The organism is Bradyrhizobium sp. MI1.4, from assembly GCF_055811315.1.
This window is the reverse complement of the sequence record NZ_JBVVPP010000057.1, coordinates 1-49,448: the sequence shown is the minus strand read 5'-3', so window position 1 is coordinate 49,448 and position 49,448 is coordinate 1. Positions and strand designations below refer to the sequence as shown.

Sequence of the window (49,448 nt, the reverse complement as noted above, 5' to 3'; positions counted from 1 at the left end):
TAAGCTCGATCTCCTTCAGGCTAGGCTGATTGGCGCGCCATAAAAACAAACACGATCATCGAATATGCGTCAGAGCCCCAGTCGAACGCCGATTGACAAGCAAACCGCATTCTGATCGCCAACGTCACAGAAGGAAGAAAGCCCGACAATCTAGGTACGACGTGCTGTGATGATTTCGGCCTCGTAAGGCATCTCGACAAATGCGTTGCTGTCGCGGTGCTGTTCAAAGACGACGCGGAGCGCCGAAAGAAGCGCCTCTTCTCCCCGGTTATTGATCGCCTTCTGCACGATTGTGAACGATCGCGCGCGATGCTCGAACCGCTCCCGATCGATCAGCTCGGTAAAAACGAACGCGTCTCGCCTGATGTCTTTCAGGCCGGATTCGGCTCTTAACTCGGCCGAAATATCAATCTCAGAGTAGCCGCCCTCAGGTCTGGAGTGCCGACGCCGGTGGTAATTGGGGAGTGCTGCCTCGATGACTGACAGAAAACCATCCGCGAAGGCACTATCCCTGTCGTAAGGCTCATATTGAACGATCGCGAGGAGACCACCAGGCGCAAGGACACGCTGGGCCTCTCGATAGAAGGCAGGGCGATTGAAGCGATGCACTGCACTAGCAGCCGTCACCAATTGAGCAGAGCCGTCCACCGCTTGCAGATTTTCGGCGACCCCATCCGCATAGTCCACGAGCATGCCGGTTGGCGTCTGAGATTCAGCATGCCGCCGCATATGTTCATTCGGTTCAAGTGCGAAGATCTGGAAGCTCGAGCCAAAAACCGTGGCAAGGCTTCGCGTGAATAGCCCTGTCCCCGCGCCGACCTCGATGATGCGGCCGCCCGTGGTACCATGGAGCACGGACCTCAATTGTTCTGCGATGCGCGGTGGGTACTCCGGGCGAAACTGGTAAAAGTGCCCGAGGCCATCAAAATCGTCCCAGGGCCTATGAATCCGGCCCGATGCAGCTTGACTGGTTGTCGTGCTTTCTGTGGACATGTTAATTTCACCCAAGATCTTAGATCACGCTGCGCCTAGGCCGATCGGTGCCTGTCGTACTCCGCCGCGATAGTCGTGAGTGCCCTTTCGAGGGTTGAATCGTCTGATGGGTTGCCGAGGCCGAACCGGATCGCTCGCGGCGGCTCCGCTTCACCGATCACGAAGCCATCGCTCGTCGAAACAAGCACGCCGGCTTGCTCAAGTCTCGCGGTTAGATCGGCACTTGTGACGCTAGGCGGCGTTGGCATCCAGACATGGAGACCGCCATCCCCAAGTCGGTGATCGATGTTCGTGAGATACTGACGGACCAAAATATGCCGCGCGGCGGTTGCGCGACGAACAGCGTCGAGCATCTTTCCCATCGATGCAGTCTCAATCAATTCTGTGGCGAGCGCGGCGCTAAGAGGTGCCGTCATCCAGAACGTAGCCCGGACTCCCGGCCAGAACAGGTTCGCCGCAGCCTCCTTGGACGGCGCAACGACATAAGCTACTTTCATTCCCGGCGCCACACTCTTGGCCAACCCGAGCAGATACCAGGAAATTTCTGGGGCAAGGGCAGATAGCGGTGTTGGCGCATTTCGGGGAATAAGGCTATAGATGTCATCCTCGATGATGGAGACGCCAAACTCTCTGGCAATCTCTGCGATTGTCTTGCGTCTTTCCAAGGACATGGTGACTGTGGTCGGGTTTTGAAGCGTCGAGAGCGGATATAGCGCTTTTGGACGATGCGTCCGGCACACCTGCCGAAACGCGTCCGGGATCATGCCATCGTCATCCATCCGGACTGGCGCGAGCTTTGCGCCGTAACGCGCTGCAAACGCCTTGATTGGCGGATAGGTTAGCTCATCGACAGCCAATATCCCGCCTGCGCCGACAAGGCCGGGAATGAGCATATTCAGAGTACTTTGTGTGCTGCTTGTCAGGACAATACGCGCTTCATCAGCTCGATAACCCAGGCGCGAGGCGCAGAGATCAGCACCCGCTCGTCGGTCGGCTTCGGTCCCGCACCAACGATGATGCCCAATGATTTCGCTGAGAGCTTCCCTTGCCAAAATACCAGTGATTGCAGTGCTCATGACCGAATCAAAAACATGTGATACTGGCGGTGGCGGATTCAGCCTAAGTGCGATCGGGCTTTTGAGGCGTTCGTCAAATTGACTTTGAAGCGGGATTTTCACGGCAGGTGTTGCTGCAAACGGACTCTTCATTTTGAACCTCCTAGGCGGTCCTGGATCACACTGATGGCCATGAGGGCAAACGACACCGCAATTGCTCCGGCCGTGGCGATCGGGATACCTAGGCCTCGGATTGCCGGGACCTTCACGAAGGCGCATACGTGGAGGACTGCAAGCACTGAAAAAAGTAGGGGCAGTGTCGTCTCGAATGTCTCCACGGACATTAACGGTCGAAGCAACAACATCACAGCGAGTAGGGGAGTATCATACGAAACCGGAATCCCGATGAACCGAGCTTCGGCCGTTAGTCCGACGTTCTCGAAATAGCTGAGCCTAATCGCGCCCGCTAAAACGAGAAGCACACTCGCTACGAGCGACAGGGCAGTTCCTTGACTGATAAGGATGATCACTGCAGCCGGGAACACGACTCCATGAAAGAAGTCGGCAAATCCATCAAAGCTCTTTCCGAACTCCGGTACACCTCGACGGCGAAGATGGCTCGTCTTGCGGGCAACATGCCCATCCCAATGATCCAGAAACCAGGTCCAGAGCATTGCCGCAACGCCGAGCTCGATCTTGCCGTTGAGGGCCAGGAACAGCCCGATGACGGCAAACAGATAGGCGAGGGCGGTGATGGCATTTGCGTAGTCACGGAGATACCCGATCATCGCCTTGCTCCCGTCGACGGCGCGAAAATCTTCTCCGCTAGGCGCAGATCATCTTCGCAATCGATTTCGAACCAGCGGGTATCGCTGCAATCCGCCGCTGAAAGCTGCAGCTCTCGCTGCTCGACAAGCCGTGCGAGGACCTGCTCAACATAGGCCGTACGATGCCCGCTTTCCACAGCCTGGTGCAATGCTGGCACCAGCTGTTCGCGCGAGGCGTCTGCGGAAAAGCGCGTCAAGTTGATGGTCTTGAAGAGACCCCTGGCCTGGGCCTCGACGGGCGTCTGGTTCATGACGAACGCGACGATAGAACCATCGTCAACCAGCTTGACGGCGGAACCACTCATTGCTGCGTTGAACGCCGCAACAGCCGCTACGCTCTGCTGGGTAGATGAGACCGTTCGAAGTGTTCTTTCGAGGACTTCGCGCTCAAAGAACACATCGCCTTCGAGAAAGACGGTGTCGCCGGCAAGCATTGTATTTCGCGCTAGCCATAAGGAATAGGCGCTGCCGGTCCGATCGAAGATGGGATTGTGGACATACTCGATGTCGACCTCCTCGAACCGATGGCCGCAGGACTGTTCGATGGCTTCTTCGCGATAACCCACGACGATGGTTGCTTCGCGAGCCCCGAGCTCAGACAACTGATGCAGCGCGTTGTGCAGCATCGGGGTTCCGTTCACCTCCACCAAAGGTTTCGGAACGAATTCCGTGTAGGGGCGCAGCCTGGAGCCCATTCCTGCGGCAAGGATCACCGCCCGTGTACCATTGAGCATTTTTGAAACGTCCTTCTGGCAAGCTTCAGGCCGTTGCTTGCCTGGTCTTCAGGCTGTTCAGGGTCTCGACGACGCGTTTTAGTCCCGACTCCAGCAGGTCTGGTGGAGCACCGAAGCAGAGACGCAGGCCATTCACGTCGCCAAAGGTACCGCCGGCAACGGATCCCACATCGGCTTCCTCCAGGAGCAATCGTGCAATGTCGTCGGTCGATCGAACGGGACCTCCTGCCGGCAGAGCTGAGACAAGCCTACTCAGATCGAGATAGAAGAAGAACGAGCCATCGGCACTCGGCGGGGGCACGTCCTGCAGACCAGAGAGGATGCGAAGACCATTGTTGCGAGCGTCGGACAGACGCTCATGCATCTTCCGTTCAAAACTGCCGTCGCCGACTTGAAGGTGATGCAGGATCGCGTGCTGTGCGATTACATTGGCATTCGAGGTCGTATGGCTCTGCAGTTTCTTGGCCGCGGAAACGATCTCCGGAGGAGCTGCGAAGTAACCCAGACGCCAACCGGTGATCGCCAGCTCTTTTGAGAAGGCGTTGACCAGGATCGTCCTTGAACGGACGCGGGGATGCGCCATGACGATCGACTCATGGCGCGAACCGGTGAAGACCAAGCTGGAGTAGCATTCGTCGGAAACGATCCAGAGCTGATAGTTGATCGCGAGATCGCCGATAGCTTGTAGAGTCGTTCGATCATACACTGCGCCAGTCGGATTGTTCGGCGAGTTTATGATAATGGCTTTCGTGCGCGGTGTGACAGCGGCGCGAATTGCGACGATATCAGGAGTATATGTCGGGGGGCGAACATCAACGAACACGGGCTTTGCGCCAGCGAGAAGAACCTGGGACGGGAATGTCGGCCAGCAGGGGCGAATGATGATGACCTCATCTCCGGGATTGAACAGGGCCAAGGCAACGTCGAGCAGGCCCTGCTTTGCGCCCGCAGTGATAGCGATGTCATCCGTATTCCAGCCGATGCCTGTTTCCGCAGACAGCTTTGCGGCGACAGCGCCGCGAAGCGGCGTCAGGCCGATGGAATCGGTATACCGGTTCGCCCCGGCATTGATGGCGGCAATCGCTCCTTCGCGAACGGATGATGGTGGCTCGATGATGACTTCGCCGGCGGCCAGATCGATGATCTGACGGCCGGTCGCGGCAGCTATCTCAGCCGCCTCACGGGCGACGGCAGTGCCCGAACCTGACAGCAAAGACATCCGTTGCGCCAACATGCGCGCTCCTCCTGCATCGATTGTCGAGTTTGTTAAGTGATCGCAACCGCTTCGCCGCCGGTACGCGATCTGCCTCGGCGGATATCACTCTTCCGTTCGACAACCGCGTCGTAGCCAAATGGGGCTTAAGAGTTCATTGAGGCCGGCGACCTCTTCATCGCGCCAAGGTGCCCTTCATGCACTTACACGAGGAAGGAGGGGCGCGGTTGGAGCAGACCTGAGCACACAGTATTTTGCAACCGAGGAGCCAACGCGTCGATCGCGGCCGTCGGCCAGAACAGATTGTGAGTGTGTTTGCATACTGAACTCCTTGCAGCTGATGTTTGCGTAGCCCGATGCTCATCCGCCAAATAGTTTGCTCCCATCACTAGATCAAATACTAGCGTTGGTAGTTGACCCGAGCGCAAACGTAAGTCGTTAGAATTGAGACGAGAGTTGCGGCTCTATGATGCTCGGAGTCGAGCACGTCTCAAGTTGCCATTGGCGATGGCTTCTATCATTTGCAAGCATGTCGATGCACGAGGCGGTTGAAACATGCCGCAGTCCGATGCTGAGAGTGCCGCCCGCGCCACCGACGAGGCCTATTGAGCTCACAGTGGCGCGGATAAGCGATGCATCGATGTGAACGACCTCAGCGGTGGCGATCTTCGCCTTGAGACGGGCCCCGACCGTCCGCTTGAAGATCATGCGGTGGCGCTCTGCACCCCACCGCTGGCGGATGCGTATCAAGCTGGTCGGGAAGAGCGTCATGCGGTCCGTAGCCGACGAACCATCGGATGGCGACATTGACTTGAGCCTCCGACCGTCGTCGATGCCCAGTGACGGCCCAGCGAGCATCGACCGTACAGCGACTTCCGGATAATCGCCCGGCCATCGCCGAGGCAATAACAGTGAGACTTCGTAGTGTAGCCAAGAAGAATCGAGTACGCGATCGACCCGAACCGCCACGTGATCGTCGGGGATTAGCTGGCGAAGCGAGCCGGTGACGAACAGCTCCAGCTGATCCTGTTCCTTCCCAGCATGTGGCGCCCCTCCGATCGCGAATCACAAGGAAAACGGAATCAGTCTGCGCGAACTTTTTCAACGATCTCCCACCCGGCAGCGCTGCGGCGTGGCGTTCAGCACCTTGGCGGCGGCGGCCTTGATGCCCTCGTGGCGTCCGAGATTCACCAGCTTGAGGCCGCGCAGACCCCGGCTGGCGAGCCTGCGCAGGCCGACATCCATGCCGGGAACTTCGCGCCGGCCATCACTGTACGCCGATCGCGACGATCCCCGCGACCGAGCCAATGCGCCCCTGCTGGCGCACCTTCACGTAGGTGGCGTCGATCCACAGAGAGAGCCATCGCCCTCGACCGGACGGGCGAGGAATGCCCCGTCAACTATCAAGCCTGCTAATTGATCTAGATGTCAGAAAGGGGCACTGGTTGCCGAATGAAGGTTGGGCTGCTCAGTCGGGTTGCTCAACCGTCGCTCCTGGGGCGTTCGGCATGAAACATCAACCACAATCTGTACTCGCCAACGGTCCTGATCGATGCACCGCATCCTCGCCCGCAGAAATGCTGCGGGCACAGGTTTGCTCCGATCTTGAACTCTCCGTCCTCATGGAAGCGCATAACGGCCTCTCCGCTGCCATCGCCGAGCGCGCAGGGTTCAAAGGTCTGTGGGCGTCGGGTCTTTCAATTGCCTGCTCTCTCGGCTATCGTGATGTCAACGAAGCGTCATGGAGCCAACTTGTCGATGCAGTCGAGCGGATCGTGGACTCGACCAAACTGCCTGTTCTGGTTGATGGGGATGGCGGCTTCGGGAATTTCAACAATGCACGCCTCCTCGCCCGCAAGCTCCGTCAGCGAGGCGCTGCGGGCGTTGCGCTGGAGGATAGCTGCTTTCCAAAGATGAACTCGCTTATTGGCGATCGTCATCCGCTCGCCGATATCGACGAATTCTCCGGGCGCCTGCGGGCGGTCAAGGATACAGTCGCAGAAGACCTGGTCCTCGTGGCCCGGATCGAGGCGTTGATCGCGGGGCATTGCATGGACGAAGCAATTTTACGCGCTCACGCCTACGCGGACGCGGGTGCGGATGCGATCCTCATTCACTCGCGAAAGAGCACCGCGGACGAGGTTCTTTCCTTCACGCGCACCTGGCAAAACCGATTGCCCGTCGTGATTGTGCCAACGACATACTATCGAACACCGGTCTCTGCGTATCGTAGTGCCCGCATCTCAACAGTGATCTGGGCCAACCACTCAGTGCGAGCTGCAATAGCGGCAATGCGGCAGATCTGCCGTCGCATCATTGCTGAAGAAGGCGTTGCCGGCATTGAGCCTAATATTGCGACGCTCGACGAGGTCTTCGAACTGTTGAGGTATGACGAACTTGCCCGCGCGGAAGCGCGCTATCTGTCGTGAACACAACATTGCGTACGAAAGCGCACCATAACTTGGCGCCGATTGCCTGAATGGCAACTTGCAGAAACGACCTACCGAGCGGCGATTTCGACGCCGGCTCAATTGTCGCCCGGCTCTCGTTACACGTATCAGGACGCGCATCCATCGAAAACTCTGACACAGGTGTTGTGCCGACGGTCTAACTCGGGCGGGCAGTGGACCATTGCCTGTTCGCTGGAGCCAAATCTCTGCGCAGTGGATGCCACGGCATCGCACTCAACTCGGCTAATGCCTCACGTCTCCCTCCGCGCCGTGAGTGGCTTCGTAATATTTCTCATGATCGCAAGGCGGGAGTTGGCGAGCAGCTAGTTGGAGTGCATTCCGCGGAATTAGTGTAGGATGAACGAGAATAACTTAGATTTGTCGGTAACGCGAATTGACTTGTCGAGAATGAGCCGAGTTCGCCAATGCGTTCGCGGATAAGGTTGACAGCGTTCATTGAGTGAACCGCCTCGTCCGCTATCGCCTCGCGCAATCAAGGAACGTGTTGTTCCCAACGGCGTCGTAAAATGCCTTTCTGCAGCATGGGCGCGGCAAGTGCAAACCTCGTCAAATGCGATCATAACCGTCGGGGAGAATTCGTCTTTCAGATGTTCACCCGATGGGACCAAATTATGTGATCGAATGTCCAATCTCTCTCGAAATTCCGTTTCGGATCGTTAGCGACAGCTCAATGGCGTCATCCGTAGCGATTAGTCCTACTGCGTCATAATTGTCACCGACTTCGACGTGACATTGGCCCGATGCAACAAGGTCATTGAAAAAGTGTGGTACGAGAGCTGCGTTCAAACTTCTCCGAACCTTAGCGATCGAATTTGGGACGTGTCGCTCAGTCCGCAATGGCGGATCCCTCGGTCGATAAGCTTCGGGAACTGCAGCTTCCTTGAACAGCTTGGTGGAAGCTGTTTCTGAGAGAGGAATCGTTTCTCGCTCGGACACCAGAAATCCGTACGCGGCAATGCACGGTGTTACCTGACGGTGGGAGCCACGCCAGCTTCGCCACTCTAGGTGGCCAACGCCAACTTCTTGTTTGAGTTCGTGGCAGTCGCGCCCAATGCGCCAGCGCAGCTTAAGATCGACGAACTATCGGAAGCTAATGTTCGCCGGAAGCGCTGACAACCAATATTTGGTGGGCGCCTCCTTTCCTGCCGGCGACTCGATCCGCAGCCATTCCTCCAGCCGGCTTTCGACGCGCGAGTAATCTCGATGTGCTGGACGGACGCCCACACCGGCAAAGCGCGACGACAACCGCTCTGCCGTATCCTCACGACACGTGATCTTGTGCCAAGCATGTGATGGTAGGCCAATCGCACGCTTGTTGGCCGAAATCGGTCGGTGCCTAACCCTTCGGTGAGGCTTTCAATTACCCACTTTTAGTCGAACGGGCTGAGGGAGCGCACAAACCATTGCTCGCAGGAATCGAACGTGATTCTTTGTCTGGCAGCGGTTCGCAGGGGCCGGTGCAAATGGACGAAGAAGCCGACGCATGGTTTGCTCGCGAGCTCTCTGGTTGCAGCCTTGCCGACGAGCGCCTGAACAAGAGGCTCGCAAACTGCTAGCGCAGATCGGCAGCGTCAAGGGCGAAAGTGTTCCGCTGGTGCGCCAGGACTGGGCCAACACCAAGCCTGCGTATCGTTTTTTCTCCAACTCACCGGGTCAGTGAGGCGGACATTCTGGCCACTGCACGATCGACATGTTGCCTCAGGCAGTTTTAAGCGTGTCGCCGCCGATCTCGCGGTTGCAAGGGCAGAGCTCGTCAGTCTGTATCGCATCCAGAACGCGCAACGTGTCAGTCGGGCTGCGGCCTACATTGAGGTTGGTCGCATAGACATGCTGGACCGTGTTCTCAGGATCGATGATGAAGGTATAGCGATGTGCGATGCCATCACGCGAGCGCACTCCAAGGCCATCGACCAGTGCGCCCTTGGTGTCGGCAAACTGCCAGATGGATAGACGGTGCAGGTCCTTGTGGTCACGCCGCCAGGCGAGCTTGCAAAACTCGTTATCGGTCGACCCGCCAAGCACGATTGCGTCGCGATCGGCGAAATCCTTCGACAGGCGGGCAAATTCGGCGATTTCGGTCGGGCAGACGAATGTGAAATCCTTCGGGTAAAAGAAGATGACTTTCCATTTGCCGGGGAAACTTCTCTCAGTCAGCGTCTCGAAAGCGCTTTGCCCGTCCTCCTCCTGCAGGTGAAAGCCGGGCTTCACGCCTATGATGTCGAACGGCGGCAACTTACTTCCAATTCCAAGCATATTGTCCTCACAACATCGGGGGCACACGGAACAGCATTCCGCGACTGAGCAAGCAGTATGCCACCCGATCTGGCGGCAAGTGCCCGCCATGCCCGTCGTGGAACGTTCGCCTTTGATGGTGGCGATGTCCTCGAGCCCGATCTGCAACATGTCGTCTCCTCAATCGTCTCGGGCTTAAGGCGCGGGATTTCCCGTTTGTGCTCCTTGGCCGGCGCTCGTAGTGGAATCCGAGCGCCGAGTCTTTGTCGGGTTTCGGTCAGAGCCCTTGCGGCTGTCCGGTCCGCCACAGCCCGCCGGCGTCCGAGGCCACGCGGTTAGTTGAGCGTGATCAAAGGCTTAACGCAGGCGCGAAGGAAATGGCACGCCAGTTGCTAACTGGATGGAGCAACAACGAGCGAGGGCTGAGGGCACGCCGACGCTGATGGCGAGCGATGGCCTCCTTCCCGAAACTCGTGTGTCCATGGTTTCTACGAGAGAAACAGGCTCGCGCATTCGGCGCGAAAAATTGGCAATCGGTTGATGGAGAGCAACATGTCTTCGCTGAGACAAATCGCGTTTTATGGCAAGGGTGGCATCGGCAAATCGACGACGTCGCAAAATACGCTGGCGGCCCTTGCTGAGCTGGGCCAAAGGATTCTGATCGTCGGCTGCGATCCCAAAGCGGACTCGACTCGCCTCATCCTGCACGCCAAAGCGCAAGACACCATTCTGAGCCTGGCGGCGAATGCCGGCAGCGTCGAGGACCTCGAAATCGAGGACGTCATCAAGCTCGGCTACAGGGACATTCGATGCGTCGAGTCCGGTGGTCCGGAGCCGGGGGTCGGCTGCGCCGGACGGGGCGTGATCACGTCCATCAACTTTCTGGAAGAGAATGGCGCTTATGAGGACATCGACTACGTCTCTTACGACGTGCTCGGCGACGTCGTCTGCGGCGGCTTCGCGATGCCTATCCGTGAGAATAAGGCACAGGAAATCTACATCGTGATGTCCGGCGAGATGATGGCGATGTATGCTGCCAACAACATCTCCAAGGGTATTCTGAAGTATGCGAATTCCGGCGGCGTGCGTCTCGGCGGCCTGATCTGCAACGAGCGGCAGACCGACAAGGAGCTGGAGCTTGCCGATGCTCTTGCCAAGAAGCTCGGCAGCCGGCTGATCTACTTCGTGCCGCGCGACAATGTCGTGCAGCACGCGGAGCTGCGCCGAATGACGGTGCTGGAATACGCGCCGGACTCCAAGCAGGCGGATCACTATCGCAATCTCGCGACCAAGATCCACAATAATGCCGGACAAGGCGCTATCCCGACGCCAATCAGCATGGACGAGCTTGAAGATATGCTCATGGAGCACGGCATCATCAAGCCCGTCGACGAGAGCCAGGTCGGCAAGACCGCTGCCGAGCTTGCCGCTATTTCGGCATAGTTCATGTTGTCGGCCTTCTCGATCCGGGAAGGCCGACCTCGTCCACTCAGAAGCTGTGCGAAAGTTATGATCGGCACACAAGGAAAAACGACCGACACGATCTCATCTCGCGTGTCGGTAGCTCACGTCGCCAAGCAGCGAGACGCGAGTGAGCTCTACAAGCTTCTGACCGGGCGCCATCCCGCAGAAGTCGACATCAGCGACAATGACGACTTCGATCGCCATGTGCTGGCTTGCATTCTGGCCACATCAGCCATGGATGGCGGCCAACTTCCCGAACGGGCTGGCTTGACCAACCAGGAGCTCACTGGGCTCTTGGTGCAACACTTCCCATCCACCCCGGTCAGGAGCTGTACCTGGCGCGAACAGTCCGCCTTACCGGCGCCTGACGAGACAGTTATGGTACGCGACCTCCTGCTTGCGCAACGTTCCACTCATGGCGAGGTTGGCGGCTGGCTGGCGACGATGATCGCGCGGCGCGCCATGGAGCCTAATCACTTGTGGGAAGATCTCGGCCTGCGGAAGCGGGATGAATTGTCCCGTGTCCTCATGCGCCATTTCGGGCCGCTGGCGGCTCGCAACACGAAGAACATGCGCTGGAAGCGCTTCTTCTATCGCATGCTATGCGAAGATGACGGCCTGGTGATGTGTACCACGCCGGTCTGCACGGAATGCAATGATTTTGATCTTTGCTTCGGCGAAGAGAGCGGGGAGAGCCGGATGGCCGGACGTCGGCGGGATCATCTGCGCCGCCTTGATGACACCGTCCAAGCCGTCCCAAGCTTGAAAGGCTGAGTTCATTATTGATACCCCTCTTTGGCGCCATTGCGGGTATATCCTACGAGCTTTCGGCCACCTGTCGCATGGGGGTGAAAACAGACCGGGGCAAACGATTGCGCGTACCCGACCCACGGGCCGAGGCGGCGTCTGATGATCGCGGGTTGATATCTGGCGGAGCCGACAACGCGCCGCTGAAGGAAGTTGCCGTCGCACTCAGACAGCTCTGTTGCGTTGATACCGGCGTGCTGCTATCCGAACTGGAAAAAAGTCGCGGTCGTCGTTGCAGCCGCTGCGTCCCGTACCGTCCCGCTCAACAAGGCGATTGTCGACGAGCATGTCTTTAACAATGAATCCGGCATCCACGTCCACGGGCTGTTAAAGGACCTGGCGCAGCTACGAAGGGCTAGACCCGGGGCTGCTCGAGCGCTCCCCCCGGATTGTGATCGGCAAGCATTCAGGGTTCGCCGCGATTACCTTGCTGCTATCGTGCAACTTTCTTTCGGCGCCGAGCAAAGCGAAACCATCCCCGCGCCCGTCCGCAAGCATGCCATCGAGCACCAAGGTCTGGTTGCGCAGGAAACGGGGGTGGCGATTTGGCGCGACATTCACGAGAGCTCGCTCGTCAACAGCGAATCAGCCACGCGCGTCGCGCGATCGGTTGAAACATTCCAGCCTGGTCGTTTCTGGGCGCGGATCGAGATGGAGGTTGAGAATGACGACGGATGGGATCCTTGCGCGATTGAACAAGGCCTCGGCGGCAGAGGATTTTTTTGCACTGCTCGGCGTCGAGTACGATGCGAAAATCGTCGATGTGGCGCGGCTTCACATCCTGCGTCGCATGGGCCAATATCTCGCAGGCGAGGAGTTGACCGGTGCATCTGATCCTGAGATCACCGCGCGTTGCAAGGCCACGCTTGAGCGCGCCTATGCCGACTTCGTCACGTCCTCCCCGATCGAACAGCGCGTATTCAAGGTGCTGAAGGATGCGACCGCACCACAAGCGAACATGCATCCCGCATTGGTCCAGCTCGATTTGTTGGAGTGAATTGAGCTTATATGTCGTGCTCTGGACCGTGAAGGTCCCGAGAGCCTGACAGCAAGCCATGGCTTCGAATTCAAGCGGAAAGCTGCAGTTGCGGCCTCGCGGATCCGCAGTTCATCACCACGGCTCCTTAGGGGCCAATCACGACTCGCCGCCGATATTTCCATCCTTTCGAGCTGGTACGCAGGTGTACCTATCTCCTGCAATCATGCGCCGGCAGCGGGACCGCACATGTTGCGCGGAAAACTCAGCAAGGTTCAGATGAGTGTCTTCTGTCGCATTCCGGACACGGGTCAGTACGGTCTCGAATGTTTCGACCTCGTGAGAGGCCGCCAATCCGACTTACTTCTTCAGTAAGATTTTGAAATAGCGGCCAATTTTCATCGCCTGCGCAATTGGTACGACAATTGCTGACATATGCTCAGCTAGTTTGGAGCAGCGCATGCACGTCTTGGTTCGCATCGATTTTATTTTTGACGCCGCGCAGGTTCGCGCGCGCTGCCTGCCGGCACCATAATGCGTCGCGGCGCCAAAGCGATGGTCGCATACCTGGCTGAGCTGAAAGGTGCGTTTGATTCGTGCGCCCCCGTTGGCCGATCCCTGCCCGAGGTTTCGCGGGGAGAGCCGTTGCTCAACAGCGCCGGCCGTGCGGCGCTGTTGACCGGGCGCCTTGAGCGCCGCCCCTCCTGTCCTCGCCAGGAGTTGCGGGCCTGTCGCTATGATCGGCAAGAAACAAGCGCACTCGGAGCAATGAGATCGCGCTTCCACCGGCAACGACGCGGCCGACAATCGTACCAGCCGAGCCCCTCGCAGGTCCTTGATCTGTTGCACCTCGGTTGCATCTCTAAGATGAGGAGGACCAATCGATCGGCACGCCTGACCGGCCCGGTCGGTGCCTTAGCAGTGCCGGGAACCAAACCGTCGTCCCAGAATGCCGCATCCGGAACGAACCGGAAGCGCGTGCTTCCGGGCTCGTCGTCAAGGTCCAGCAACGGCTGTATCGGCCCCACGCTGCTGCCAGGCCGTGCTGACGCGATGCGGGCCGGCATCCGGCCCGACGCTTAACTGAAGAAATCTTCAAGCGCAAATTCCAAACCTGGAGGCGGAGCATGCGCCGCTGGCGAGCCGCTACTGAAAGCGAATGGGAGTACAGATGATGAGCACCGCACCGAAAAGTGCAGCTCCGGCCGCGGGTGGTGGTCGCGCGGCGACCAAGAGGGAACTGCCCGAGCGATTTAAGCCGTATAAGCACGTCTGGGTTTTCATCGAGCAGGAACGCGGCGTTGTGCACCCCGTCTCATGGGAGCTGATGGGGGCCGGCCGCCGGCTCGCCGACAAGCTCAATGTTGACCTCGCCGCGGTTGTCATCGGCCCGGTCGGGGAGACAACGCAGCAGGCGGTCGCCGAATCCTTCTGCTACGGCGCCGACCTCGCCTATATCGTCGCGGACAATCTCTTGGCCGATTATCGCAACCAGTCCTATACGAAAGCTCTGTCAGAGCTGGTCAACACTTATAAGCCGGAAATCCTACTCCTAGGGGCAACAACACTCGGCCGCGATCTCGCCGGCTCAGTGGCCACCACATTGCTCACCGGCCTAACTGCGGACTGCACCGAGCTCGATGTCGATGCCGACGGCTCGCTTGCGGCGACCCGGCCGACGTTTGGCGGCTCACTGTTGTGCACGATCTACACACTCAACTATCGTCCACAGATGGCAACCGTCCGTCCGCGCGTGATGCCGATGCCCGAGCGCGTGACAGGCGCCGTCTCGCGCGTCATCTCGCATCCGCTCGGGCTTGTAGAAGAAGATATCGTCACAAAGGTCCTGTCCTTCCTGCCAGACCGCGATTCTGCAAAGTCCAACCTTGCCTATGCCGACGTGGTCGTCGCTGGAGGGCTCGGTCTGGGATCGCCTGAAAATTTCCAACTTGTACACCAGCTCGCGGACGTGCTTGGCGCCGAATATGGCTGCTCGCGGCCGCTGGTCCAGAAGGGCTGGGCCACCTCGGACCGACAAATCGGCCAGACCGGGAAAACCATCCGGCCAAAGCTCTATATCGCGGCCGGCATTTCCGGCGCTATCCAGCATCGCGTCGGCGTGGAGGGCGGCGACCTCATCGTTGCCATCAACACTGACAAGAACGCTCCGATCTTCGACTTTGCCCATATCGGCATCGTCACCGACGCCATTCGACTGTTGCCGGCATTGACCTCTGCATTCCGCGCGCAGCTATCGCCGCACTCGCACGACCGCATCGCTGGCTAGGGGAGCTTGTTATGATTCAGGAAAGATTCGACGCCATCGTCGTCGGTGCTGGCATGGGCGGGAACGCGGCGGCGCTTACAATGGCCGAGCGGGGTCTGAAAGTGCTGCAGCTGGAACGCGGCGAGTATTCCGGGTCGAAGAACGTGCAAGGGGCCATCCTTTATGCCGATATGCTGGAGAAGCTGATCCCGAATTTCCGAGAAGATGCGCCGCTTGAGCGGCATCTGGTCGAGCAACGCTTCTGGATCGTGGACGAGCGTTCGCACACCGGGATTCACTATCGATCCGATGATTTCAACGAGGAGAAGCCGAACCGCTACACCATCATCCGTGCCCAGTTCGATAAATGGTTCTCCCAGAAGGTCCGCGAGGCCGGCGCTACGCTGCTGTGCGAGACCACGGTGACCGAGCTCCTCCGGGATTCCCATGGCAGGGTCGTCGGGGTGCGCACAGACCGCGATGGGGGTGAAATCCATGCAGATGTTGTCGTGTTGGCCGAGGGGGTGAACGGAGTGCTCGGGACGGGTGCGGGCTTAAGAGGGCGGCCGAAACCGGACAAGGTCGCACTCGCGGTTAAGGAGATGCATTTTTTGTCGCGCGAGACAATCGACGCTCGCTTCAATCTCAAAGGCGACGAGGGGCTCGTCATCGAAGCGGCCGGAACCATCTCCCGCGGCATGACCGGCATGGGCTTCATCTATTCCAATAAGGAATGCATCTCGCTCGGTATTGGCTGTCTTGTTGCCGACTTCCAGCGTACCGGCGAGACGCCTTACGGCCTGCTTGAGGGTTTCAAGCGTCACCCGTCCGTCGCGCCGCTCATCGAGGGTTCGGAGGTCAAGGAATATTCCGCGCACTTGATCCCCGAAGGTGGGTACAGGGCAATTCCGCAGCTTTGCGGGGAGGGCTGGGTGGTCGTCGGAGACGCCGCCCAGCTTAACAACGCCATCCATCGCGAGGGGTCCAATTTGGCGATGACGTCGGGCCGTATCGCGGCGGAAGCGATCTGCCTTATCAGATCGCGAAAAGATCCGATGACGGCCAAAAATCTTTCGCTTTACAAGAAAATGCTTACTGATTCTTTCGTGATCAAGGACCTGAAGAAGTACAAGGATATGCCGGCACTCATGCATACCCACTCGCAGAACTTCTTTCTCACATATCCGCAGCTCTTCTCCAAGGCGATGCAGGATTACGTGCGCGTCGACGGCACACCAAAGCTCGAGAAAGAGAAGCTGATGCTGAGCTCGTTCATTAAGGCGCGGTCTTGGAGTGGGCTGTTTAGCGATGCCCTGCGCATTGCCCGGGCCTGGCGGTGATCCAAACCTAAGACAACGACGAACGACGGAGCCAGAAACAATGCCGAGCGAGCCATCCCAACGTGTCGAGGATAAACTATTCTACAACCGTTATCTTGTCGATTCCGGCCGTGCCCATATCAAGGTGCGTCCGCACACCACGCCATCCTCGCGGCTCTTATCGATGTTGAAGGCCTGCCCTGCACGGTGCTACGAGCTCAGCGATAAAGGTCATGTTGAGGTGACAGTCGACGGGTGTATCGAGTGCGGCACCTGCAGGGTGATCTGCGAAGAAAGTGGTGATATCGAGTGGAGTTACCCACGCGGCGGTTACGGTGTCCTATTCAAGTTCGGTTAACACTTCGGGTGAGGGCCCTGCCACGGCGGCTGCGTCGTTCTCGCGATCCAACGAGATCACGCGTGAATCGGGGTTAACCCGGGCACGTTCAACCAGTGTCCCAATCTTTCCATCTACCCGGCGGTTCTGGCCAGTTTCGTCCTCCCTGGAAGGTGGCGGTGATCCGCCCGCCGCCACCACCTCGCTGCCTATCACCTACTGACGGAATGTTGGAAGCAGGCCTTCGCTCGGCCGTAGCCTCCGACCCGACAACATGCCATTCCGCGCCTTGTAGACTAGAAAAGCACGAGGGCATCACGAAAATAGCGCGTTCTGAGTCTTCGCGCGACCGCCGGTTCCGCGTTCGTCAGCCGGACTGGGCGCATGCACCACACAACTTTGCACTTTCATTCCGCTGTATCGACGGCATATATCGTCCGCCGGAGAGCATGACGATGGTTCGGGTACAAAAGAGCAGGGCAGCCGCTAACGCGCGGCGAGCAGATGCAGGGCGTGAGAGTTCGGTTGGCGACATCCAGGCTCGCATAGTCGAACTGAGAAGCTTGCCGCGCGAGAAGCTCGCGGATGCGGCGTTCATGCTCTGGATGAATGCACGAAGCCAGCGCGAGTTGATACGACAGGCAATCGAGAAGCGCGCCGCGGTCGAGTTAGACTTTGATCCGCCGGCGAAAGGGGATTTGGCGACCTATCTCGCCAATGATGTGGTCTCGACCTTACGCGACCACGTTGCTGAACTTCCGACCTTGCTGGACCTCTTGGTTCAGCGAGCGCCTGACGTCGGCTTCACCGTCCATCGGGAGGAGGCCGTTTCGCTGCTCGCCGCAATCGTTCGCGAACAGCGGCTCGAAGGCGTCCTTGAAGGCCTCAGGCTCGCCGGCCTTCTGAACGAGCCAGCTAAGCATCGCCATGGCGGGATCGGTTCAGAAGTGGATTTGAGGGAAGCTGCCGACGGCACGTGAGTGGCGAGGGCGCTTTGAGGACAATGTCCCTGCAGATGGAATGTCTACAGGCAACAGGGACGTCGGAAATCTCGGTGCCTGCTTGCGAGGACAAAATTGCTTGAAATTCGCGGCGCAGTTCCTTGTCGTCCGTTTATCGCTGACGCGGAGCTGCCATGCACGCTCCATTGCAGTCCCGAGCGCGTATAGCTCGGCGACCGTCGCGTTAGTGAACCCGAGGACCGCGGTTCAGCCCGCGCAGTGCGCTGCGCTCGTCGATCCTGGAGCCTTTCGCTAATAGCCAAGCAAGGGAAATCACCGAAGGAGACGTCGACCGAGCCGCGGCGATGTGTCAAAGCGGCGAAAGGCGATCGCTCATAGCGAGGCGCTCTGGTGAAATCGACCGTCCTTGTTCCGGTCATCACTGGCCGCGCGCTGGCGAACGACGGGGGAAGGGCAAGTATTCCGCGAGCTACTCGGCAACAGCGGACAAGCTCAGTGGCGGTCCGCCGCAAACTGACAAAGGGTCTTCTCGGGTCACGCTGGATCGTCGGGGTGAACGCTCTGCCGCGCGTCTGCCATACACGCATGATCGTTGATCGATTTCCGGAGAATTGCGCCGGAAGTCGCCTCGCCTATTTGCTGGGCCGCGAGCCGCACCCGGATTTCGTCGCACCTCGCGTGCACGATCAGGGCGACGGCTTGGCCAAAACACGCCGCTGCGTGCGCCGAACAGCGTGTTCCGCGCAACAACCGGGCCTGATACGTTAGTAAGTCCGCTCAGAGGCCAGGAAAGCGCCTCACGTGCTGTGACCAGCCGCACTTCACTGAGCTGCTGCAATAGTCTGACCGCATCCGATCGCAACTTCCATCGCGATCAGCACGACTATAACCCTCCAAACGCAGCGAGCGCCGTGTCTCGATGATGCCCGTCGGCGCGTTGGCCGTTCCGGAGATGGCCCGCAGTTTGCGCTGGAGCATCTCAAGCCGCTCCTTCAATTCGTCTTCGTCTTTCAGGCGCGAATAGAGCCGCTCCAGCGCCGGCTTGCCCCAGAGTGCGTCGGGCTTCTCCGCAATGGCTGCGCGGCCCGCCACACGCTGCTGGACCAGGAGCGCATCGCCGATCAGCTGGAGAATGCCCTTGGGTCCCCGCGCGGTCGGCCGCGCTCGGCTAGTTCGCGTGCAAAGGGTGTCTTCGCGCCGGCGGCCGGAGGATTTCCGATTCAAGAGGGGAGGTAGAACGATTGTTCGAAACGGCACAGGTTGAGCAAAGGCGGGGCACCCATGTGTGTTCAATTTCATCCAGAGTATGTCAGCTAGCTCACACGGCGAGCCTTGCGGGGGCGGAACGTTTCGACGCGCAATCAGAGGCTTAAGGGCGGTGGCGGGGTGGCATAGCTGTTGCTATCGAAATCTCGCAGACCGAGCGGAGGCTGAGTGCACACCAGGTCCGACATGGCGGAAGCAGGACGTTAGCGGTCGACCCAGGTGCGGAAACTGAAATGCGGTTTCGAGCGGTCTACCACACAAGGCCCGAGTAAAAAGGCAAGAGGGACCTGGACCATGCATATCGAACCGGGAATAGTAACAGGCGCCAAGCTTGTGTTGAGCTACGCCATAGGCCTTGCGACGTGCTGCGTCGCCGCCAAGCTTCTGGTCGAGACTATGCGCGAGCGGGGCGCTCTGTCATTTGCCCTGCAAGCCATCGCCGCGACGCTTGTGTTCATGTTCTTCGAGATCCTGCCGCACGTTGCGGTTGGCGTCTCCGAGGTGCGCTTCGTTCCCGGCTCGATGCTGTTTCTGTTGTTCGGCGCGGCGGCGGCTGCGTTTGGTCTTGCGCTCGGCCAGTTGCTGGAAAATATACTCTTTGTTCCGGCCGACCTGCCGCAATTTGGTATGAACGCCACGACGCTTCTGGTGCCGTTGTTTGCAATGCAGGCGCTCGCCAGTCGGCTCATCCCGTCCAACACCGCGCATCGCGATCTGCAGTACAGCAAGGCGCTTGCCCTCTCGACGGCGTATCAGTCTGGTATCGTTGTCTGCGTCACGTTTTGGGCCCTCTACCGCGCGGGCTTCGGCACCGCCAATCTCTATAACATCGCATGGTTCGGGGTTTCCTACGCACTTGTGGCCCTGGTCCAGCTAGAGGTTGAGATGGCTGTGCTGGCGCTCGCGAAACAAGTTGGGCGGCGTGACTGCGGGCGGAGTTGTCGCCAACCGCCTGTAGAAGGCATGTTTCCGTTGATAACAACGAGGGTCGTCGGAGCGCCCGTTTTGCTCAAGCGATGCATACGCTTTCCCTTACAGTTGCCGTGAGCAGCGACCGCGGACGGCGCGTGCTTGCTGCTATCGGTGCCAGAAAGGCGGCCGAGCTTATGCTCATTTCGGACAAGGTCACCGGGAAATCTTATCACGCCGACTTGCGGCCGGCCGTCTGCGCCTGCTTCGTCGCTAATCAGCGGACGCGCACGACGGAGTTCGTCCTGCCGGTGCGCGATGCAGCCGAGGCGGACTGCCGCAATGACGTGGAGCACGGGCCCGATTCGCTCAGCGCAGCAGCCGGGTCGCACAGCATCGCGGGCGAGGTTGGAGGTGAGGGGAGGGGTGCGCTGCTGATTCAGGAGGAATCATCTGTCGAGCGAGCTTACCTACGGAACATTAGCACTGCTGCGATCGAGCGCCTTTGGCCACTTGGCAGCGCTCTGCTGCGCTCGTCGGGAATGGTCGCGGTCCGACAAAGAAAATCGCCATGCCAGGATTGATCATGGTGTTGACCATGCTCGCACTGTTCAGCATCGTCCTGGCCGGCGGGCTGACGGGGCCGGCAAAGGTCATCAGCACCGACACCCTTGAAATCAACAGAACACGCGTTCGACTCTGGGGCATTGACGCGCCGGATGAGACCCAAATGTGCCGAGATATCAAGGGCAATCTCTATCAATGTGGCCTCAAGGCCGCGCGCGATCTTGAAAGCTTCGTTGAAGATCGCGAAGTCAGTTGCGTTCCAGTCCTGGAGGATGAGTGTGGACGGACGATAGCGACCTGTTCAGCTGGTGGCACCGATATTGGAGAATGGTTGGTGCGCAACGGTCTCGTGCTCGATTGGAAGCAATACTCCAGGGGACGATACTATGCTGCGCAACGCGCGGCCGATCGTGCCGGGCTGGGCTTATGGGCGGGCAGCTTTGCCGTACCTTGGTTATATCGAGCGTGCATTCGGTTGGGTGGTCGACCAGCCAGCTGTTCTGACGACGCGAACGCACATCCTTGATGGCTACCCCTACACCAGAATACGCGGTTGCTCCGCGTGAGGTGACAGTCACGGGCGAGCTGGCTCGATCGGGAGTGAGTCAAGCTCACCACTGCCGCCCAACCATGCTCAACGAGTAGGATGGTCCCGTACTCTTGGGCGGGATGGTCGGAAGCAGTTCGGAGAAAACGAAGACGCTCTGCCGATCATATCGTTCTGTGATGCATCTTCTCCCTGCAGCTCCGTAGGGCAGACATCGCATGACTCGGGCAAGCGACCTTTCTTGGCCGGCGCCCCGGAGCATCAGCGGCATACCTGGGATCCATTACTGTTCTATTCGTATTCGCGAGTTCGGAGGCGAATTGTTCGTGCCGCTCCGGGTGTTACATCGTGCCAGACGCCATGGCCGTGGGCACGCCGATTGTCGACGGGCGTATCGTCCTCACCATGGGCGTTCGCGTTGCGACACTGAGGCTCGCGGTCAACAGGTCTCGGCCCAGAGGGCCTGCATCGGCATCCGGTTCACGGCGACTTTCTTCGGCCATCATCACTGCTCCCTTCTCGGCGCCGCGCCCCTCGGCGGTGCGCTGGAACGCGCCCAGGCCGACAAACACGGCGGCCAGTCTCTGCGATCGTTGCGGCGCTGACCTGCTGTTGGTCAATGCTTCGATGTTTTCGTCAGGACACGAGCTTCAGCCCGACAATGCCGGCCACGATCAGTCCGATGCTGGCAAAGCGAAACGCGGCGGCCGGCTCCCCGAACAGGATGATGCCGAGCGCCGCGGTGCCGACCGCACCGATGCCGGTCCAGACCGCATAGGCAGTTCCAATGGGCAGCGTCTTCAGAGCAAGGCCGAGCAGGATCACGCTGCCGGCCATGGCCGCGAGCGTGAGCACGGACGGAACAAGCTTGGTAAAGCCCTGAGTGTATTTGAGTCCGATTGCCCAGGCGACTTCCAGGAGACCCGCGACCAACAAAATGCTCCAGGCCATGGCAACCCTCCGTTCATGGCGGGGTCGTCCCCGCGGCTGATGTGATGATGAGCGGCAAGGCCGTCCTCGCCTGGGCTCCCGATTCGTTTCGATCAGTCAGGGTCAACTGCTCTCAAGGATGAGCATTCCGACCTCAGTGGCTCGGCGAATTCACACGATCGACAAAGTAGAAAACCGTCCGCGCCGTTCATGCGACTGGTAATCCTGCAAAAAGCCGCCCCTTCGAAGAGATCCTTGTGTCTGTCGCGGAGAAGGTTGCCCAGAACGTGGCGTCGCTCAAAATCCATGCAGCAGAAGGTAACGTCGCCGTTTGGCAGAAGAACATTCCGATATTGCCGTTCGTCTGGACATCTCAACGCTCCAAGGATTGGCTGTCGTGCTTCAACCATCCTAAGCTCGCCGCTCCCAGGCCTGCTGCGCGGGGGACGCGAGCGAACGAGCGCTTCGTCAGGTATTATGTCGAGTAGTTCAGGATGCACCTCGCCCATGACTATGAAGAGCAGTGACGAAATGCCGGCATCAACAAGTTGGCGCATCAAATCGACATAGTTGCGTCTGACGAGACCACTGTCCATATGCGTGCCGTCGTCAAAAACGTGCACCAGGAAACCGCGGAACTGCAACGCACGCAAGCGTCTTAGATCCCGCCCATTCATTCCTACGAGGGTTGTGAAAATCCGGATTCCATGGCCACACGCGTAGGCATGCTCAACCATTTCGGTGCAAGCCGGATTGAGCCAAGGCTCCGAATACCCGGAAAAGCTGATGTCCACAGTTGCTGGTACGCGCGCCAGGCATCGCTTGAAATCCTGCAAAGAAAGATGCTTCACGTCGGATATAGCTCTTTGCCGTTCGGCGAACTTGTCCTGCGGGCAATAAGAACATCCGACGACACAGCCCGTTGTCGTGGTTACCTCCAAGACCCTGCCGCCACTAATTGCAGAGCGCAGCTCCTGTGCAGTCATCGATTGTATATTATCCACGTCCGCGCTCCGCCATTGGGAACAAAGAGATCTTGAGGGGGCACCCTCGCGTTGCATCCCTCATGTCGGTTCGCTCATGCATCATCCTCGGTTCGTCGCCCATCACCGCGACACTTCACGGTCGCAAGCCGCGGCCGCGATAGATGAAGACAGCGCCGATGGCTCACTCACCCTAGCGCCCCCAGTCCAGCAGGATCCGGTGGCTGCCGAGTGCACATGCATCGACGGCGTCGATCTAACCTCTCGCTTGTTCCAACAAGCATCACTCATGCCATTGGCGGTATTGTCCATAAGCCGACACATCCGCGATAACTGTCTTCGCAATGGCACAACGGAGGCGCAACTGCGATCGAAAGCGTACAATATGACGCTATGTACGATTCAAGCTCTCTCGAAATGAGTTGAATGGCAGCCTTCCTATGAAATGTGAGGCCGTTGCCGCCGCCCCGAGGGCCATGTCATCATCATCGACGTGCATCGGGACCGGCCGCGCGAAGTGCCGACTGGGAGTGCACTTTGCCGCAGTCAAGAGTGCGAATTCTTTACACGACTTCATGCAGCAAGTCGTGAATTTCAATAGTTGGAAACGCTATACAAGGGAGCGGCGTCGTCATGCTCTCCCATGCTCGGGAGGCGGCTGGATAAATATCGGGGCGCCAGCGCTACGGCCGGACTTGCGAGGCGTCTTCTCGATGATGGTCCAGAACAGGAGTGGGGCCGCGCTGGCCTTGCGTACGAATGTTCCGCCCTACTGGCTTCCGACTTTTTCTAAACCGCTGGCAAGTCGGCGGCGCTAGTAGGGCACGGGCGACTTCACCTATATCTACGATATCGCGATGGGCAGTTTCACGGTTGGCTCGGGCGCGGTTCGCTCATCGTCTTTCACGGGGGGCAGTTCACCGACAACCCCATTGCGGTGTTCATCGGACAAAGCTCGAGTGGCACGCGCAATTTCGCTTCGACTCCGAGCGTCCTGCCGACCTTGATGCGCTTCTCGCTCGGTGTCGCGTACAACGACGTCCTCAAGCGACTTCGATAGCCGCACTCTTGCCGCTTGGTCATGTCCTCGATGCCCTGGCAGCTTAGTGTTTCGTTTACCAATCTCAGGTAGGAAATTGTGCGTTATGTAGGGTATGGGGGCTATGTGCCCTAATTGTGGAGGTCGCTATGACTGCGGACGAGCCATCTTGGAAGATGTTGATCGCCTTCTTGACGGTAATCACGCTCTCCACGGTTTTGCTTCACGCTGGGCACAAGCCGGAGATCGCGATCATGCCGTGCTTTCTGTTGTCGATGCTGATGCAGGGGCGGCTGACCGAGTGATGGCTTCGACCAAAAAGCCTACCGATCTCGCAGACAAGAGTCCTTCCGGTCCGGCCGATGTGATGCGTGCCCCCCGCATCCTAATCGTCGATGACGATAAGGCTGATGCAGATCGCATTGGAACGGCGTTAAAAAATCCCCTGACGAAAATTGGGCAGCTTGATTGCAAGATAGAGTGGGTCAACGACGTAGCAAGCGCTCGCCAATATCTCGAGAAAGATGATATCGACTTGTATTTCCTTGACCTTGATATCTCGGAATACTGGGGAAAGCCGACCGACAAGGAAACGGGCAAAGCTTTCGTGAAAGCTGTAATCAACAATACGAATGCTGGCATCATCGTATGTTCTAATCTGCCGATTGACGAGGAGGCGCCACCTCTCATCGAGTATGGAGCAGATGATTACGTCGAAAAATCCTACGGCTTCATGGCAATCGCACCCCGGGCAATGTCGGTCTGGCGAAGAACGCATACCGAGAGGCGTTCCAAGCAATCGCATTCCGGCCGGAGGTTTCGGATCGGGAATTGGATGTTCACGATTGGTGATCGTCAGATTACCGATCGTTTGGGGATCTCCAAGCGGCTTTCGATAACCGAACACATTTTCCTGCGCCATCTCTGTGCGGTGCAGGGTCATGCTATCGATAGCGAAGTCTTCAACATCGAGGTGCTGCGTAGAGAGAAAGGTGATAAGCACGTTCGACTGGACGTCTTCGTGCCAAGGCTTCGCGCCAAGTTGAACAACACGATCGACTTGGTTCCCCAAGGGCGAACGGGGATTTACAGGCTCTTGGACGTTGAAGAAGTGTTCTCCTTATAGTTTGCTATGGCGCCTTGAGTGTAGTTTTCAATTTTTGAAGATCCCAATACGGATCGATGAACGGGCACTTGTAGTTGGGTCCGATATATTCCCTCTCGGCGTCATCAAAGAAGATCCGAGCCGCACCATGAGACTCCTCAGGTATGATCAGGAAAGCGGCGTCCTCTTGTATAAAGTCTAGGTCGCCGACGTGCCACCACTCTCGTTGCCATTCGAAGAAGTAGGTGGTTTTGCCTGGTGCCTGGCTGGCAGCCGACCACCTCGAGCCCTCGCTTTCGCGAGCGTCAGCCGATTCTTTCCAAATCGGCCAGACACTTTTCGAGGTTATCCTTGGCTTCGCTTAAAAGCCTCTTCGTCTCGCCCAGTCGCTTGAAGTCAGGTTTCACCGGGCCGGCACCCACCGCGCTTAAGTGATGGCAAACAGTCGTGAGATCGCTAGACATATCCTCGAGAACGAAAGCTATATTTTCGAGCGGCACTAGCCCCGAAAAAAAGGTGTTGGATACAGTGTCGTCCTGGCCGGTCGGCCCCTCGAACTTCACCTCGACGAGCGGGACTAGGACATCGCGATTGTCACGCGCAGCTCTGCCCATACTCATGACCAGCGAGCTGAATGTCGCCGAGATATATGTAAGCCGGTCGACCAGGGCGCTTCCATACAACATGACAGCGTCGGGATCGCTTTGCACCTCATCCGGCTTCGAAGCACTAAGATCTTCATTCGACATGTTCGGTGTCCTCTCCCTGCAGATGCAGGATCCCCACGGGGAATGAGACGGCTTTGGCACTCGTCATGGGTTCTATCGTGTAGGAGCCGTGCGCTTCGGCCTTTTTTGCCTGTACGACAGCGACGGTAAGAGCTTGATAGGAGCTTTTCGTCCTCGCCTTCATATATCCGGGCGCGGCGGGTGCCGGCCCATGGAAATGGAGCAGATAGTCCTCCATCGCTCGCCGGACGCCGACAGCGCTCGCGTTCAGCGTCCCAGCTGTGGCGTGCGATGAGCCCTGCATTGCCAAATCAATAAAGGTGCGAACAACCGTGTCTGCATCTGCTGCTAGGTGGAGCGGGTGGGCGGCTACCGGAAATTTGTCTCGAACGAGATGGGTTGACCCGCCACGCTCCTTCGCTTCGCGCTTTTCTAACGCAAGCAAGCCGTCACGCGTCAGCGCGAAATGAGCGAATTTGCCCTGTGTTGTTCGCTCCACGAAACGCGCATTCGTCATGAGGCGGAGGATACGGCTGAGATTTGCATCTCTCAGAGACAACCTCTTTGCGATCGCTGCCTTTTCCATCTGGCCCGACGGTGTGTCGCGGAGTAACGCAAGTATTGCGACGACGTGCTGACGATGCATGACCTCGTCTGGACGCGCGAGCTTCGAGGTATTGATCGACATCTGCAGAAGGTCGTAGAATGCTCTGAAGCGCTCCGCATAGGCAGCATTCCTTGGTCCGAGTGTTGCGCTCATCCGACGCAAGATATCGAACCATTCCCGCAGCTCAGGGTCACGCCGACGGCTTTCAAGGGCGTTCCAAACCCACGCCCCGAGTGTTGCATAGAGGCGCTCCAAGCTTCTTTCGGAGCCCTCTTTGAGGAGGTCCGAAATGACACGCCGTGCCTCGCTCGCCGTCGCTTCGCCCGTCTCTATCTTTTCCAATGCTACGTCCGACATGGGCTAGCCCTACACCACAACCATTAAGAACGTTTTACAACGATTTACTCTGATTTTAGTCCCCGAATCTAGGTGTCAAGGGCCCCATTTGTAGGCAGCCCAAACGCTTTTTTGACCGAGTTCCTCGAGAGAAACCGCGCTGGGTTCCTTCAGAAGCGGTAGGATGCTACCTATTCTGTGATCTTTGAGCGCTGTTTGGGTCGGATGCTGCACCACGAAGCTACGGGTGCCGAACCGCACCTCAACCTGAGCCGCAGTGATCTGGTGGCCGTGCATCGTGCGGTCGTTTCCCATCGATGGGACAAGCATCACGTCCACATCGAGTTCGCTGAAGGGTGTCTCGCAGACGTCACAGAAATCCAGGCAAATGGCGATCCCAATCAAAGCGCCTTCGGTTGCCAGGACACATACGCGGTCACCCGCAGCGATGTTTTCCGTTCCCCAACCATCGTCCGCGTACGGGGCGATCTTGTCGTAGATCAGGCGCTCCTCTCCATAGCCGTTGTAGATCCGGGCTCGGTTGACGATCCCACGGTCGGTTGTCTCGTGCCAGGTCCCTGGAATCAGAATTTCGGGAGCTTCCAGCTCGTCCGTAATGTCGCGATCTCGAACGAGCTTGAGGATCTTCTCGCGCAATTCCGGCGAGACGGTTAACTCGGGCCACACAATCGCGATGCAGTTCTCCTTCAGAGCCTGACTGATCTGCTGAGAAATCGTGTCCTCAGCTAACGGCACCTCAATGCCCGAGATGATGAAGCGCTTATCGCCCTCTGTTGAACAGAACTCTGGCTCGAGCTCTAGTGGCTTGAACAGGCAAGCGCCCATCTTCCATTCGCTCACATCCGGTGCGGTACTATGCAATGTGCGAGTATCCACGACCTGGACAGGATAGCCCTGTATCACTGAGGGCAAGATCCGATGAAAGAGCAGGCCTCGTTTTGAGTAGGCCTGCAGCCTTCGAGCCGGACGCAATGCGCTCACGCCCTGCCGCGGAATGAACCAACATCTAAGCTGCTCGACGTGCCACTCACTCGGCGCGATCGGCCAATGAGACCGCCGATCAGCAAGCGCACGATCGAGTTCCCGTATCAGGCCGCCCATTCTTACGGCCGCGAGTTCAGGCGTCTCATCGGACAGCGACCAAGAGAGATGGCCATCTCCTATTGCGCCGGTGAAGCTCTCTCGTGCGTCCTCGATTCGCTTTTCTGTAAGATTTCGGTAGGCCTTGTGCACGCTTCCCGGAGCATTCCGAAACAGCGTATCGAGCTCGATCAGAGCTTTCCTGAGATCATCCCGACTGGCCTTCGTGACTAGCTCCTGCCGCGCGGCAAGCTCCCGCGCCTCCTTCTTCCAGGCATCAAAAACTGACGTTTCGGCTCGGCTGTCCACGCGCCCAGGCAAAATTTTCGTCCCAATCACCACCACCAATATATTCCATCGATAGGCGTGCGCCGACGATTTTGCAATCGGCCCGACCAGTTGCTCACACTTGTCGGCCGGTGCCGAGCCGCCACAAGTGACTCGCTTTCGCAGAAGTGTACGACCGCAGTGAAAATCTGCGCAAAACCGAGTGGGGACAACGAAAAGCTGCATTGTTGTCACGATGCTATTGACGAACCCATGCGGACTGTTTTTCAATGTGCACGGGAGATCCGCGGGTGCTCAGGCACGCGGACGGGGGCGTTCATATGGGGATATTCAGCCGAGCCGCGGCTGGCATTGGCATCTGCCTTGCCGTGGGCGGGTGCACCAGCCTGTATCATATTCATGACCCGCAGACAGGTGTGATCACGGTGGGTGAGCTGCCGTACTTTCTCAAGTCGATCAGGTGTGAGGTCGTGACTTTCTACCAGCTCGAACGCGAGAGGCGAAAGGAATACCTGAAGATCTACAAGAGGCGGCCTGAAGAGGCGTTCGATAGGTACGCTCATTTCGACATCGACCCCTTCCTGTACGGCACATTCTTTCTGGAGTTGAAGGTGACCGATACCGGCGGGCTCGGATCCGGTACAGCATTCGACTACAAAAGGATTCTGAGCGTGAGCAGTAATGACGTGACCCATGTGGGCCCCACTGCTTCAGCCCAGGATACCTATGACCTGATCTGGTCATTTCTGATGAAGCAGAACGCCCAGCTAGCGTCCGATACGGCGCCGGCGCCGGCGGATCCAGCAAGGTATGAGCGTGGCTGCTATCGAGGAGCGCCTGCGGACCTGATCGAACTCGAGGGCCTCGCCGAGCATAAGTATCCGGACCGCGCCGCCTACAAGCGCATCATTGTCGATGCATCCAAGCCGCTCGCAGCTTGGTTACGGGACAACGCGATCCTCATAGCCGCCAACAATCTCACGCCGGCCATGCCTTCGGAGAGCGCGGAGCCGGCGCAAATGACGTACACGTTTTCAGTCCAGGTTACTGGCGGCGTCGAGGCAAAATACTCTCTCACCTCGTCGCGCTGGACGCCTGCTGCAGTCCAGGCGTCGGCCTCCGCTCAGCAATTCAGTAATCTCGGAATCTACATCAACGGTCCGAATGCCGTCCTTGCTAACGGAGCCAAATCCGGGTCCGCCGGCTATGCGGACAAAACGCCGCCGCTTGGATCAAAGGACAATCCAATTTACACGGCACCCTCGCCGGGAGGAGAAAAGTCGCAGGAATTCCCGGGAGCAGCCGGGTCCACCGGGCGCCGTACGGGCGCTGGGCCTCGGACAAATGGTTTCATTGTGGCGCCAGTGCCTGTGTTCCCGCCGACCCCTACACCGACGCAGTAGGAAAATGTTTCGCCCGTGGCCGCCCAGACTCGTTCTGTTGCTCGTCCTCTTGTTCTGCTGGGGGGCGAACGCTCAACCTGCGCTTCCTTCGGGAGTCTCCGAAATGGAATTGTACGGCACGGTCATTCGCGGCTCGAAATGGGACATCAAAGAGATACCGGTCTGCTGGGAAAACCTGCAGCCGAAGGATCAAAAGTATGCCGATCTTGTTCGAAAAGCGGTTGCGGAAACGTGGGAGACTGCGGCGCAAGGTGGCGTGCGGTTTTCGAAGACCTGGCCGTCCTGTACCGACGGCGCGCCGGGTGTGCACGTGCGAGTCTCTGATGAGGGTGCCCACACCGACGTCGTCGGCAAGTATCTCGACCGCAAGCCATCGGGCATGACTCTCAATTTCAGTTTCGATCATTGGAGCAAGGGCTGTCGAAATAGACGCGAGTTCTGCATTCGTGCGGTTGCAGTCCACGAGTTCGGACATGCTCTTGGTTTCACCCATGAACAGAACCGCGACGATGCGCCGGAGCAGTGCCGCAACGAGAAAGCTTCTGGCTCGGTCGGCGATTATAAAGTCACCAAGTACGACCCCAATTCCATAATGAACTATTGTAATCCAGCATGGAACGGAAACGGACAGCTCAGCCCTCTCGATATCGCCGCTGTCAGGACATTCTATCCCTCCTGACACTCGGCCCTTTGGTATTCATGGGCGCTCCCGCGCAGGCGGATCGTGCGGCAGTGCAAATTGCTGCGCGTTACAACGTCAGGACGGTTCACGTCCAGTTCGTTGGCGTGATGTACAACGACAAGCAGGAAGTCGGCGGCGGCTCCGGGCTGCTCATCGGCGACAGCCTCGTGCTGACCAACAGCCATGTGATCGGACGCGAGGAGAACTATAAGAGCTTCGAAGTCAATGCCCGTCTCGGGTCGCGCAATGCGAACCCGATCAAAGTCACTGCGGTTCATCGCGACGATGCCAGAGACTTGGCTCTTCTCGAGCTGTCGCAGTCCGCCGGAAACAGCGGAGGCGCCTCTCGTTGTCCGATGCCCGTGATCGATGACAACCAGCAAGCCCCGATGGGGACTCAGCTTTATCTGCTCGGTTATCCGCTCGATCTGGATCTGAGCATATCGAGCGGTCTGATAAGCAACCAGACTAGCCCGAACGGTCGCTGGCAAACGAACACGGTCATGAACGTCGGCAACAGCGGCGGCCCCGCATTCAACGAGTTCGGCGCCCTGCTGGGGATCGCAGTTGGCGGCATCGTCAAGTGGAACGAGGCGGATGTTTTTGGCGTCAACTTCATCATTCCCGCCACCGTGATTACTGCAAGCCCCCTGTACAGCATGATCGCGGCCATTCCGCAGCCGTCTGTTTGCTGGACCAAGTGGGTCGAGACAACGATCTCGTTTGAGAACTGGACCAAACTGAATTCCACGCATGTGCAGACGCAAGCCAATGCCGGCGTGAAGATCCCCGAAATCCTCTCCGGAGCGATCCATACGCTTCTGCCCGAAGACCGCCGCCTCATCGTGAACGTCCCGGTGTCGCAGCTCGTCGACCCGAAGCTGATCGAGCGGGCGTATACGGTGGACAAAACCAAGGACGATCACCCGGTCGTATTTGCGGAGCATTCGGCGGACTACGCCGAGACTTTCCCTGCTGAGCCCGGCTACCGCATCACAGGGTGCACGTGGCACGTTGAGACCGCCAATGGTGCCAGCAATATCGGTTGCGCGATCAACGGCGGCGGGGCGGAGGTTCGCTTCACCTACAAGCTTACCAGCGGACCTGCTGTCGACAGGTATCGCGGATGGCTGGGCGCTACGGTCAACGTTTCCCAAACCCTTGCAAAGTAGGTAGCTGATCGATGGTCATGCTCGTCTTGCCAATTCGAGGTTCGAACCGGTTGCATCGGCTCGGCCACGCGTTCCAGCAGCTTCGAACAGTGCTCATTGTCTTGTTTTGCGCGCTCGCGACCGGTTGCGCCCACCAGGGTCCGGCCTCGCAGCAGGCCAACCGGCATATACAGAAGGCGCCCCAGAAACATGAGAGCGCGTTCAAGAAATACGGCTATCGCTATGGCCCCGGGTACTACCACCATGTCCGGCACTATCATGCCTATCGGCCGTGGCGACGGACAACCGGTGAGGCGAGCGAGGAGGCGCCTCCCGACAAACGCAGCACCGGAGCCGCGGTGGTGGTCAATAGATCTGTGATTAAGGGGTTGGTACCCGTCTACTTCGCCACCAATCGCGTGGTGACCGGTGGGTCCGGTCTGGAATTGACCCAGATCTCCTATAGTCGTGCGGCCACCAACACATTTGGCTGCGTGACGGTTAGCATTCCCATCGTTCACAAGATGGGAGAAGTCGAAACGCCGAAGACAAGCTGGTTCGGGATGCGCAAGGAGGCGGAGGCCGATGGAAAGCACTTCCGAATCCAGAAGCTCGATCGTCTTTCTCGTGAGGAGTTTGCTTCCGCTATCGCAAATCCGGCCGACAGCCTGATGCTCTTTGTGCACGGCTACAACGTTGCCTTTTCGGACGCAGCCTTCAAGGCGGCTCAAATTGCTTTCGACGCGAACTACAAAGGCCGTGTCATGATGTACTCCTGGCCGTCCAAGGGCGGAGTGAAGGACTATGACTACGATCGGGAGAGTGCTTTGTACGCTCCGGATGGCTTGTTCGATCTCCTCCAGCTCATTAAAACGGCGGGCAAAGTGTCACGGATTATCGTGATTGCGCATAGTCTGGGCAGCGAGGTGGTTTTGGGCGCCTTGCAGCAAGCCGCGCTGAGCCAGACAGCGCTCGGGATTACTGAATTGATTTTTGCGGCCCCGGACGTGGATCGCGACATTTATCTTCAGCGCGCGAGCCAAATCAAGGCAGCGGCGGGCGCGGTGACGCTATACGCGTCCTCGACGGATCTCGCGTTGCTCGCCTCCATGGAGAAAGCGCAATCCGCGTCGCGAATGGGGTTCGTAACCAAGAGCGGGCCAACTCTCGTGCCCGGTATCGAAACGGTCGATGTTTCTGCTGTGGGAAGCGAAATGTTTGCTCTAAATCACAGTACGTACTCAACCAGCCGCGCGGTTCTCGATGACATAGGCCGGATCATCTCGTCTTCGACGCATCTTAAACCCCCGCAGCGGACGCCGACCCTGCGATCGATGCCCGACGATTCGAATACGACTTATTGGATGTATCCATATTAAGAATCGCTCTTCGGCTGTTTGCAGAGTTGTGGGCCACAAACCTGGCAGATGTGTGCGCGTTCAACGCGAAAATGAAAACGCACGGAGGCGAAAACTGATTGATTGTACGGCGGATGTGGTTTCTCAATCAGCGGGTCCCAGGTTCGAGTCTGGTGCGCCCATCAAAATAACGGGCCGCAGTTACTGGCGCGCCATTGGCTCGAGTCACGTGTGAGTTCGGCGTGTCGAATAATTTGCCTTGCGGAAAGCGGCAACCAAATTCGTAGGTCTCTTTTCCGATATGTGCCAAAACTGGATCGGCTGCTCCAGCTAGAGATCTTCGCCAAGACCGCCGAGCTCGGCAGCCTGTCCAAGAGCTGCGGACATTCGGCGGATGTCGAACGCGGCCGCGAGCCGACACCTGAGCGGACTGGAGGAGCGGCTCGCGGTGCGGCTGATCGAGCGCAACACGCGCCGGCAATGGCTGACCGAGGCAGGGCAGGATCTGTTGCAGCGTTGCAGCCCGCTCCTGAAGGATGGCGTCAGAGACCGCGCGCTGTCGCCCAAGCGCATGCTGCGCGTCACGAGTTCGCTGTCGTTTGCGATGATCTACATGGCGCCGATGCTGCCGGCATTTCGCAAGCTCTACCCTAAGCTCGACGTCCAGATCATCGCGGCCAACCGCTATCCCGATTTCCTCGGGGCCGGGTCTCCCTCCGGCGAGGACCGCCTTGTTGGATTAGCCTAATTGGCGCGTAGCAGTCCTTATGGACAGCCATAAGCCAGTACTCAGCTTGGGAAGCTCGATGTTCTCAAGGACATTCAAAGTGTTAGCTGCAAAACCAGCGCCAATTCGCCCCAATCCCATCAATACCTTACGCAGTGCTCGCAAAAACCGAGCGCTGATCATCCAGCGCGACGACGGAATGTTCCAGATCGGGGTGAGCGATGGCGCCCTCAGTCCGTTCGAGACGCGTAGCTTCGCTGAAGCTGGAATGGAGGCGCCACGCCTCCTGAAATGCGAAGGGCCGCCTCGGCAAAGGCAGCCCCCAATCGCAAATTCAACTTCAGCACCGACACAAATAGCACCCCCGCGCAGGCCCTACAAGCGTTGCAGGCGCGTCGCCTGAGGGCGGACTTCCATTTGGATCGAAATCAACGTCGCCTAGCGAAGAAGCAAGCGCCAAAAGCCGTCGCGGGCGGGATCGACCCATCCGCGCTCAACGAGTTTATTGTCGCGGAGTTGGCGCGACAGATTCATGGCCATCTCGGTCGCGCCAAGCAGAGCTTCAGCGTCGATGAAACGCTGGAGTATTTGTTCTCGAAGATCGATTTGACGGTGAAGGGTATGGCCGACATTCCTATCGCTTGCGGTCGCGGATGCTCCCACTGCTGCAACATTTGGGTGAGCGCCACAGCACCTGAAGTCCTTTTTCTTGCAAAGCGTCTATCGTCGCGGGCCGGCGCTCGCGTGCGGGAGGCGCATGAAATCACCAAGTCGTTCTCACACGAGCAACGACCCTACAATCCTCACCCGTGTCCTCTCCTCGAAGCTGATAAGTGCTCCGTCTACCAGGACCGCCCCCTGTTTTGCAGGCTGGCTTCGTCTGCCGACGCAGAGATTTGTCGGCGCTCGTACACCAACCTCACCGACGAGAACATTCCCACCCCGATGATGTACATCGTCGGGCGCGATGCTTACTCAACTGCACTTTCTGTCGCATTGAAGGGAGCGGGCCTTTCGCACGTCTGCTACGAGCTCAACAGCGCACTCCAGCTCGCGCTAAATACGCCAGACGCGGAGAGAGCTTGGCTATCCGGGGAGGACATCTTTGCGGCAGCACTCACTCAAGAGGACGCCGTCCCCTTCGAAGAATCGCCCGGCCACGCCATGCTTTATGAGATGGTCTTCAAATAGCGGATGACGAAGAGAAACGCGCCTTGCACATGCGGCTCTGGCAAGAAATTTAAGCATTGTCACGGGCGTAAGGGGGCAGACGAGCGAAATGAAGTCCTCCGCCGCCGGCGCGAGGCAGAGATGCGGGGGCAGGCTCAACAAGGGCTCGGCAAAGCGGGATGCAGGCCGCGAGGAACGTAGCCTCGTGTTCCGGAAGTTCGTTGGCGAAATGGGCAGCCATACCAGCTTGCAGATCGCGTCGAGATGGTCCGGCGATTCGCAGGGAGCAATGTCGGCATGCAGCTTCACCGCCGCCGCAGTCTGCAGCGTCGCGCCGGGCGCGGTCTCCTCCGCAACCGTCATTGCGGCACCGCCCGGCCAAAGGCGAGTTCCGCAACGGCTGCCGCAGTCGCTGGCGGCATACCCTCATCCCAACTCATTCGCTATCCGCTTCAACTTGCGAATGGCGTCATCGAGCGCGCTTTGCGCTTCGTCAGTCTCCTTATTCTCGATGTGGTTTTGAACGTCTGCGAGCTCTCGACGAATCACCCGCATGATTGCTTCTGCCGCTACTGACATGAAATCCTCCGGCGCAAAATGCCATATCTAGAAAGCAGGCATCAGATCGCAACCAAAGCGCGAGCGCAAGTCCTGCGCGCTAAATACGCCGAATGATCCGCGCCGGGGTAACAGCGATGACTTCACGGCACGCTGCAGTCGCGTTGTCGTCAATCCGGTGCGGAGGAAGCATTTGCCCCGACCAATAGTCACGGACCCGGTTGAGGTCGACCAAAGGCGTTTGTGGTTGGAGACTTCGCCAGTCAGCAAAGTGCTTCGGGGCTTGGGCGTCGAGCAGCTCAATCTCATAGGGCAGCATCGTGGCCTGTCGGCCATCCGAAGTGGCGTAAAAGCGTGCCTCATATTCGTCGTCAAGAAAAAGAGCGAGTCGAGGCGCGATGGCTTTTGTGCGAACTCTTGGTTCCTGACGTACTCAAAAACCGCCTTCCGGAACGCCTGATTGTAAGGCCAGCCGGTTAGGCGAACAATGCGCCCCCAGTTGCCGGGAGTCGTCGCGCGGATCAGGAAGGCCTGCTCTGCCGAAATCGCCCACGCCGTTGATCTGGCCGGGCATACTGGCTTGCGCCTAGGCGACTTGCTGCGTTTGTCCTGGTCTCATGTTGGCGAGGACGCGATTGTGCTGACGACCGGCAAGACGAGCACACCAATTCAGCAGGCCCACCAGTACACTGAATTGTTTGTCAGGGATCGGTCTGAAGGCGGGCGATTCGCGTTGTATGTGGGCAACGACCACGTTCAAACTGCCCACGATCTTGTACCACTCGAACAGTATCGCCCTGTAGTCGCCTGTACAATGATTACCTTTTCGTCGGCGAACGAAGGCGGTCTGGGCAGCAGGTCAAACTTCGGTTCGTCGCTCATAAGCACATCCTAGCGTAGACATCTCGTCGCGCCCCCTCTTCCAAATTTCTACCGATTGTTATATTTCCTCGAGCGAGGCTGGTTGGACCCGCACACATCTAATTTTCGCACAATAAGACAACGCGACCGCCGTTGTCCGCTGCCCTGGCAGCGTCACAGCAATGATGGCCGCACTCATAGTGGTCGTTTGCTGTCAGCGTTCACAGAGCGCGTTGACGCCACGGCCCCCAGCGGCTGACATTGATGAAACCTCAAAGCGCTGCAACAGATGCTGCTCTGCAATAGAAACACCCATTGGTTGTCGCACGATCATCGTTATAGGACAGGTGTGGCTTTTGGGCCGTGGATTTTCCTAGCTTCAGTTGTTGTCGATCCAATTTGTCGAGAAGGATCAAAAAATGCTTCGAGGGCATGCTGTCGTTAAGCCGTTTTCCATAGCAATCTTACTCTCGCTAGTCGCACTTGGCTGCTGGCCGGTTCTCGCCGAGCGACCTCGCCGGTCGGCGGACGCGCCCAAATTGCTTGAACGGCAAAGATGTTTTTCCGGGATTACCCTCTTAAGGCACGAGCCGAAAAATGTGTCTGTGGAGCAAATGAGCCATGATGGGACACAGATTCCTTGGGCGGGCACCGCAAAGACCAATCGAGTAGTTCTGCGAGTAGGCGGCGATCCAGATCCTTCGCCCAATATTTGCCCGCCGAGGGGGATCGTCGAATTCGAAATCAGAGAAGGGCACGAACAGTTTACGTATCAACCCAATATCCTGTCTCCCGTAGCAGGATGTCTTCCAAACGATTGCTCTCGACTTGTAGGGGCAACAGCCGTGACGCTGCAGCCCAAGACGGCGTACAAATGGCAAGCTCGTCTCGTGGCTATCTATGACTGGATGGAGTGCACAAACTCCGGTTGCCGCTGCACCGGCGAGGCGAACAGGTGGCCAGGATTTTGGGAAGAGATTGGCCTCCCCGTGCCCGGCTATTTCTCATTCTTTACGCCGTAGGCTGATGCGGATCAATGCTCAGGTTCATCTAACATGGTCTCCAAACGGCTCTTGCTCTGCTGCCCGCTCCAGCCCGCCGTCTTCTGCCGATTGTTCTCGCCCCTACGATTCGAAGCCTATTTCGAAGCTTCTCCACCTCTCTAAGCTCGGCGATGAGCGTTTGGAGGCGTGCGTGCAGAACAGCACAGCTGTAGCCCTCGCGAATATTGGTCATTACCTGCCCCGGAATATAATTTGGATTAAGGAGCCACGATAAAACAGGACATTTGAGCAATCGCTAATTCGTGCGTTTAGTGGGCTAGAGCTGTAGCCGCCAGATGCTCCCAGTACTCTGCCTCTGCGAGCAGCTTCCAGCTTCTCTCGGGATCACGCGCGGCGGCTTGTCGGCATAGCAACGCCATCGCGCGAAAGCGGCGCATAGCTTCCATCGCAAAACTCCCTGCTTCTGTTTTCCCCAATCCTATTTTTTATTACTGCGGTGGAGTCATCATGATTATCGGACATAACTAAATTTGCCCTTTGAGGGCATCCAATTGGGTTCCGTCAGAGCATCGAAACGGAACTGCTTTCGCTTCAGGCTTCACATCAGTTTCGAATGCCACTTGATGCGGCATTGTCGCGCGCGGATTTCGCAGCTTGACGTAATCCTTCAATAACCGTCGAAGCAGCGCCGTCAGCGCTGGCGGGTTACGACAGCAAACCTGCCCATGCTCCTCAACCCCGACGGCGCTCAGGACACTCAGCCAACATGGCATGATGCTTCGCGGGAGCACCCGCTTGTTCGGGGCGCTAACCCATCCGAACCAACGCCCCGGTTTGACCAACAAATATTTTGAATCTGCAATAAACTGCGCCGTTTGTAAGCGCACGTGATAATTTGGAGAGCGCTGGGCCCGAAGCTCTCGACCGAAAGCTGATACGCCGCGATGCGCGGCTTATTTGGGGCGCTGCTCAGCTGCCGGCCCGCCTGAGTGGAGTTGCTCATGAGTACTGAGCGGAATCCCGACCCTGTGATCCTGTTGTTCGCGATTGCCGTGATAGTCGCGGCGTTCGCGGCATTCGTCACGACGTTTGAGCGGGTTGGGAGCACCACAGCTGGTGGCGAGGCTCCCTCCGGGACCACGGGGATGGGCAAGCCTCGCACGCCTCTTGAGCGAGCACCAGACCCATCAGTAGGGAAGTAACCGCCACACCGGTGCCGGCGCGTGTGCCCGTTCTTGTATTGCAGCATCGCCCCCGCAGCCTTGTCAATCGACTGAACCTTCGAACGGAGCTGACCCGAAACACAAAGCGAAAGGAACGCGCAGCGACAACCCCTCTGGTGTCTGGGGCCTTCCAAGTTCACGCTACCGTCTTTTGGAGCTTGTATGGTCCTACCTCCGATTGCATACTCTTCCCGTTGCGGCCTGCATATTGTTTCAATAGTCATTGTTCGAGGCAGTAATGAGTAATCGAGGTCAGGTTTACAACTATTCGGCTATTCTGCGTGAACGGGTCGAGGAGCTCATCGCACTATTCGGGCAACTGCAGACGCTTAGGCGTCGCCTGCAAGCCGCTAACGCGAGAAGGTTTGGTCGGCGTATCCCGAAGTCCGCGCGGAGAAGGAGAGTTCTTCGGCGCTGATAGCTACCGTTCAATGCAACGATCGCGCGTCCCCGCGTCGACATTGATACGAAGCCGCGTCCAGGCCGCTTCAAAACACCTGCATCTGCAGCCATTATCTGCAACACCGAAGCGTTGGAGCAACAGTTTCCCGGCGCTTTGACCAGTGCGCGATTCTTAATTTGCGTCGTGTGCGCGACTCAGACCTGCTCTCCGTGGGAAGCAGACAGGCGGCGGGGGAATGATTGTACGCGCGGGGGCCATTGTTACGTTGCTGCTGCCCCTGGGCTCCGAAGCCTTCGCTTCGCGTCACTACAGACCCACATCGCGGTATCATGCAGCGAGGTCAGATACTACGTCCCGAAATATTCGGCACCGGTGGCCGAGATGTACGCTCGTAATCAGCGCGCTACCGACGCACAAATCGAATGGGCCCGACGTTGCGTGGCTTCGAACGAGGCCGCCGAAACAGGGCCGCGCCGGTACGAATGAGCATGACCGGTGATCGCCTGGACATGCTGCATATTCTTAGACGCTAAATCCGTGGCGTAACTCAAGTGACACCAAAAATAGAGCCGCATTCGCGCGGCTCCTCCTCTTACTGCGGGTCGGCTTCGTCGCCCTCAGCTTCGTCCCGCTCGGCTTCTCCGTCGTCCTCTTCTTCTTCGACATTGTAGCCGAAATCGACTTCTCTGAAATCGATTCGAGAGGCGGCGCATCGTCCTCCAACTCGGTTCCGCATCTTTCGCAGCGCTGAACGAAGAGCCAGGAGTGTTCTTCGCCAATGCGAGAGTGACGGCATTCGGGACACCAGAGAAGGTCGCTCATGGCAGTCCTCTTTTGTCCGATCCTTCAAGGTCGACCTTACTCATTGGTTCACCAGTTGGAGCTCGCTCCCTTTCTTCTTGCGCGTCGCGCGGGGTTTCTTGAGTGCCGCAGTCTCCTGAGTGATCTGCTCCTTCAGCGTTTTAAGCTCGTTATCTATCGATGTTTTTTCAGCGACGAGTTCAGTTATGCGCTTTAGCCTGTCCACTATAGTTCTCCTATGTGCAGGGTTTTTCCACGCATTGGTACCAAGGCTGTTCGAAGACCCAGCCTTTATCGACGGGCTGCAGTGTGTTGCCCGTGATCGTCGGAAACGTTTCGAATGCAAAGTGGTTGAGAAAGCGCAGCGCGATCGACGGCAGCAGCTCCATCATGCTTTCGCAGAGAGAAGCAAGCTGGAGTATGCAGATTGGCGCCGGGCGCCGCAAAAAACCGAGCTCAAGTCGGAATGACGCTGAGGTGGACGCGCAGCTGAGCCCAAGCGAAGCTCCGCGGACCAGAAAGATAGCGGTTCAAGTTTCAGAACAGCATTTTGCTGACCGCCCGGGAATGCGCGAGAGCGTCGTCGCCCAGGCGGCTCTTGAGCGCTTCCTGGATCGGGCCGCCTATGGCTGCTTTTGTTTACGCGGCCATCGATCGGAATGAGCAGGTGCTCAACTTCTGCATTTCGGGTGGGCTTTCCTCGTCCAGTACGCGACGGGGTGAATTCTCGAGCAATGGCCGCAAAGGAAGGAAACTATCCCTCAATCCCCCTTGGCTCAAAAAGTTACATTGGAAATGTCAGATCGCACTCAAGCGCAAGTTGACGGGCCAAAGCAGGTCAGTTCACGTCGTGATCCCGAGCGCCGAAATGGTCATCCTGGAAGCCGATCAGGACGTGGAGTGGTGAACTCGACCTTGCGCTGCCTGACTTCTCGCCTCATCGGATAACAGGCGCGTCAAGAACCTCCGACCGACCGATTGCCTGAGAAGCTCCAAGCAACTGGTCGGATATGCGACATGCGTCGCAAGCTCGACAGGAATGATACAAAAAATGCGTAATTTCAATGAGCGCTGGCTGGCATGCGACTTGCTATTTTCTCCGCAGAGCCAGGTAAAGCGAATTTGAGCAATGACCAGTCTGACTGAGAGCGCAAGTCAAGTCGGTGCGGCGAACCTGCTGCGCGTCGGTTCGCGGGCCCCCTCGATCAAAGTGGAGAACTGGCTACGCGGCCAGCCCGTTAGAAAGTTCGAACGTGGGAAAGTATATATCCTCGTATTTTGGGCGACGTGGTGCGGACCATGTATCGCCTCGATGCCAAATCTGGTGGTCCTGCAAGACAAATACAGGAACAACGGAGTTGAGGTGGTGGGCATCGCTGCTCACGAACAAGCTTCGACGGAAAATGAAGCGCGAGCCAGCTTGGACGCCTGGTTGACAAAAAGCTTGTCAAATCTGAACTACGCGATCGCATTCGACTATGCCGGCGAAATGAACAAGCTTTGGCTGGATCCAAGCTTTTCTGTCGGGATTCCCACGTCATTCGTCGTTGACCGTGACGGCCACATCGCCTTTATTGGCCATCCGACGCAGCTCGATCATGCCTTGCCCAAAGTTCTGAACGGATCCTGGGCAATGAGCGACGAAGCCAAAGCGCTGGATGCGGAAAGGATAAACACGGGCCGACGCAGAAAGCGTGAACTATCGCAGAAGAGAGCTCTGGTGGAGCCAATCTTTGCCAGACTTGAGCCCGCCATGAAGACAAAGGATTGGCCGACAGCCCTTTCAGCTATCGAGGAGGCCCTCGCCGTGATGCCGGACGAGGTCACCTTCCGTGGGCTTCAAGCGGAATTGTTGCTTCACAAGATACGCGACGTGGGGGCTGGCCTGCCGGTGCTGCGCCAATTAGTTCGCGACGCGATCGAGAAGAAGTCCGTGGTTTGGATGAGCGTCGCGATCCGCCAACTGTTCGACCCCGCGAAAGACTACTCCGATTTTCCACATGCGGAGCGCTTTGCCATGGGCAAGGAGCTCTCCGAACACATCCTGGCGGCGAATCCGCCCCGCGGCAGCGACGGCGCGAGGTTCCTGTCGTACGGGGCGGTCGCTCAGTACTATTACGAGACCGGTAAGAGGGACCGCGCGATCGAATTGGTCGAGGTGGCGCTGAGATGGCTGGATGCAGCGCCTGCCTCGGATCTAGCGAAACGGGACGTCGTGCAGTGCTCTCTCCAGGCGTTGGCGAGCTACAGGAGTGAGAAGCTCTCTTACGAGGAGTGCTGTTCAGCCCCGCAAAACACGGCTCTCGAAAAACCGGAACCGAGATCGCCAAGGGAGGCAGCGTGAGCAATGCTGCTTGGCATGTCTTTTCGGCCTCGTGGTTTTGCGATCGAAATCGAAGCCTCTTGGGAATGTCCGGGCATTCACATGAAGTGAGGACAGGAGCCGCGAGCCGGTGAACGCAGGCGAGGCCGCACCACCATAAGTTCTTTATGGCGAATGTTTCCTCAAGTTTGGTCGCGCTCCGACGCGATAGCGGCGAGAGTGCCTGCTGAAGTGAAGATGGTTGGCGGCTGCTAAGATTGACGTCCTAGAAGATGCTGGATGGCATCTTCGAACAACTAAAAAGATAGAAATGGGTGGTGACGCTGATGCTTTCTAGCTCTCAAGGAAGCTTTCTCAAGTTTCTATCGTTGCTGTTGGAAGCGGTTCAGGACTTCGTTCCGCTTGGACGGCAAGCCGATTCGGGAGAGGCGCCAGTCCGTGGCTCTGGACTGTGCTGTTCGGAGCCGTCAGATTCCCCTGCGCCCTCCGGTGAAGGAACACTGAGCGAAGCTGTACCTTCAATGAGCCTCTTTGCGAGCACGGCGCCGGGTCGAGCATGATGTACAATCAGCGCCAGCGCCGCTCTGCCAAAGCCGCCGCCCTGTTCCGGAAATCTGGGCCCTGGTACAAAGTGCTTTACGTCCAGGTACTCATAGCGATCCTGATTGGCATTCTCGTTGGCTGGCTATGGCCCGCTGTGGGGACGAGTAGCTGGGTCAAAGCGCTTGGTGATGGGTTCATCAAGCTGATCAAGATGGTGATCGCGCCGATCATCTTCTGCACTGTTGTCTCCGGAATTTCGCATGTTCAGGATGCACGAAAGGTCGGCCGAGTCGGCGTCAAAGCGCTACTTTACTTCGAGATCGTATCAACCTTCGCGCTCATCCTGGGTCTTGTGATGGGCAATCTCGCTCAGGTCGGTCATGGGCTCGCTCCCAAGGGGGATGCCGCGGCCGTAGCCAACTACGTCAAGACGGCGGAAGCGCAGAAGACGGTCGAGTTCCTCCTCAATATCATTCCGGATAGTGTAGTTGGCGCCTTGGCCCGAGGTGACGTGCTCCAGGTGCTACTGTTTGCCATCCTATTCGGGTTCTCGCTGATGGCGCTTGGGGAGGGGGGTGAGCGGATGCGCGGTCTGGTTGACGATGCTGCGCAAGCGGTGTTTGGAGTCATCAGGATCGTAATGAAGGCAGCGCCAATCGGGGCGTTCGGCGCCATGGCCTACACTATCGGCGAATTCGGACCGTCCGCGCTCGGTAGACTCCTCGGATTGGTTGCCCTGTTTTATGTGACAGCCGGGCTCTTCGTGATCATTGTGCTTGGCCTGATCGCGCGCTTGGTAGGCTTTTCTATTCTAAAGTTCATCGGGTATATCAAGGATGAGCTGCTGATCGTGCTCGGAACATCGTCGTCCGAAAGCGCGCTGCCGCAGTTGATGGAAAAACTGGAACGGCTTGGCTGTTCGAAGGCGGTCGTTGGCCTGGTGGTGCCGACAGGATACTCGTTCAATTTGGATGGGACGAACATTTACATGACGTTGGCGACCTTGTTCATCGCGCAAGCGCTCGGGGTCGATCTCAATTTCGGCCAGCAGCTCACGATACTCATTGTGGCGATGCTCACCTCGAAAGGCGCAAGCGGTGTTACCGGTGCCGGCTTTGTCACCCTGGCCGCGACCTTGACTGTGGTCAGTCCTGAACTTGTCCCTGGCATTGCGATCGTATTCTCGATCGATAAGTTCATGAGCGAGGTGCGTGCGCTTACCAACATCATCGGGAACGGTATTGCCGCGGTGTTTGTGTCCTGGTGGGAAGGCGAACTCGATAATGTTTCGCTCCACGCGCAGTTAAATAAATGTGCGAGCTCAGCCTAGATCGCTGACGAATGCCGCGGGCCAACAAAGCCGTATCGTTCAATTCTGACTGGTAGCAGGCGACCATCCGGTGGAGACATTTGTTTTATTCGAAAGTGCCACACAGACCAATGGTTCCCCTTAAGCGTTCGATTTCGAAAGCGAGCCGGCTCGACCGTTCCCTTATAAGCATCATTTAGATCACGCATGATCTAGGCGTAGTAGCCAGGATCGCCCGATCGGGTGATGGTCATGCATGGCGAACCCATCGTAGACTAAAACCCGAGGATCAGGCAGCGGGAGAACCCTGTGGCGAAGGTCACAGTCCATCAGTTTACGAACTGCGACATCGGGCATTCGCCGTTCCCGAGACGAGCATGAGGCCATCATGCAAGTGATTGCGGAGGGTGACCGCGATACGGCAGCGCGGCGGATGCGCGCCCATATGCTGAACGCGGCTGCGGCACTCAGGCGCTATATCGATGATCGCTTTGGTAAACAGTACAGCGGCGATGCGCCTGAGAACATTTGACAAGTTACGGCAGGAGCTGGAGCATTTTGCGGCTAACAAAGAGCTCATTAGGAACTTAGTTTGGATCGCCAAAGCGGAATTGGAGCGCCCTCTCTCTTGAATAGGAGGCTGGTGGTTCGAGCCCACCCAACTCTCCAAGACGCCGAGCTTGGGGCGGACGCGGCCTGCAGAGGGATTCAAGGACCGCTGCCGAGGCGTCGCGCGAGCAACGCCGGTCATCAAATGATGAGCTGCTGCGAACCCTGATCTTATCGAGGACGCCGCAAACGGAGCCGCGGCATTCAGAGAAAAGCGTGCGCCGATCCGGCTGAACGCCTGATCAACAATCGAAAACGGGATCGATAGTCGACCATTCGGAGTGCGATCGCCATTGGGCACGATGAGGCGCTTGACCAGCGGTCGGCCTGTTGAACCTGAGGAATCGTTATCCTTGGGACGGGTGCTCACGAGAATGGAAGAAACCGCTCTTCGACCTTCGGGCGCCGGGAATTCAGGGCAAACCCCAGACCCGATAGCTAAAAACAGCCGGATCAACCGCACAGCGACTTGGAAGTGGTTGCTTTGGGCAGTGCATCGCTGGCAGAATGGCCTTGTTGTTTGGTGTGGGTTGCGGTTGTGAATTTCCAAGCGTCCATAATGAAGGTGCTTGCCAGCTGCCCGAACGGGTTGGCTAGGCTTCCGGACATTAAGCGCGACCTCGCATTTCTCGCGACCTGCGGCTCGGATTGGGCGGAGTATAGCAAGCGCCTTGGTGCCGCGTTTCCTTCGCTGGACATCTTCTCGCTCGGTTTCGTGCAGCGATATTCGTTCGGCTGGCGGTTGACCGCGAAGGGTGCGATTGCGCTTGAGATGATGGAAGAGAGCGCCAGAGCCACGGTGCGGGGTATCGAATCGACGGGGGAAGCGACCGCGCCGGACTCCGTCCGAGTAGATCCATCACCATCAGACGTAGAGGAAGTTGGCGGGCAGAGCGAGCAACCGGCGTCACCGGCGGATCGGCGCGCCCGGTTTACCGTGGTCGAGGGTGGCCAAAGCAAAGCCGCGTAGCAGCTCCTGTCGGTCCGCAACGTGCGCTTTACACGCTGCTTTGGGGCACAATGGAGCGGCCCGCAGTTTCCGAAACGACTTGGAAATGCGCTTCGATGGTGCGAGCTCAGCGTCGTCCGAAAGCCAATCGCAGCGAGCAGAGCGCGGTTTTTGTTGGCGGGCGGGCGAGGCTTTCACAACCGCTTGGCCGCTAACCCATTTCTTTGATTCCGCCTTTCCCACTGCATAGACCTTGACTTACACCGTAAATCGCACGCGTGGCCCCGATCGCAAGTGTGAAGCAGCCTTGCGAGGCCACTCTAGCAGGCGGAGCCGTCAGGACCTTTCCGTCGAGCGGCTGCCCCGTCGGTCGCGGCGGCGGTATTCATCCAGCATCGCCGAGAACAGCCGTGTCGCCACCAGCTTCGCTGGCTGCTGCAAATACATCACGCGGCCGGCTCCAAGTGGCGGGTCCAACCACCTGCAGCGATCAGGAAAGCGCGGGCCGCTTGGCTCTCGCTCTCTGTCTCAGACGCGAAATCCTTTGTTGCCGCCGCAAAACGGCGGGCGGTTCGGCAAATCCGCTGACAAATTGCGCTCTTGCGCTGAAACAGCAGTAATTATGCGGTCAATTTGAAGGACAATCTCGGTTCAGCCAACGTACTTGGCAGCAATTAGCGCTCTCAAGTTCGAGGCGGTTATGTAAAGTCATTTGCCTTCACCGCAGCGGGGATTCACTCTGCTCAATTCGATATCTCTGCATTCAGCTAAAGGCCGATCTTGTCGGCGCGGTCTCAAGCTGGTTACCCGCTGCTGACGGACTGTGTCTCTGTAGAAGCCCTCGCTCTGAGCCGAAGTATTTTTGTCTAATTTCTTAAATGGCTATTGAAGCTGTTGTTGAACAGCGTGAGCGTATGAACTGGGATAAGCGGAAGGCGAGGCGTGTTCAATTTGAACATGAGCACAGAGCCACTCTCTTGGGGGCTGATGGAACATGGTGGCGCGATTGCGTATTCATCGATGTTTCTGAAACTGGCGCGATACTGCGAATAAGTGGGCCGACGGATGTCCTGCAATCGCGTCGGTTTTTCCTATTGCTGTCCACGACGGGGCTGGCATTCCGGCGTTGCGAACTGGTTCGACTGAACGGGCAGGAAGTCGCGCTGCGGTTTGTGACAAGGTGGACTGTTGGGGGGCCCCCGGCCCTCCAGGGGACGTTTCCAACGCCAGGGTCAGACTAAGCGAAGGAATCAATATTCCGACGTGTCGCGCCATCGCGATCGATCAGCGGGTTTACCCCAACGAGGCTCGGTGGCCCGTTGCGCCCTCGCACTGGGTAGGCGGGCGCCCGCGGCGGGTTCGCGCTGCCGATCGCGTGTTTTCATGCCTTAGGAGGACATGCTTTCACGTGTTCATGAGCTGCGACAGGTCCGGAGAGAGTCAATCGGCCTGCAAATTTTGCAGGCCGAATGCTGGCCGCCATCATCATCCCGTCTCGGTGCAATATTGCCGCATCAGGCATTCGGCCGGCTGCCACATCGAAGGATCTCAGAGATCGGAGATCAGGGCCCACTTAAAGGCGATCGCTGAGTATCTGGCCGGGAGCGACGTTCGCTTCCCGAATGCCATTATTCTCGCGATCACGGCGGACGCGAAAGGGTGGTGAATTGGCGTACTACACCGCGGTTCGGATCCCGCAGGCGATCGACAAGCACAAGCTTGACAAGGCCCGCAAGGGTGACCGCAATCAGGAGAACCTGCTTCGGCTGGAAACGCGCGTTGGAGGTGTTCGCAAATTCGACTGTCGAAGAATGAAGATCGATTCCGCTGTGGCGCAAGAAGCCGATGCGCGATTTCGCAATATCTCTGCGACATTAGATCCCGCGAAGGCGTTAGGTCGATCCGCTACAATCGACCCGAGAGTTCGAGAAAGCCGGCGCTGAAGGACATGAGAGGAGGTCCGGCAAGCTACGCGATGGCCTGAATGGAATCGGAGAAAACGCTTGCTGGCCGGTCCAAGCCGTAGTGATCGCGCAGCGTTTTGCCTGCGTAGTCGTGCCGGAATAGACCGCGCTTGCGCAGGATCGGCACGACCTGCTCGGCGAAGATGTCGAATCCACCGGTAGACAAGGCGGCATGACGTTGAAACCATCGGCCGCGCCGTTCTCGAACCAGGTTTGGATGTTATCGGCGATCTTTTCCGGCGGACCAGCAATCACCCAATGACCGCGCGCACCGGCCACTCGTTGCACCAGTTGACGAAGGGTCGGCTTCTCGCGATCGACGATATCGATCACCAGCTTGAAGCGGCTGGCGACGCCGTGCGCGCTGCCGGTATCGATCAAATGACGGGGAAAGGGATCGTCGAGGTCAAACCCTGAAAGGTCGAGACCGAGCATCTGACGCAGCTGGGTCAGCGAATATTCTGGCTGGATCAGGTCGTTGAATTCTTCCTGCAGTCGGTCGGCCTCGAGCTGCGTGCTGCCGATGAAAGGACTGATGCCGGGCAGGATCTTGATCTGATCCGGGCTGCGATCGAAGGCGCGAGCCTGGCGCTTGATGTCGGCGTAAAAAATCCTGGGCACTCGCCAGTGTCTGATGCGCGGCGAAGATCGCCTCGGCGAAACGTGCTGCACGTCCATCGTCGGACGATCCTGCCTGGAGATAGATCGGCCGTCCCTGGGGCGTCCTCGAGATGTTCAGCGGCCCACGTACACGAAAATGCTTTCCAACGTGGTTGATAGCGTGGATCTTGCCGGTGTCGGCAAACACTCCAGAGATGGGATCGTTGATGAGGGCGTCGTCCTCCCAGCTGTCCCAAGGGCGTGTGATCACGTCCAGATACTCCCGCGCCCGCTCGTAGCGCTCGTGATGCGGAGGATGCTCGGGCAGACCAAAGTTCTGCGCTGCCTGCGGCGAGCTCGTCGTCACGATGTTCCAACCGGATCGGCCACCGCTGATATGATCGAGCGAGGCGAACAGTCTCGCCAGGTTGTACGGCTCGGTGTAGGTCGTCGACGCCGTCGCGATCAAGCCGATCCGACTGGTAGCCGATGCGATCGCCGTGAGCAGGGTGATCGGCTCGAGCCGAAACCGCTGGGCATAACGGACATTGTCGCCAGCGCCGGGCCATCGCAAAGACCGCGTCGAATTTTTGTGCGCCTCGGCGCGCTGCGCCAGCTCCTGATAGTAGGTGACGTCGAGAATACTGTCGGATGCTGAATCCCTGTGACACCAGGCAGCCTCATGATGACTGTCAGGATAGATGAAGAAATTGAGAGAAAGCTGCCTTCGTTCGCTCATGTCTGGGATCCGCATGTTGAGAGCTGTAGCAAGCGAAACTCTACGTCTGCATCCGGTTTGGGATCGATGTTGTGGCTCCGGCCGTGTGCGGGAGCATGTTGCGGCCGAATAGGGCCCACAGCCTGAGATGACCTGATTTATCTCCGCCGTCGCTCTTGCGACCGGCGATCGGCGGAGCTTTGCCTTGGGGATCGCATCGCGAGAAACGATCATGAGCAACACGACAATCATCGACAACGTCATTCCGCGCGCGGACATCGTGAAGCGTGCGGCGCGGCTCGGCGCGCTATCGGGCGATCTCTCGAACGAGGCCGTCCGTGCCATCAACCAGGTGCTGCTCGAGCATAAGGTCATCTTCTTTCGTGACCAGGAACATCTCGACGATGCCGAGCAGGAGCGCTTTGCCATCAGCCTGGCGAGCTGGTCCCCCATCCGACGGTCGGGGCGATCAAGGGGATGTCGTCGATCCTGGAGCTGGATTCCGCTCGAGGCGCTGGCCGCGCGGACCAATGGCATACCGATGTCACATTCGTCGATGCCTATCCCAAGATCCCGGTGCTGCGCGGGGTGGTGATCCCGCCCTATGGCGGCGACACGCTGTGGTCGAACACGGCGGCAGCCTATCTCGACCTGCCGGCACCGTTGCGCAAGCTCGCCGACGAGCTCTGGGCCGTGCACAGCAATGCGTACGACTACGCCGTGAAGACGCAGGCAACCGAAGCGGATAGGAAGCACTTCGACGAGGTGTTCACCGGAACGATCTACGAAGCCGAGCATCCGGTGGTGCGTGTCCATCCCGAGACCGGCGAACGGACCCTCGTGCTCGGCAATTTCGTCCAGCGTTTCATTGGGCTGCCGAAGTATGATGGCCAGAAGCTGTTCGAGCTGTTTCAGTCGCATATCACGGCGCCGGAAAACACCGTACGCTGGAACTGGGAGGCCGGCGACGTTGCGATCTGGGACAATCGCGCCACGCAACATTACGCGGTCAACGACTATGGCGACCAGC

The 49,448-nt window shown here is 58.2% G+C and carries 41 protein-coding genes and 8 pseudogenes; 30 read left to right on the top strand and 19 right to left on the bottom strand.

Features of this window, described 5'->3' with window-relative positions; genetic code table 11:
* Positions 1-150: 150 nt before the first annotated feature.
* The 7 genes and pseudogenes from AC0L23_RS34395 to AC0L23_RS34365 all read right to left on the bottom strand — a co-directional run.
* On the bottom strand, positions 151-993 hold the full coding sequence (locus AC0L23_RS34395) for a class I SAM-dependent methyltransferase (protein WP_473358002.1): 843 nt from the start codon (positions 991-993) through the stop codon (positions 151-153).
* Positions 994-1,028: 35 nt separating this feature from the next.
* Entirely contained in the window at positions 1,029-2,201 is a 1,173-nt protein-coding gene (locus tag AC0L23_RS34390) for an aminotransferase-like domain-containing protein (protein WP_085398499.1), read from the bottom strand.
* Positions 2,198-2,836: a CDP-alcohol phosphatidyltransferase family protein gene (locus AC0L23_RS34385; RefSeq protein ID WP_085398500.1), complete on the bottom strand. Its 639-nt coding sequence runs from the start codon at positions 2,834-2,836 to the stop codon at positions 2,198-2,200. The genes AC0L23_RS34390 and AC0L23_RS34385 overlap by 4 nt, the downstream gene beginning before the upstream one ends.
* Positions 2,833-3,609, bottom strand: a complete 777-nt coding sequence (locus AC0L23_RS34380) for a phosphocholine cytidylyltransferase family protein (protein WP_259217554.1) — start codon at positions 3,607-3,609, stop codon at positions 2,833-2,835. Before AC0L23_RS34380 ends, AC0L23_RS34385 begins: the two co-directional genes overlap by 4 nt.
* A gap of 25 nt (positions 3,610-3,634) precedes the next feature.
* Positions 3,635-4,843 carry a pyridoxal phosphate-dependent aminotransferase gene (locus AC0L23_RS34375; protein WP_473358001.1) on the bottom strand — a complete coding sequence of 403 codons (1,209 nt, stop codon included), beginning with the start codon at positions 4,841-4,843 and terminating at the stop codon, positions 3,635-3,637.
* A 588-nt stretch (positions 4,844-5,431) separates the two neighbouring features.
* Positions 5,432-5,881 (bottom strand): annotated as a pseudogene (locus tag AC0L23_RS34370) (transposase); the annotation flags it as partial.
* A 54-nt stretch (positions 5,882-5,935) separates the two neighbouring features.
* Positions 5,936-6,214 (bottom strand): annotated as a pseudogene (locus AC0L23_RS34365) (transposase); the annotation flags it as partial.
* A 185-nt stretch (positions 6,215-6,399) separates the two neighbouring features.
* On the opposite strand from AC0L23_RS34365, the gene aepX reads away from it, so the two are divergent.
* Positions 6,400-7,251, top strand: coding sequence for a phosphoenolpyruvate mutase (gene aepX / locus AC0L23_RS34360; RefSeq protein WP_473358004.1), 852 nt, complete (start codon positions 6,400-6,402; stop codon positions 7,249-7,251).
* Between the two features lie 1,525 nt (positions 7,252-8,776).
* Positions 8,777-8,953 carry a transposase DNA-binding-containing protein gene (locus tag AC0L23_RS34355; protein ID WP_473358000.1) on the top strand — a complete coding sequence of 59 codons (177 nt, stop codon included), beginning with the start codon at positions 8,777-8,779 and terminating at the stop codon, positions 8,951-8,953.
* A 38-nt stretch (positions 8,954-8,991) separates the two neighbouring features.
* Here the strand turns inward: AC0L23_RS34355 and AC0L23_RS34350 are convergent, their stop codons facing one another.
* Positions 8,992-9,546: a peroxiredoxin gene (locus AC0L23_RS34350; protein WP_219682354.1), complete on the bottom strand. Its 555-nt coding sequence runs from the start codon at positions 9,544-9,546 to the stop codon at positions 8,992-8,994.
* Positions 9,547-10,077: 531 nt separating this feature from the next.
* On the opposite strand from AC0L23_RS34350, the gene nifH reads away from it, so the two are divergent.
* The 4 genes and pseudogenes from nifH to nifW all read left to right on the top strand — a co-directional run bounded on the left by nifH (position 10,078) and on the right by nifW (position 12,793).
* Positions 10,078-10,968: a nitrogenase iron protein gene (gene nifH / locus AC0L23_RS34345; protein WP_007600043.1), complete on the top strand. Its 891-nt coding sequence runs from the start codon at positions 10,078-10,080 to the stop codon at positions 10,966-10,968.
* A gap of 66 nt (positions 10,969-11,034) precedes the next feature.
* Positions 11,035-11,763 carry a nitrogen fixation protein NifQ gene (locus AC0L23_RS34340; protein ID WP_473357999.1) on the top strand — a complete coding sequence of 243 codons (729 nt, stop codon included), beginning with the start codon at positions 11,035-11,037 and terminating at the stop codon, positions 11,761-11,763.
* A gap of 161 nt (positions 11,764-11,924) precedes the next feature.
* A pseudogene (locus AC0L23_RS34335) lies at positions 11,925-12,354 on the top strand (homocitrate synthase/isopropylmalate synthase family protein); the annotation flags it as partial.
* A gap of 106 nt (positions 12,355-12,460) precedes the next feature.
* Positions 12,461-12,793, top strand: a complete 333-nt coding sequence (gene nifW, locus AC0L23_RS34330) for a nitrogenase stabilizing/protective protein NifW (RefSeq protein WP_473265632.1) — start codon at positions 12,461-12,463, stop codon at positions 12,791-12,793.
* Between the two features lie 339 nt (positions 12,794-13,132).
* Here the strand turns inward: nifW and AC0L23_RS34325 are convergent, their stop codons facing one another.
* Complete coding sequence (locus AC0L23_RS34325) at positions 13,133-13,621, bottom strand: hypothetical protein (protein ID WP_473357998.1); 489 nt, start codon at positions 13,619-13,621, stop codon at positions 13,133-13,135.
* Positions 13,622-13,943: 322 nt separating this feature from the next.
* Here AC0L23_RS34325 and AC0L23_RS34320 point away from each other — a divergent pair, with 322 nt between their 5' ends.
* The 4 genes from AC0L23_RS34320 to AC0L23_RS34305 all read left to right on the top strand — a co-directional run bounded on the left by AC0L23_RS34320 (position 13,944) and on the right by AC0L23_RS34305 (position 17,674).
* Complete coding sequence (locus tag AC0L23_RS34320) at positions 13,944-15,059, top strand: electron transfer flavoprotein subunit alpha/FixB family protein (RefSeq protein WP_433994762.1); 1,116 nt, start codon at positions 13,944-13,946, stop codon at positions 15,057-15,059.
* Positions 15,060-15,070: 11 nt separating this feature from the next.
* Positions 15,071-16,378, top strand: coding sequence for an FAD-binding protein (locus AC0L23_RS34315; protein ID WP_473297104.1), 1,308 nt, complete (start codon positions 15,071-15,073; stop codon positions 16,376-16,378).
* 40 nt (positions 16,379-16,418) lie between these two features.
* Positions 16,419-16,715, top strand: coding sequence for a ferredoxin family protein (locus AC0L23_RS34310; protein WP_007600062.1), 297 nt, complete (start codon positions 16,419-16,421; stop codon positions 16,713-16,715).
* Positions 16,716-17,143: 428 nt separating this feature from the next.
* Positions 17,144-17,674: a hypothetical protein gene (locus AC0L23_RS34305; protein ID WP_473357997.1), complete on the top strand. Its 531-nt coding sequence runs from the start codon at positions 17,144-17,146 to the stop codon at positions 17,672-17,674.
* 803 nt (positions 17,675-18,477) lie between these two features.
* On the opposite strand, the pseudogene AC0L23_RS34300 reads toward AC0L23_RS34305, so the two are convergent.
* Positions 18,478-18,843: pseudogene (locus AC0L23_RS34300) on the bottom strand (RMD1 family protein); the annotation flags it as partial.
* Between the two features lie 373 nt (positions 18,844-19,216).
* On the opposite strand from AC0L23_RS34300, the gene AC0L23_RS34295 reads away from it, so the two are divergent.
* The 3 genes from AC0L23_RS34295 to AC0L23_RS34285 are packed head-to-tail and all read left to right on the top strand — an operon-like array spanning position 19,217 to position 20,924.
* On the top strand, positions 19,217-19,969 hold the full coding sequence (locus AC0L23_RS34295; RefSeq protein WP_473357996.1) for an energy-coupling factor ABC transporter permease: 753 nt from the start codon (positions 19,217-19,219) through the stop codon (positions 19,967-19,969).
* A 20-nt stretch (positions 19,970-19,989) separates the two neighbouring features.
* Positions 19,990-20,415 (top strand): SAM-dependent methyltransferase, encoded by a 426-nt coding sequence (locus tag AC0L23_RS34290; RefSeq protein ID WP_473297100.1) that lies wholly within the window; start codon positions 19,990-19,992, stop codon positions 20,413-20,415.
* Positions 20,403-20,924: a thermonuclease family protein gene (locus AC0L23_RS34285; RefSeq protein WP_473357995.1), complete on the top strand. Its 522-nt coding sequence runs from the start codon at positions 20,403-20,405 to the stop codon at positions 20,922-20,924. Before AC0L23_RS34290 ends, AC0L23_RS34285 begins: the two co-directional genes overlap by 13 nt.
* Before the next feature lie 657 nt (positions 20,925-21,581).
* Here AC0L23_RS34285 and sugE read toward each other — a convergent pair.
* Entirely contained in the window at positions 21,582-21,896 is a 315-nt protein-coding gene (gene sugE, locus AC0L23_RS34280; protein WP_204513354.1) for a quaternary ammonium compound efflux SMR transporter SugE, read from the bottom strand.
* 92 nt (positions 21,897-21,988) lie between these two features.
* Positions 21,989-22,861 (bottom strand): radical SAM/SPASM domain-containing protein, encoded by an 873-nt coding sequence (locus AC0L23_RS34275; protein ID WP_210350941.1) that lies wholly within the window; start codon positions 22,859-22,861, stop codon positions 21,989-21,991.
* Between the two features lie 1,205 nt (positions 22,862-24,066).
* On the opposite strand from AC0L23_RS34275, the gene AC0L23_RS34270 reads away from it, so the two are divergent.
* Positions 24,067-25,023: a response regulator gene (locus tag AC0L23_RS34270; RefSeq protein ID WP_204513356.1), complete on the top strand. Its 957-nt coding sequence runs from the start codon at positions 24,067-24,069 to the stop codon at positions 25,021-25,023.
* A gap of 284 nt (positions 25,024-25,307) precedes the next feature.
* Here AC0L23_RS34270 and AC0L23_RS34265 read toward each other — a convergent pair whose 3' ends face one another.
* From AC0L23_RS34265 to AC0L23_RS34255, 3 genes are all read right to left on the bottom strand, one after another.
* Positions 25,308-25,751 carry a hypothetical protein gene (locus tag AC0L23_RS34265; RefSeq protein ID WP_085351816.1) on the bottom strand — a complete coding sequence of 148 codons (444 nt, stop codon included), beginning with the start codon at positions 25,749-25,751 and terminating at the stop codon, positions 25,308-25,310.
* Positions 25,741-26,694 (bottom strand): helix-turn-helix domain-containing protein, encoded by a 954-nt coding sequence (locus AC0L23_RS34260; protein ID WP_204513358.1) that lies wholly within the window; start codon positions 26,692-26,694, stop codon positions 25,741-25,743. The genes AC0L23_RS34265 and AC0L23_RS34260 overlap by 11 nt, the downstream gene beginning before the upstream one ends.
* Positions 26,695-26,769: 75 nt before the next feature.
* On the bottom strand, positions 26,770-28,119 hold the full coding sequence (locus tag AC0L23_RS34255) for a carbon-nitrogen hydrolase family protein (RefSeq protein WP_473357994.1): 1,350 nt from the start codon (positions 28,117-28,119) through the stop codon (positions 26,770-26,772).
* A gap of 263 nt (positions 28,120-28,382) precedes the next feature.
* Here AC0L23_RS34255 and AC0L23_RS34250 point away from each other — a divergent pair, with 263 nt between their 5' ends.
* From AC0L23_RS34250 to AC0L23_RS34220, 7 genes and pseudogenes are all read left to right on the top strand, one after another.
* Positions 28,383-29,465 carry a hypothetical protein gene (locus AC0L23_RS34250; RefSeq protein ID WP_204513360.1) on the top strand — a complete coding sequence of 361 codons (1,083 nt, stop codon included), beginning with the start codon at positions 28,383-28,385 and terminating at the stop codon, positions 29,463-29,465.
* 103 nt (positions 29,466-29,568) lie between these two features.
* Positions 29,569-30,144 carry a M12 family metallopeptidase gene (locus AC0L23_RS34245; protein ID WP_231189440.1) on the top strand — a complete coding sequence of 192 codons (576 nt, stop codon included), beginning with the start codon at positions 29,569-29,571 and terminating at the stop codon, positions 30,142-30,144.
* Between the two features lie 20 nt (positions 30,145-30,164).
* Positions 30,165-31,319, top strand: coding sequence for a S1 family peptidase (locus tag AC0L23_RS34240; RefSeq protein WP_231189437.1), 1,155 nt, complete (start codon positions 30,165-30,167; stop codon positions 31,317-31,319).
* A gap of 11 nt (positions 31,320-31,330) precedes the next feature.
* Complete coding sequence (locus tag AC0L23_RS34235; protein ID WP_259217533.1) at positions 31,331-32,677, top strand: alpha/beta hydrolase; 1,347 nt, start codon at positions 31,331-31,333, stop codon at positions 32,675-32,677.
* A 291-nt stretch (positions 32,678-32,968) separates the two neighbouring features.
* A pseudogene (locus tag AC0L23_RS34230) lies at positions 32,969-33,365 on the top strand (LysR family transcriptional regulator); the annotation flags it as partial.
* A gap of 309 nt (positions 33,366-33,674) precedes the next feature.
* Positions 33,675-34,574, top strand: coding sequence for a YkgJ family cysteine cluster protein (locus AC0L23_RS34225; protein ID WP_473357993.1), 900 nt, complete (start codon positions 33,675-33,677; stop codon positions 34,572-34,574).
* A 3-nt stretch (positions 34,575-34,577) separates the two neighbouring features.
* Positions 34,578-34,754 (top strand): SEC-C metal-binding domain-containing protein, encoded by a 177-nt coding sequence (locus tag AC0L23_RS34220; RefSeq protein WP_473357992.1) that lies wholly within the window; start codon positions 34,578-34,580, stop codon positions 34,752-34,754.
* A gap of 225 nt (positions 34,755-34,979) precedes the next feature.
* On the opposite strand, the gene AC0L23_RS34215 is transcribed toward AC0L23_RS34220, so the two are convergent.
* Positions 34,980-35,132, bottom strand: coding sequence for a hypothetical protein (locus AC0L23_RS34215; RefSeq protein ID WP_473350279.1), 153 nt, complete (start codon positions 35,130-35,132; stop codon positions 34,980-34,982).
* Between the two features lie 511 nt (positions 35,133-35,643).
* Between AC0L23_RS34215 and AC0L23_RS34210 the strand changes: the two are divergent.
* Positions 35,644-35,769 (top strand): annotated as a pseudogene (locus tag AC0L23_RS34210) (tyrosine-type recombinase/integrase); the annotation flags it as partial.
* Positions 35,770-39,464: 3,695 nt separating this feature from the next.
* Here AC0L23_RS34210 and AC0L23_RS34205 read toward each other — a convergent pair.
* Together AC0L23_RS34205 and AC0L23_RS34200 are read right to left on the bottom strand one after the other, a co-directional pair.
* Positions 39,465-39,629, bottom strand: a complete 165-nt coding sequence (locus AC0L23_RS34205; protein ID WP_204513370.1) for a hypothetical protein — start codon at positions 39,627-39,629, stop codon at positions 39,465-39,467.
* 10 nt (positions 39,630-39,639) lie between these two features.
* Positions 39,640-39,792 (bottom strand): hypothetical protein, encoded by a 153-nt coding sequence (locus tag AC0L23_RS34200; RefSeq protein ID WP_473357991.1) that lies wholly within the window; start codon positions 39,790-39,792, stop codon positions 39,640-39,642.
* A gap of 236 nt (positions 39,793-40,028) precedes the next feature.
* Between AC0L23_RS34200 and AC0L23_RS34195 the strand changes: the two genes are divergently transcribed.
* The 7 genes from AC0L23_RS34195 (at position 40,029) to AC0L23_RS34165 (ending at position 47,079) form a co-directional block, all read left to right on the top strand.
* Positions 40,029-40,310, top strand: coding sequence for a hypothetical protein (locus tag AC0L23_RS34195; RefSeq protein ID WP_259217528.1), 282 nt, complete (start codon positions 40,029-40,031; stop codon positions 40,308-40,310).
* 222 nt (positions 40,311-40,532) lie between these two features.
* Positions 40,533-41,747: a TlpA disulfide reductase family protein gene (locus AC0L23_RS34190; RefSeq protein ID WP_473357990.1), complete on the top strand. Its 1,215-nt coding sequence runs from the start codon at positions 40,533-40,535 to the stop codon at positions 41,745-41,747.
* Positions 41,748-42,285: 538 nt separating this feature from the next.
* Positions 42,286-43,599 (top strand): C4-dicarboxylate transporter DctA, encoded by a 1,314-nt coding sequence (dctA, locus tag AC0L23_RS34185; RefSeq protein WP_473358003.1) that lies wholly within the window; start codon positions 42,286-42,288, stop codon positions 43,597-43,599.
* A 286-nt stretch (positions 43,600-43,885) separates the two neighbouring features.
* Positions 43,886-44,110 carry an FCD domain-containing protein gene (locus AC0L23_RS34180; RefSeq protein WP_283843483.1) on the top strand — a complete coding sequence of 75 codons (225 nt, stop codon included), beginning with the start codon at positions 43,886-43,888 and terminating at the stop codon, positions 44,108-44,110.
* A 636-nt stretch (positions 44,111-44,746) separates the two neighbouring features.
* A complete protein-coding gene (locus tag AC0L23_RS34175) occupies positions 44,747-45,157 on the top strand; it encodes a hypothetical protein (RefSeq protein ID WP_473297091.1) in 411 nt (136 codons plus the stop codon).
* Positions 45,158-46,014: 857 nt separating this feature from the next.
* On the top strand, positions 46,015-46,377 hold the full coding sequence (locus tag AC0L23_RS34170) for a PilZ domain-containing protein (protein WP_473357989.1): 363 nt from the start codon (positions 46,015-46,017) through the stop codon (positions 46,375-46,377).
* Positions 46,378-46,803: 426 nt separating this feature from the next.
* A complete protein-coding gene (locus tag AC0L23_RS34165; protein WP_219684664.1) occupies positions 46,804-47,079 on the top strand; it encodes a hypothetical protein in 276 nt (91 codons plus the stop codon).
* A gap of 25 nt (positions 47,080-47,104) precedes the next feature.
* Here AC0L23_RS34165 and AC0L23_RS34160 read toward each other — a convergent pair.
* Positions 47,105-48,439 (bottom strand): annotated as a pseudogene (locus AC0L23_RS34160) (LLM class flavin-dependent oxidoreductase).
* 211 nt (positions 48,440-48,650) lie between these two features.
* On the opposite strand from AC0L23_RS34160, the pseudogene AC0L23_RS34155 reads away from it, so the two are divergent.
* A pseudogene (locus tag AC0L23_RS34155) lies at positions 48,651-49,448 on the top strand (TauD/TfdA dioxygenase family protein); the annotation flags it as partial.

Excerpts from the sequence above, each read along its gene's own strand:
- AC0L23_RS34310 (WP_007600062.1), top strand. The coding sequence starts at position 16,419 with ATGCCGAGCGAGCCATCCCAACGTGTCGAGGATAAACTATTCTACAAC.
- dctA (WP_473358003.1), top strand. The coding sequence starts at position 42,286 with ATGTACAATCAGCGCCAGCGCCGCTCTGCCAAAGCCGCCGCCCTGTTC.
- AC0L23_RS34340 (WP_473357999.1), top strand. The coding sequence starts at position 11,035 with ATGATCGGCACACAAGGAAAAACGACCGACACGATCTCATCTCGCGTG.
- AC0L23_RS34305 (WP_473357997.1), top strand. The coding sequence starts at position 17,144 with ATGACGATGGTTCGGGTACAAAAGAGCAGGGCAGCCGCTAACGCGCGG.
- AC0L23_RS34245 (WP_231189440.1), top strand. The coding sequence starts at position 29,569 with ATGGAATTGTACGGCACGGTCATTCGCGGCTCGAAATGGGACATCAAA.
- AC0L23_RS34285 (WP_473357995.1), top strand. The coding sequence starts at position 20,403 with ATGCCAGGATTGATCATGGTGTTGACCATGCTCGCACTGTTCAGCATC.
- AC0L23_RS34275 (WP_210350941.1), bottom strand. The coding sequence starts at position 22,861 with ATGACTGCACAGGAGCTGCGCTCTGCAATTAGTGGCGGCAGGGTCTTG.
- AC0L23_RS34225 (WP_473357993.1), top strand. The coding sequence starts at position 33,675 with ATGCGAAGGGCCGCCTCGGCAAAGGCAGCCCCCAATCGCAAATTCAAC.
- AC0L23_RS34190 (WP_473357990.1), top strand. The coding sequence starts at position 40,533 with ATGACCAGTCTGACTGAGAGCGCAAGTCAAGTCGGTGCGGCGAACCTG.
- nifH (WP_007600043.1), top strand. The coding sequence starts at position 10,078 with ATGTCTTCGCTGAGACAAATCGCGTTTTATGGCAAGGGTGGCATCGGC.
- AC0L23_RS34170 (WP_473357989.1), top strand. The coding sequence starts at position 46,015 with ATGGCTATTGAAGCTGTTGTTGAACAGCGTGAGCGTATGAACTGGGAT.
- AC0L23_RS34350 (WP_219682354.1), bottom strand. The coding sequence starts at position 9,546 with ATGCTTGGAATTGGAAGTAAGTTGCCGCCGTTCGACATCATAGGCGTG.
- nifW (WP_473265632.1), top strand. The coding sequence starts at position 12,461 with ATGACGACGGATGGGATCCTTGCGCGATTGAACAAGGCCTCGGCGGCA.
- AC0L23_RS34175 (WP_473297091.1), top strand. The coding sequence starts at position 44,747 with ATGAAGGTGCTTGCCAGCTGCCCGAACGGGTTGGCTAGGCTTCCGGAC.
- AC0L23_RS34395 (WP_473358002.1), bottom strand. The coding sequence starts at position 993 with ATGTCCACAGAAAGCACGACAACCAGTCAAGCTGCATCGGGCCGGATT.
- AC0L23_RS34320 (WP_433994762.1), top strand. The coding sequence starts at position 13,944 with ATGATGAGCACCGCACCGAAAAGTGCAGCTCCGGCCGCGGGTGGTGGT.
- AC0L23_RS34235 (WP_259217533.1), top strand. The coding sequence starts at position 31,331 with ATGGTCATGCTCGTCTTGCCAATTCGAGGTTCGAACCGGTTGCATCGG.
- AC0L23_RS34200 (WP_473357991.1), bottom strand. The coding sequence starts at position 39,792 with ATGGAGCTGCTGCCGTCGATCGCGCTGCGCTTTCTCAACCACTTTGCA.
- AC0L23_RS34215 (WP_473350279.1), bottom strand. The coding sequence starts at position 35,132 with ATGTCAGTAGCGGCAGAAGCAATCATGCGGGTGATTCGTCGAGAGCTC.
- AC0L23_RS34265 (WP_085351816.1), bottom strand. The coding sequence starts at position 25,751 with ATGTCGAATGAAGATCTTAGTGCTTCGAAGCCGGATGAGGTGCAAAGC.
- AC0L23_RS34375 (WP_473358001.1), bottom strand. The coding sequence starts at position 4,843 with ATGTTGGCGCAACGGATGTCTTTGCTGTCAGGTTCGGGCACTGCCGTC.
- AC0L23_RS34220 (WP_473357992.1), top strand. The coding sequence starts at position 34,578 with ATGACGAAGAGAAACGCGCCTTGCACATGCGGCTCTGGCAAGAAATTT.
- AC0L23_RS34240 (WP_231189437.1), top strand. The coding sequence starts at position 30,165 with ATGGGCGCTCCCGCGCAGGCGGATCGTGCGGCAGTGCAAATTGCTGCG.
- AC0L23_RS34260 (WP_204513358.1), bottom strand. The coding sequence starts at position 26,694 with ATGTCGGACGTAGCATTGGAAAAGATAGAGACGGGCGAAGCGACGGCG.
- AC0L23_RS34250 (WP_204513360.1), top strand. The coding sequence starts at position 28,383 with ATGGGGATATTCAGCCGAGCCGCGGCTGGCATTGGCATCTGCCTTGCC.
- AC0L23_RS34355 (WP_473358000.1), top strand. The coding sequence starts at position 8,777 with ATGGTTTGCTCGCGAGCTCTCTGGTTGCAGCCTTGCCGACGAGCGCCT.
- AC0L23_RS34380 (WP_259217554.1), bottom strand. The coding sequence starts at position 3,609 with ATGCTCAATGGTACACGGGCGGTGATCCTTGCCGCAGGAATGGGCTCC.
- aepX (WP_473358004.1), top strand. The coding sequence starts at position 6,400 with ATGCTGCGGGCACAGGTTTGCTCCGATCTTGAACTCTCCGTCCTCATG.
- AC0L23_RS34385 (WP_085398500.1), bottom strand. The coding sequence starts at position 2,836 with ATGATCGGGTATCTCCGTGACTACGCAAATGCCATCACCGCCCTCGCC.
- AC0L23_RS34315 (WP_473297104.1), top strand. The coding sequence starts at position 15,071 with ATGATTCAGGAAAGATTCGACGCCATCGTCGTCGGTGCTGGCATGGGC.
- AC0L23_RS34390 (WP_085398499.1), bottom strand. The coding sequence starts at position 2,201 with ATGAAGAGTCCGTTTGCAGCAACACCTGCCGTGAAAATCCCGCTTCAA.
- sugE (WP_204513354.1), bottom strand. The coding sequence starts at position 21,896 with ATGGCCTGGAGCATTTTGTTGGTCGCGGGTCTCCTGGAAGTCGCCTGG.
- AC0L23_RS34195 (WP_259217528.1), top strand. The coding sequence starts at position 40,029 with ATGGCTGCTTTTGTTTACGCGGCCATCGATCGGAATGAGCAGGTGCTC.
- AC0L23_RS34295 (WP_473357996.1), top strand. The coding sequence starts at position 19,217 with ATGCATATCGAACCGGGAATAGTAACAGGCGCCAAGCTTGTGTTGAGC.